This is a genomic window from Spirillospora sp. NPDC000708 (assembly GCF_040299565.1).
In the GTDB taxonomy this organism is placed as follows: Bacteria; Actinomycetota; Actinomycetes; order Streptosporangiales; family Streptosporangiaceae; genus Spirillospora.
Window position 1 is genome coordinate 1 of the sequence record NZ_JBEPCJ010000037.1, and the last position, 55,186, is coordinate 55,186.

Here is a 55,186-nt window from a genome sequence, read left to right on the forward strand (position 1 = left end):
GCCGAGCGCGGCCGGCCAGGGCGCGCGGTCGCGCAGCGCCACGGCGAGCGCCGCCGCCGCGGCGTCGCCGGCGCCGGTCGGGTTGCCGGCGACGACCTCGTGCGGGACGGCCTCGAAGCAGCCGTCGGGCGTGACGGCGAGCATGCCGCCGGCGCCGCGCGAGACGACCAGCGCGCCGTCCGCGCCGGGGGCGGCCCCGTCGAGGCCCGCCGCGGCCAGCTCCGCCTCGTTGGGCTTGAGCAAGTCGGGCCGTGCGCCGGCGGCGGCGCGCAGCGCGGGCCCGCCCGCGTCCACCAGCACGCGGGCGCCCGCGTCGCGGGCCAGCCGGGTCAGGACGGCGTAGGCGTCCTCCGGCAGGCCCGGCGGCAGGCTGCCGGACAGCACCGCCACCGACGCCCGGGCGGCGAGCGCCGCGAACGACTCCTGGAAGGCCGCCCACTCGTCCGGGCGGACGTCCGGTCCCGGCTCGTTGAAGATCGTCGCGTCGGTGTCGACGACCGTGACGGTCCGCCGCGTCTCCCCCGCGATGGCCGCGAAGGCGTGCGGGACCTCCAGCGCGCCCGCCACCAGGGCCCCGGTGGCGCCGCCCGCCAGCCCCGTCGCCAGCGTCTCCTCGCCGAGGGCGTGCAGGACGCGGGCGACGTTCAGGCCCTTGCCGCCGGGGCGCTGCAGCACCGACGCGACGCGGTGCGAGCCGTGCGGCGTCAGCCTGGGGACCCGGTAGGTCACGTCCCAGGCGGGATTGAGGGTGACCGTGAGGATCATCAGGACAGGATGATCGAGCGGGTCAGGTTGCGCGGCCGGTCCGGGTCCAGGCCCTTGGACCCGGCCAGCGCCACCGCGAGCCGCTGGGCCCGCACCAGGTCCGCCATCGCGTCCGCGCCCGACGCCTCGACCAGCGCCCCGGTGGCGGCGACCTGCTCGGGCAGGCCCTCCGGCGGCGTCCCGAAGAACCAGGTCAGGCTGTGCTCGTCGGTGACGCTGATCGGGCCGTGCCGGTACTCCATCGCCGGGTAGGACTCGGTCCACGCGCCGGCGGCCTCGCGGACCTTCAGCGCCGCCTCGTTGGCGATCCCGTTCGTCCAGCCCGCGCCGAGGAAGGTGAACTGGCCGCGCTCGACGGCGCCCTCGGGCAGCGGCGCCTCGACCGCGGCGCGGCACTGCTCGATCAGGTCCGCAGGGAGCAGGCCAAGGTGCGCGCGCAGCAGCGCGAGCGCGGTCGTCGCGAACCGCGTCTGGACGACGGAGCGCTCGTCGGCGAAGTCGAGCACGACGCGGGCGCCGGCGAGGTCCATGATGGGCGTCCGCGGGTCCCCGATCAGCGCCGTGGTCGGCAGGTCGGTCCCGCGCAGCAGGTCCAGGACCTCCGTCGTGGTGCCGGAGCGGCAGATCGCCACCACCCGGTCGTAGCGGCGCCCGTGCGGGAACTCCGACGCCGGGAAGGCGTCGCTCTCCCCCGCCCCGGACGCCTCCCGCAGCGCCGCGTACGCCTGGGCGATGAACAGCGAGGTGCCGCACCCGACGACCGCGACGCGCTCGCCCCGCTCCGGCAGCCCGTCCACCCCGTCCGCCAGCTCGGCGGCGCGCTCCCAGCAGCCCGGCTGCGACGCGATCTCCTCAAGAACGAACGACACCGAGGCTCCTAATTGCTCGTTTGTGCGCCTTATGCGCCAGTAACGTACAAGAGTGAGCAGATGTCGGCAAGTAGTCCATCAAGGCGCCCTGGTCGGCGGCGCATGCTCGCGCCCGCACCGGGAACCGGTGCCGATGGAGCGATGAGTTCCGGGCGCTCCCCTGGTCTGCCTCATCGACGGACCGATCGACACCGACCGGCCGACACAGAAGGGGGAAACGCCATGGGCGACACGACCACCACCGCGGCCGTCCGCAAGGTCGCGAACGTGATCATTCCGGTGCGCGACCAGGACCGGGCGCTGGAGTTCTACTGCGGGACGCTCGGCCTCGGCAAGCGCGTCGACCAGCCGTTCGGCGGCGGCTACCGCTGGATCGAGGTCGCCCCGGAGGGCGCCGAGACGCCGATCGCGCTCTGCCCGCCGCCTGAGGGCACCGAGGCGGGCGGCCGGGACACCGGCATCGCGCTGTCGACCGCCGACATCGACGGCTGCCACGCACGGCTGAAGGCCGCGGGGGCCGATGTCGACGCCGAGGTCAGCCGCATGGGCGGCCCGGTGCCGCCGATGTTCTGGTTCCGCGACCCCGAGGGCAACACCCTCATGGTCGTCGAGGAGGCCTGAGCCGCCCCGCGCCCGCGGAGCGGCTCCCGCCCGCCGGTCAGCCGGAGACCGACGGGCGGCCGTTCTCCAGGTGGCCCATCAGGCGGCGGCGGAACGCCCCGTCCTCGGCCGCGCGGACCTCCACGTCGTACCAGCCGTGCTCGGTGGCCCAGGAGACCGTCACGCTCTTGCCCGCCGCAACCGTCGCCGTGCGAGCCGCCTTGCCGTAGGCGAGGGCGCTCAAGGTGAACGTGAGGGGCCGCGTGCCGCGGTTCCGGACGGTGATGTCGATGCGGCCGGCGCCGCCGGCGGCGCGCGACGTCACGTCCGCCCCGGCCGCCGCGCCGGAGGCCGCGCCCGCGAACTCGCGCCGGAACCCGTTCGGGCCCGTCAGCGTGAGGCGGTACCGCCCGTCCTTCAGCGCCACCCGCTCGACCGCGCGCCCGGCCACGTCGTAGTGGCGCGGCGTCGCGAACTCGCCCGCGTACGGGTACAGCGCGAGGTGCGAGGCGCGCGTGCCCCGCTCGGTCATGGTGACGACCAGGGCGCCGCCGTCCAGGCGCGCCGACGCGTCGGTGCGGTACGGCAGCGCGCGCGCCGGACGCGTCCCCGGCTCCGGAACGGGGTCCTTCTGGACGACCGGAGGGAGCGCGGGCCAGCGCAGGTAGAACTTCGGCGGCGTCCCGGGCCGGGGCACCGACGGCGGGCCGGCCGGGTGCCGGAAGTCGAACGCCGAGGTCAGGTCGCCCGCGACGGTCCTGCGCCATGCGCTGATGTTCGGCTCGCGGACGCCGAGCCACCGCTCCAGGAAGCGGATCGTCGAGGTGTGGTCGAACACCTCCGAGCACACGTACCCGCCCGCCGTCCACGGCGAGACGACGGTCATCGGGACGCGGAAGCCCAGCCCGATCGGCTTGCCGTCGGCGTGCTCGTCCGCGGCGTCCGCGGGCGGCAGCGGCGGCGGCACGTGGTCGAAGTAGCCGTCGTTCTCGTCGAACAGCAGGAACAGCGCGGTGGTCTCCCACGCCCGCCGGTTCGAGGCGATCGCGTCCAGGACCTGGTAGGTGATGCCCGCGCCCTGGATCGGGCTGCCCGACCCGGGGTGCTCGGACTCGGCGGCAGGCGCGACGATGTAGGACACCTCCGGCAGCCGTCCGGCCTCGACGTCGGCGCGGAACGCCGCGCCGAGCGTGCCGCCCTCGCTCCGCCGCAGCGCGCGTTCGAACAGGTCGCGTTCGGGCGCGGGGAGCGCCGCGACGCCCTTGTCCAACGCGGCCAGCATGCTCTTCCGGTCGTCCGCGCCGGCCCCCGCGACGGCGCCGTAGAACTCCGTGAGGCTCTTGTACGAGCCGGCCGCCGCGAGCGCCTTGCGCATGATCCCCTTGAACGTCGTGAGGAACTCCAGCGGGTTGTCGGTGAAGTTGTCCCACTCCTGGTAGACCTTCCACGTCCGGCCCGCCTTCGAGAGCCGTTCGACGTAGGACGTCTGCGCGTAGCCGGGATGGTTCGCCTCGTCGTAGGCGTCGTTCTCGACCGCGCGGTGGCCGTTCGCCTCGTAGCCGATCGTCCCGGTCCAGTGGTACGTCCTGTTCGGGTTCGTGGGCCCGAACACGGAGCAGTGGTAGGCGTCGCAGACGGTGAACGTGTCGGCCAGCTCGTACTGGAACGGCAGGTCCCGGCGGTCGTAGTGGACCATCGTCGGCATGAGCTTGGCGGCGATCCAGCCGTCGTGCCATCCGTCGCCGCGCGCCTTCTGGCCGCTGTCCCAGCCGTGGTCGACGCCCGCGATGTAGTTGACGTCGGTGAACGGCCCGTGCCCGATCGCGTCGCGGGCGAGGAACGGCTTGACCCGCCGCAGCAGGCCCGGCTGCTCGAACACCGGACGCCCGTCGCGCAGCTCGATCGCGTTGCGGTCGCCGAAGCCGCGCACGCCGCGCAGCGTCCCGAAGTAGTGGTCGAACGCGCGGTTCTCCTGCATCAGGAACACGACGTGCTCGACGGACTCCAGCCCGCCGGGCCGCACCGGCTGCGCGAGCGCGGCGTGCACCGACGGCGGGAGCAGCGAGGCGACGGCGGCGCCGCCGGCGACGCCCGCACCGGTGGCGAGGAAGGAGCGGCGGGAGGGACCATCGCGGCGAGGGCTCATGACCGCACAGCGTGGGCCGCGCGGGTAACGGGACGACCGCGATCACGCGTCCGCCCGGTAACGGACATGAAAGAGATTCACGTGAGCTTCGGCGGCGCGCCCGGGGCGGGCGTTTACCGGACCGAACGGGTTTCGTATGTTGAGCGTGCAACGAAGCACGGCCCGTTCCCTGCCGGAGGAAGCCCATGGACCACGTCAAGCAGTTCTACATCGGCGGCCGGTGGGTCGCGCCCCGCACCGACACGACGCTCGAGGTCGTCAACCCGGCCACGGAACAGGCCATTACCTCCATCGCCATGGGCGGCGCCGAGGACGTCGACGCGGCCGTCGCGGCGGCGAAGGAGGCGTTCGAGACGTTCTCCCAGACGAGCAGGCAGGAGCGGCTCGACCTGCTCGACTCCGTCATCGCCGTCTACACCCGGCGGCTGGAGGAGCTCGCCGACATCATCAGCCAGGAGATGGGCGCGCCCCTCTCGCTGGCGCGGGCCGCGCAGGCGGTCGCCGGCCTCGGCCACCTCGGCACCGCGCGCGCCGTGCTGGCCGACTTCGAGTTCGACCGCCCGATGGGCGGCACCCTGGTCACCCGCGAGCCGGTCGGCGTCTGCGGGCTGATCACCCCGTGGAACTGGCCGCTGAACCAGATCGCCTGCAAGGTCGGCCCCGCCCTCGCCACCGGCTGCACGATGGTGCTCAAGCCGTCGGAGGTCGCGCCGCTGAACGCGATCCTGTTCGCCGAGATCCTCGACGAGGCGGGCGTCCCGGCGGGCGTGTTCAACCTCGTCAACGGCGACGGCCTCGGCGTCGGCGCGCCGCTGTCGGCGCACCCGGACGTCGACATGGTGTCGTTCACCGGATCCACCCGCGCCGGCATCGAGGTGGCCCGGGCCGCGGCCCCGACCGTCAAGCGGGTCGCGCAGGAGCTCGGCGGCAAGTCCGCCAACATCATCCTGGACGACGCCGACCTGAAGGCCGTCATCACCCGGGACGTCGGCAACATGTGCACCAACTCGGGCCAGTCGTGCAACGCCCCCAGCCGGATGCTCGTCCCGGCCGCGCGCATGGAGGAGGCCGCCGCCATCGCCGCGGAGGCCGCCCGCGGCATCGTGGTCGGCGACCCGCGCGAGGAGACCACGCGGATCGGGCCGGTCGTGTCGGCCACACAGTACGGCCGGATCCAGCAGCTCATCGAGAAGGGCATCGGCGAGGGCGCCAAGCTGGAGGTCGGCGGCCCCGGCAAACCCGAGGGCCTGGAGACCGGCTACTTCGTGCGCCCGACGGTGTTCTCGCACGTCTCCAACGAGATGACGATCGCCCGCGAGGAGATCTTCGGCCCGGTGCTCGTGCTGATCGGCTACGAGGACGACGACGACGCGGTGCGCATCGCCAACGACACCCTCTACGGCCTGTCCGGCTACATCTCCGGCAGCCCCGACCGCGCCAGGGCGATGGCCCGCCGCCTGCGCACCGGCAACGTCCACCTCAACGGCGCCGGCCCCGACTTCAACGCGCCGTTCGGCGGCTACCGCCAGTCCGGCAACGGCCGCGAGTGGGGCGCGCTCGGCTTCGAGGAGTACCTCGAGACCAAGGCGATCATGGGCTACGACGCCTGACCGGTTCCGGCGCGGTGCCCGCCGCCGTGCGGCGGGCACCGGTCAGCGGATCATCGGGGTGAGATAGCGGCGGGCGAAGGCCCGAGCGCCGTCGTCGTCCAGCGGGATGTGGCCCTCCGGCGTGAGCAGGAGGGAGTGGGTGAGCCGGATGAGGATCTCCGCCACCACCTCCGGGTCGAACGCGCCGGCGTCACCCTGCCGCTGCGCGGCGCGGAGCCGGCGGGCCAGGTAGCCGCGCGCGGCGGCGAGCAGCGGGCCGGCGCGGCCGGTGGCGTGCGGGAGGAGCAGGTCGGGCTCCAGGACGAGCAGGCGGTTCACCAGCCGCTGCTCACGGCTGATCCGCAGCGTCGCGACGAATCCCTCGACGAGGCGCTCCTCCACCGTCGGGCAGGCCGCGACGGCGGCGTCCAGCTCGGCGAAGAACCGCCGCGCCTCGCGCAGCAGCACCCCCGTCACCAGGTCGTTCTTGGTCGGGAAGCGCCGGTAGAGGGTGGCGCGGCCGAGCCCGGACGCGCGGGCGACGTCGTCGACGGTGGTGCGGCGCAGCCCGAACGTCCCGTACAGCTCCAGGGCGGCGTCGAGGATCCGGTCGACCTGCGGGCCGGACACCTCCGGGTCGGCGAGCAGGTCGTGCAGCGGCGCCCGCTCCGTCGGCTCGGTCATGATGCCTCCGACCCTAGTGCCCGCGCCGGGCCCGCCGCATGGCGCGCGCCGCCATCGGCGAGTAGCGCAGCCGGTCGACCAGCACCCGGTCGCCCGCGCGCATCGCCTGCGCGAACAGCCGGAAGCGCCGCTCGTCGGCGGGCGTCCAGCGCAGCCCGAACCGCTCCCGCAGGACGGGTGGGAGGCAGCCGACGCCCATCCGGCCCAGCATGACCGTCGGCGGTCCGGCGACGCCGGACCAGGCGAGGTCGGGCAGCGGCCAGCGCGGCGGGGGCGGCAGCGGCCTGCGGTCCAGCTCGATGAGCAGCCGCACGGTGGCGTTGTCCTCCAGCCGCTCGTTCACCATCGTGTCGAAGTAGTCACGGAACGCCGCGGGGCTCGCGGGGATGTGGCGTTCGGTGATGCCCAGCGCCAGCGCGAGCCGCGCCCACTCGCCGTGCAGGACGCGTTCGCGGTCGGGTGTGAGGGGCGTGCCGAACAGCCGCTGCGTCTGGATCATGCCGTGCAGCAGGGTGGCGTGCACCCACAGGTAGGCCTCGGGGTTGAGGGCGTGGTAGCGGCGGCCCTGCGCGTCGACGCCCTTGATGTCCTTGTGGATCTCGCGCAGCCGGGCGGCCTCCCGCCGGCCGCGCTCCTCGCCCCGGTAGCCGAGGAAGTTCATCGTCGACTCGACGGTGCGCAGGAGCCGGCCCCAGCGGTCCTCCAGGAACTCCGAGTGCTCGGCGACCCCGGCTCCGACGACCGGGTGCGCCACCTGCAGGAGGAGGATCGCCCGGCCGCTGAACGCGCCCCGCCAGTCCCCCGCGTACCGCCAGATGAGGGAACCGCGGCCGGGGATGGCGCCCGCCTCGGTCCGGCCCGGTTTCACGTCGACGTCGGTCATACCGCATCACCCGCTCTGAGACGTTGATACGTAGTTTGTATCAAGCATTCAGCGCGGCGGCCAGCTCACGGGCCGGCGAGGATCTCGGCCGCGGCGCGGCGGCCGGACTGGACGGCGCCGTCGAAGTAGCCGTTCCATCGCGTGGCCGTCTCGGTGCCCGCCCAGTGCAGGACGCCGGCGGGCGCGCGGAGGGCCGGACCGAACCCGGTCCAGCCGCCGGGCGCGAGGTGGCCCGAGAAGCAGCCGCGGGTCCACGGCTCGGCGCACCAGTCGAACTCCACGTACGCCACCGGGTCGCGCGCCTCGTCGCCGAACAGCTCGCCGAGCCGGTCCAGGACGGCGCGGCGGCGGTCCCGGGGCGTCAGCGCGCGCAGCAGGTGCGCGTCCGCGCCGTAGGCGAACGAGGTCAGGACCGCGCTCGGCCCGCCGGGCGGGGTGTTGTCCACGGTCTCGGTGAGGACGCCGGCACTGCTGAAGCTGATCCCCGACAGGCCGCGCGCCCTCCAGAACGGCTCCTGGTACACCGCGTGCGTCTTCAGGGCGTATCCGGACGCCATTCGCTGGGTGAGGCCGTCCCGCTGCGGTGGAAGCGGCGGGTCGTACTCGATGCGCCCGGCAAGGGCGGGCGGGATCGCGACGACCACGTGGGCCGCCTCCAGCCGCAGGCCGCCCGCGTGGACGACCGCGCCCCCTGGGCCGTGCTCGATCCGCCGGACCGGAGCGTCGAAGTGGATCGTGCCGGCGGGCAGGGCGGCGGCCATCCGGCTCGCGAGTTCCTGCGGCCCGCCGACGAGCCGCTCGGCCTGGGCGCCGCCCGCGAAACCGACCAGGACGTCCAGCCCGTCACCGCTCGCCAGGTAGAACAGCGTCTCCAGGAGCGAGGCGTCGGCGGCGTCGAGCGACAGCAGGCCCCCGGCCGTCTGCCGCGCGACGGCCCGCGCGACGGCCGGATCGCTCGTCCGGGCGGCCAGCCATGAGGCGAGCGTCGTGCCGTCCCAGGACCGGGCGCGCGGATGTGTCCAGGGCGCGTCGACCGGCACCTCGCGGCCGAGGCGGTCGAGCTCGCCGCGCAGCGCCATGGCCTCCTTCGGCAGCGCGTCGACCAGCGCGCCCTCGTAGTCCACGATGGCCCGGCCGTGCTCCGGCGTCGGGTAGGTCGGCACCCGGTACCCGGCGATCAGCTCGCGCATCTCGTGCTGGCTCGGCCCGACCCACTGCCCGCCGAGGTCCAGCTGCGTCCCGTCGGGGAGGAGGCGGGTCAGCACCCGGCCGCCGACCCGGTCGCGGGCCTCGGCGACCGCCACGCGCGCGCCCGCGCCGGCCAGCTCGTGCGCCGCCGCGAGCCCGGCGAATCCGGCGCCGACGACCACGACGTCACCGCTGCGTCCGTCCTCCACTCACGCCTTCCGGATGTCGGGGACCTCCGCGGAGGATTCCGCTCCGGCGGGCAAGCCAACATCAGGCGGAGGTATAGGTTCGCCTCCGCCCTCCGGGGCGCGGCGGCGGTGGCGATGTCGCGCCGGGCGCGGCACCGCCGTCACGCCTTCCTCACACCTCGGGCGCCAGCACCTCGCCCGTCTCCTTGGCGCGGATGGTGATCGCCTCGACAGGGCAGGACTCGGCGGCGTCGAGGGCCCGGTCGTCCGGTTCGGCCTCGTCGCGCACCGGACGCGACGTGCCGTCGACGACGGCGAAGTGGCCGGGTGCCGTCCCGGCGCAGACGCCCGACCCGATGCAGGCCCGGCCGTCCACCTCGACCAGCCACGTCATGCGCTCGCCCTTCCGGGGTTTCCGGGCCCGTCCCAGGCGACCGGCATCCGCTCGGGCGCCCGGGTGGCCGAGCCGACCTTCCAGACGATGTCGTCCGCCCGTCCCGCGAGGCGCAGTCCCGGGAAGCCGTCCAGCAGCGTGCGCAGCGCGACCTGGAGCTCCATCCGGGCGAGCTGGGCGCCGAGGCAGTGGTGCGGGCCGTGCCCGAAGCCGACGTGGGACGCCTCGCCGCGCCGCGGGTCGAACGCGTCGGGATCGGAGTAGACCGACTCGTCCCGGTTCGCCGACTGCAACGCGACCACGACGGGCTCCCCCGCCCGCACGGTGACCCCGCCCAGCTCGACGTCCTCCAGCGCGTAGCGCGCGCTGCCGGCGCCGCCGCCGAGCGGGACGTACCGCATCAGCTCCTCGACCGCCCGCGGGATCAGGTCCGGGTCCGCTCGCAGCGCCGCGAGCTGCTCGGGATGGGTCAGCAGCACGTAGACGAAGTTGGGGATCTGCGACGCCGTCGTCTCGTGCCCGGCGACCAGGATCCCCTCCGCCATCGCGAGCAACTCCTCCTCCGAGAGCCGGTCGTCCCGGTCGCGCGCCTCGATGAGCGCGCCGATGAGGTCGTCGCGGGGCGACTCGCGGTGCTCGGCGACGAGGCCCGCCATGTAGTCCCGCATCCGCCCCACGTACTCGGTCACCTCGTCCCGGGTGAACCGCGTCGTGGACAGGAACGCGTCCGACCACAGCCGGAAGTCCGTGCGGTCCTCCACCGGGACGCCGAGCAGCTCGCAGATGACGGTGATCGGCAGCGGCAGCGCGAAGTCCTCGACGAGGTCGGCGGGCGGCCCCTGCGCCCGCATCCGGGCGGCGAGATCGCCGGCGATCCGCTGCGTGCGGGGGCGCAGCAGCTCCACGCGCCGCGCGGTGAACGCCTTGGCCACCAGCCTGCGCAGCCGGCTGTGCTCCGGCGGGTCCTGGCGCAGCAGGGAGCCGGGCGACCCGATGTGGAGCCGCGAGCGGGGCTCGTCGCGTCCCGTGGCGGCGGCGCGGCTGAACCTCGGGTCGCCGAGGACCACCTTGACGTCCTCGTAGCGGGTGGCCAGCCAGGCGGGCTCGCCGTAGGGCAGCCGGATCCGGCACAGGGGCCGCTTGCGCAGCCCGGCGAGCGCCGGAGAGACGTCGAGGCGGTCGCTCGCGCCGAACACCTCGGACCAGGGTTTCGTGTCGGACCAGGGTCGCGTGGTCGTCATCACCCACTCCTTCGCGGGGGTCTCGTTTCACCATTGGCGGGTGCGCGCCGGCACGGCGGGGGCGGACGCCCCCGGGGATGCGGGCGGCATGGTGACGGTTCGCGCACGGCGCAGGGGCGGCGGGGGTGGGAGCCCGTGGGGGTCGACGCAGCCGGCCGTCCGTCCGCGACGCGGTGACGTGCCGGCGGCCCGCGCGCGGGTGCGACGGCGGTCCGCGCGCTCATCCGCGTCAGGCGTCCGGGTCGTCCAGCGCGGGCGCCGGGAGGCGGCACGAGGCGTCGGCGAGCAGGCCGATCGGGTCGGCGCCCTCCACCGGCCAGCCCTCCACCGGCCAGAGGATCGGCGCGCGGCTGCTCACGCGACGAACGTACGTCCTGACTGGTGCCTATACAAGATGTCAAATCTAGACGATCTCCTTATCATTGCGCGCATGGCGATCAGCTGGACGGCCGGGCGCGCGGAACTGCCGGGGGCGGTCCAGTACACGCTGGTCGCCGGAGCCGAGCCCACCGACCGGTGGCACGTCACGGTGGCGCTGCCGCCGCCGAACCTGCGGGCGGTGGCGGGTCCCGGCCCGTATCCGGTGCTGTATCTCCTCGACGGCCTGCTGACGTTCGCCACCGCGGCGCAGATCGCCCACACCACGCTGGCGTACGCGGCGGGGCAGCTGCGTCCGGTCGCCGTCGTCGGCATCTCGCCCGCCACCGACGACCTCCGCCGGCTGAGCGCCCAGCGCGCCCGGGACCTGACCCCGACCAGCGCCGTCTCCCCGTACCTGCGGGTGAAGACCGTCTACGGGACGGGCGGCGCCGACGCGATGATCGACCTGATCCGCGACGTGATCGGCCCGCACGTGGAGGCCGCCCATCCGCTCGACCCCGCCGACCGGGGCCGCGCGGGCTTCTCCCTCGGCGGGCTCTTCACCTGCTGGGCCCTGGCGCGCCGCCCCGAGGGATTCCGCCGCTTCCTGGCCGTAAGCCCGTCGCTGTGGTGGGACGACCATCTGCTGCTCGATCCGCGCCGGACGCCCCTCGCCGCCAGGGCGGCGGGCGAGGTCTACCTCGCCGTCGGCGAACTGGAGGACGGCCCGCACCGGAGCTGGCCGGTCATCCCGGCCGAGACCCTCCGCGCCCTGTCCGGCCTTGACATGGTCGCCGACCTCGCCGCGTTCACCGAGCGGCTGGACGGCCGGGGCGGTCTCGCCGTCCGGTCCGAGGTCGTCCCCGGCGAGCAGCACGCGACGGTGTGGCCGGCGGCGGTGACCCGCGGCCTGGTGCACCTGTACGCGATCCCGCCGGAAGGGCACCCCGTAGGGTGAGGGCATGGGTGCGGAACCGCAGGTCGGCGCGGTCGGGCTGGTGCTCCATCCGACCAGGCCGCTGGGCCCGTCGATCGACGCGATCATGGCGGCCGCCCGCGACCGCCCGGCCCGGGTGCTGGCCCGGCCCGCCGACCGGGACCGGGTGCCGCCCGGCGTCGAGATCGTGCCCGACGCCCGGTTCGCGGCCGAGGTCGACGAGCTGATCGCCCTCGGCGGCGACGGCACGATCCTCGGCGCGATGCGGCTGGTGATCGACCGCCCCGTGCCCGTCCTCGGGGTCAACCACGGCAACCTGGGCTTCCTCGCCGAGGTGCACCCGGCGCAGCTGCCCGCGGCGCTGGCACGGCTCGCCGCAGGCGACTTCACCATCGAGCAGCACGCCGCCCTGTGCGTGGACGCCGGCCCCATCGAGCTGACGACCCGGTCCGGTTTCAACGACATGGTCCTCGGCCGGTCGTCCCGGACCGGCGCCGTCTCCCTCGACCTCACCGTCAACGACCTGCAGTACGGCTACTACCGGGCGGACGCGCTGGTCGTCTCGACGCCGACGGGCTCCACCGCCTACAACTACGCCGCCGGCGGGCCGATCGTGTCGCCCTCCTCCAACGCGGTCGCCATCACCCCGGTCGCGCCCATGACGGGGATCAGCAGGCCCGTCGTGCTCGGCGCGGCCGACCGGATCCGCCTCTCCGTCGCGGCGGACAGCGCGCCGATCACCCTCGACATCGACGGGACGGCGGCCGCCGAGCTCGGGCACGGGGACCGGCTCACCGCGACGATGGTGCCGGAGGCCGGGCAGGTCGTCCGGCTGTCGGCGCGCGACCACGCGAGCCGCAGCCGCGTGAAGCTCAGCCTCCTCGACCTGCCCCTCCGCCCGGACCAGCTCCTCGAACTGATCCCGCCGGAGCTGCGCCGCGACGCGGAGGCGGCGGCCGGGCAGCTCCAGGCCCCCGGCTCTCCCCGCCCCGACTGACCGGGCGCCGCCGGGGCGGGCGATATGAAATGTCCCGCGTTCCCCCCGTAGTGTTCATATGCCGGTTTATAACGCCCCGCCGGGCATGAGCACAGACATGGAGCGTCCCGTCAGTGACCGCAGCGCAGGCCCCGCGCGCCCATGATCCCGACCGGGGGCTCGGCACGCCCCCGGACGGCGACACGAAGCAGGCCGAGGGCCGGACCCGGCTCGGCGGCGAGCGACCGCCGGAGCCGACCGAGGGTCCGGCCGAACGGCGCGCGCCGGACGGCTCCGGAGCCCCGCGCCCGGCGCTGAACCGGTTCCTACGCCACCCGGTCACGCTGGTGACGGCGATCACGGCGGCCCTGCACCTGCTGTGGCTCGGCACCCTCGCCAGCAGCGGCGGCGACCTCGCGGCGCAGGACGCCTGGGCCGAGTTCGCGGGGCGCCACCCGGGGTCGGCGTACAACCTCGCCTGGTACGGCGGCATGCACCCGGTCTCCTACAGCGCCGTCTCGCCGTACGTGATGTCGGTGCTCGGCGTCCGCACCACGATGATCATCGCGGGTACGGTCTCGGCGGCGCTGATCACGGTGATCCTGGCGCGCAGCGGGCACGTCCGCCGGCCGCTCTGGCCCGCGCTCGCCGGCGCGCTCGCGCTCGTCTGCAACGCGGTGTCGGGCCGCGTCACGTTCGGCCTCGGCCTGATGTTCGCCTTCGCCGCCGCCGCGATCGTCTTCGCCACGCCGCGCGTCCTGCGCGGCAACCGCTGGGCCAAGGCCGCGGCCGCCGGGCCCCTCGCCGGCCTGGCGACGGCCTGCTCCCCCGTGGCCGGGCTCTACATCGGGCTCGTCGCGGCGGCCCTGTTCCTGCAGAAGCGCAGGCCCGCCGCCTACGCCCTCGGCGTCGCGCCCCTCGTCGTGGTCGCGCTGTCCGCCTGGCTCTTCCCCTTCTCGGGCACCCAGCCGATGCCCCTGGGGTCGGCCATCCTGCCGATCGTCTTCGGGGCCGCCGTCATCGTCCTGGTGCCCAGGGAATGGCGGACGGTCCGGATCACGGCGGTGGTGACGTCGGCGACCGTGCTGGTCGCCACGCTGATCACCTCCCAGGTCGGCACGAACATCACCCGCCTCCCGATGCTGTTCACCGGCGTCGCGCTGATCGCCGCGCTGCCGTTCACGGAGCCGCGCTCGCGCAAGTGGTACGCGATCGTGCTGGTGTTCCTCGGGTTCACGACCTGGATCGGCATCAAGACGGTCCAGGACGTCGTCCGGGCCCATCCGGCGGCGGCCTGGACCCGCCGCCTCGCGCCCCTCGTCCACGAGCTGCGCAAGGCGGGGGCCGAGCGCGGGCGGGTCGAGGTCGTCCCGGCCCGCTCCCACCGGGAGGCGTCGGCCCTCGCCCCCTACGTGAACCTCGCGCGGGGCTGGAACCGCCAGGCCGACATCAAGCGCAACCACCTCTTCTACGACGGCACGCTCACCGTGGCCACGTACCACGACTGGCTGAAGCACTGGGCGGTCCACTACGTCGTGCTCCCGGCGGACGCGCCCGACAACGGCGCCGAACGCGAGCGGGAGCTGGTCGGCAACGGGCTCCCCTACCTGAAGAAGGTGTGGAGCGACAGCAACTGGCACCTGTACGCCGTCACCGACCCCGCTCCCCTCGCCGAGCCGAACACGACCGTCCTCCGCGCCGAGCAGAACGAGACGACGCTGAAGGTCGGCGCGCCGGGCCGGATCCTCATCCGCATCTCCTACTCGCCCTGGCTGAGCCTGGTCGACGCGGACGGCCACAGCCTCCAGCCTCCCTTCGAGACGGAGGCGTCCAAGCAGATGCGGGAGTACGACGACGGCAGGCCGCCGCAGTACGTCAACCCCAACGGCTGCCTGGCGCCGACCGAGCCGGACGCCACGGGCGACGCGTGGACCGAGCTCGTCGCCCCGAAGGCCGGCACCTACCGGCTGGCCTCCCCCTACAAGATGCCCCGGGGCACCTCCTGCCCCAAGGAGCTGCGCGGCCCGCCCCTGAGCGGCCCCTAGCCCACCAGCACGATCTTGCCGCGGGCGTGGCGGCCCTCGCTCAGCTCGTGCGCCGCCGCGGCCTCGGCGAGCGGGAACGCCGCCGCGACCGGCACCCGCAGGCGGCCCTCGTCCGCCAGGGCCACCGCGATCGGGAGGCCGTGCACCGCCAGCGGGTCGGCGCCGACGCCCAGGGCGGTGCCGGTCTCGTCGACCGGCGCCCCGTGCGACAGGTGGACGCCGTGGGACGCCGCGGTGCGGTCCGGGGCGATCGTCACCACGCGCGCCGGGTCCCCGGCGATGGCGACGAGGTCGGGCAGCGCCCCTCCGGCGCAGTCGAACACGGCGTCCACCCCGTCCGGGGCGAGCGCGCGGACCCGTCCGGCGAGTCCCGCCCCGTACGTCGTCGGCTCCGCGCCCAGGGAGCGCAGGAAGCCGTGGTTGCGCTCGCTCGCCGTCCCGATGACGGTGGCGCCGCGCGCGACCGCCATCTGCACGGCGATCGTCCCCACCCCGCCGGCCGCGCCCTGCACGAGCAGGGTCCGCCCCGCGCCGACCGCGAGCCGGTCGAGGACCCGGGTGGACGTCTCGACGCCGCCGGCGGCGCCGCCCGCCTCCTCCCAGCTCCATGCGGCCGGCTTGGGCGCCCAGGCGGCGAGGACCGCGAACTCCGCGTTGGCGCCGCGCTCCGCCGGGTCGGCCATGCCGAACACCTCGTCGCCGATCTCCACGCCGGTGACGCCCTCGCCGACCTCGTCCACCACCCCGGCCGCGTCGAACCCCGTCCGGTACGGCAGCGCGGTCGGCACCAGGTCGCGCATCGCCCCGGAACGGATCAGCGTCTCCCCCGGGGAGATGCCCGACGCCCGGACGGCGACGCGGATCCGGCCCGGCCCGGCGTGCGGCGCCTCGACCTCGGCGACGTGCAGCACGCTCGGCGGGCCGTACTCGTTGAACTGGACTGCTCTCATGCGGCCGACCGTAACGGAACACCCCGTCCGGTTCGGTTAAAGTGAGAGCGGTGACGGACGAAGTGGCTCGGAAACTCCGCTCGGACGCCCGCGACAACCGCGAGCGCATCCTGGACGTGGCGCGCGAGGCGTTCGCCGCCGAGGGCCTGGACGTCCCGATCCGCGAGATCGCCCGCCGCGCGCACGTCGGCCCGGCCACCCTCTACCGGCACTTCCCCACGAAGGAGGCGCTGCTCGCGGCGGCCTTCGCCGACCAGATGGCGGTGTGCATCGCCGTCGTCGAGGAGGGCCTGGCGGCCGGCGACCCGTGGGCGGGGTTCCGCACGGTGGTCGAGCGGCTGATGGAGGTCCACAGCCTCGACCGCGGCTTCGCCCACGCGCTCATCTCGCAGTACCCGCGGGTGTTCGACTTCGCCGAGGGGCGCGAACGCACGCTGCGCGGCCTGGGCGAACTCGTGCGGCGGGCGAAGGAGGCGGGCGCGCTGCGCGAGGACATCGTGCTCGAGGACATCGTGCTGGCCCTGATGGCGAACGAGGGCATCCGGGCCGGGTCGCGGGCGGCGCGCGTCGCGGCCTCGCGGCGCTTCGCGGCCCTCATGATCCAGTCGTTCCGGGCGGACGCGCCCGGCGCGCCGCTCCCGCCGGCCGTCCGGCTGCCGATCGGCGTCGGGGGCAGAGGCGCCGCGCCGTCCCGGCCCGCCTCACAGTGACATCCGTGCTCTGAATCCTGCGGAAGAAAGAAACTCTTCGAACTTTCCGGCCGCGCGAGCGCAAGAACCGGGAGGCGGCTCCGACCTGTCCGTGAAGGGACGCCTTCGCCTGGACGCGCGCGCCCGGGCGACCACGAACGGAGATCGAAGATGGACATGCCCCGCCTCGGAGTCACCCTCCAGCACTTCGGACCGCACGCCGGACCCGACGCCGTCGCCACCGTCGCGCAGGCCGCCGAACGGCTCGGCTTCCACGCCGTGTCGGTCAGCGACCGGCTCCTCACCCCCGTCGGCCCGCACTGGACCAACGACGCCGGGCTGCCCGAGTCGGCGCCGTGGGACGTCCTGGAGGTGCTGACCTGGGCGGCGGCCCACACCCGGCGGATCCGGCTGACCACCGCCGTCCTGAACACGATCTTCCAGCCGCCCGTCGTCGTGGCGCGCCGGCTCGCCACCCTCGACCGGCTGTCCCGGGGCCGCGTGGTCGCGGGCGTCGGGCAGGGCGGCGGCACCCGGCTCGCCCCGTACTACATTCCCGAAGAATTCACCGCCGCCGGAGTGCCCGCCGGCCGCCGCGGCGCGGGCTTCGCCGAGCACGTCGCCGCGATGCGCGCCTGCTGGGGACCCGACCCGGTCGAGTTCCACGGCGAGCACTACCGGATCCCGGCCTCCAGGATCGGACCGAAGCCGTACGGCGACCGCATCCCGGTGCTGTTCGGAGCGATCACCCGTCGGACCGTCGAGCGGGCGGCCCGGATCGGGGACGGCTTCGTCACCACCGCCGTGGACTGGGACGACACCCGCGCCCACATCCGCTGGTACCGCGACGCGGGCGGTACCGGCACCGTCCTGGTCAGCACCTTCCCGGCGCCGCCCGGCACCGACGTCTCCACCGCCGACTTCGTCGACACCACGCTGCGCGACCTCGACCGGGCCGCCGAGGCCGGCGCCGACGAGATGCACCTCGCCACCAACCTCCTGGACGTCCACCCCCAGCGTCAGGCCGACCTGCTGGAGGCCCTCGCCACCGAACTGGCCCTGCCGGTCTCCTGAGCGCACCGGGCGGGGCGTGCCCGCCCGGACCGGGTCAGGACTCGGTGACGGCGCGGGTGAAGACGAGGTCGCGGGCCGTCTCCAGGCCCGTGGCCAGGGCCCCGAGGACGACGGCGTCGTCACCGAGAGCCGAGACCTCGACGCGCGGCGCGCCGAGCGGGGTCATCGCCTCGAGGCGGTCGCGCACGGCGCCGAGGAGCACGTCGGCGCCGTGCCCGCCGATGCCGCCGCCCAGCACGATCAGGTCGGGGTCGAGGAGCGCGACGACGCTGGCCAGGGCGCGGGCGACGTGCCCGGCCTCGTGCGCGACGGCCTCCGCCGCGAGGGGGTCGCCGGCCCGCGCCTCGTCGAAGACGCGCTTGGCGGTGATCGGCCCGGTCATGCCGAGCCGCCGCGCGGCGGCCACGACGCCGGGGCCGGACGCGACCGACTCCAGCATCCCGTGCGAGCGGGTCTCCCTCGGGTCGGCCTCGCCGAACGGCAGCCAGGCGATCTCCCCGGCCGCGCCGCGGGCGCCGCGGTGCAGCTCGCCGTTCAGGACGATCCCCATCCCGATGCCCGTGCCGATCGACATGAACGCGAAGTGCGGCACGCCCTCACCCAGCCCGTAGCCCTGCTCCCCCAGCGCGGCGAGGTCGATGTCGTTCTCGATGGCGCAGGGCGCGGGCAGCCGCCGCGCCAGCCGGCCGGTGACGCCCGGGACGTCCCAGCCGGGCAGGTTGGGCGCCAGGCGGAGGCGCCGGTTCTCGACGTCGTGGACGCCGGGGGTGCCGAGCACGATGTGGGTGACGGCGCCGTCGGCGGCCTTCGCCAGCTCGTCGACGATCCGGCCGATCCGGTCGATGAGCGCGTCCGGTTCGGCGCTCCCGCCGGCGCCGACCGAGCGGACGTCCCTGCGCACCGCGATCTCGCCGGACAGGTCGGCGAGCGCGGCGCGGATCCACTCCCGGCCGACGTCGAGCCCGATCACCCAGCCCGTCTCCGGCCGGATCCCGTACAGCCGGGCGGACCGCCCCGCCCCGCCCGTGCGGCGGCCGATCGCCTTGACCAGCCCGACCCGCTCCAGGTCGGCGAGCGCGAGCGAGATCGTGGGCTTGGAGAGGCCGGTCGCGGCGGCGAGCTGCGGGCGCGACACCGGCCCGAGCAGCCGGATCCGCTCGTACACGGCGCGTTCGTTCATGATCCGCAGCACGCTGGTGGTGTTGGCGGTCTCCCTGCTCGGCACGTGTAAAGCCTGACATATCCCGGCACGGCGTACGCCGCGGGGATTGATTTGTTAGGGAGCCTCCCTTACATTCGCATCGACGTCGGACGGGGGCGAGGCGTCCGGTCACGAGAAGGGAGAGACCGCGATGACCGCTCCCGCGGGTTCGGGGTTCGAACGGCGGCTCGGCGTGTTCCAGGCCACCACCGTGAACATGACCCAGATGTGTGGAATCGGCCCGTTCGTCACCATCCCGGCGATGATCTCCACGATGGAGGGCCCGCAGGCGATGTTCGGCTGGCTGGTCGGCGCGCTGATCGTGCTGGCCGACGGCCTGGTCTGGGCCGAGCTGGGCGCGTCCATGCCCGGCGCCGGCGGCACCTACCTCTACCTGCGCGAGGCGTTCCAGTACCGGACCGGGCGGCTGATGCCGTTCCTGTTCGTCTGGTCGGCGGTGCTCTTCATCCCGCTGATCATGTCGACCGGGGTGATCGGGCTCGTCCAGTACGCGGGCTACCTGTGGCCCTCGCTGGTGGACGGCTCCGGCCTGTCGACCGGCGGCCACGTCCTCGCGATCGCCGTCGTCGCGGTCGTCGTCGCCGCGCTGTACCGCAGGATCGGCGACATCGGGCTGCTCACCACGGTCTTCTTCGTCGTGATGCTGGTCTCCGTGCTCGGCGTGATCCTGGCCGCGTTCACGCACTTCCACTCCGACCTGGCGTTCACCTACCCGCACGACGCGGGGTCGAAGTTCTTCCACGGCCTCGGGGCCGGGCTCGTCATCGCCGTGTACGACTACCTCGGCTACAACACGGCGGCCTACCTCGGGGCGGAGGTCCGGCAGCCGGGGCGCGTGATCCCGCGGGCGATCGTCTTCTCGATCCTCGGCATGATGGCGCTGTACTTCCTGCTCCAGGTCGGGATCCTCGGCGTGATCCCGTGGGAGAAGACGCAGGAGTCCAGCTCGTTCGCGTCCCTCGTCCTGGAGAGGACGTGGGGCAAGGGCGCGGCGCAGGTCTTCACGGTCGGGATCATCGTCACCGCGTTCGCGTCGGTGTTCGCGGGCCTGCTCGGCGGCTCGCGGGTGCCCTACAACGCCGCCCGCGACAAGCTGTTCCTGCCGTGGTTCGCGCGGATGCACCCGCGCCTGAAGTTCCCGACGTTCGGGCTGTACGCGATGGGCGTCATCACGGCGCTCGGCTCGCTGTTCACCCTGACGGACGTCATCAGCATGCTGACCGCCGTGTTCGTGCTGGTGCAGTCGGTCGCCCAGATCGTCGCCCTCACCGTGCTGCGGCGCCGGCAGCCGGACCTGCCGCGCCCGTACCGGATGTGGCTGTACCCGCTGCCGAGCCTGGTCGCGCTGGCGGGCTGGATCTACATCTACAAGTCGGCGGGCACCAGGCCGATCGTGCTGTCGCTGGTCTGGCTCGCGGCGGGCGTCGTCGCGTACCTGGTCTGGGCGCGGCTGGAGCGGATCTGGCCGTTCGGGCCGAAGGAGATCAGCGAGCCCTTCGCCGAACCCGGCGCCGAGCCGCAGGCCGCATGATCCTCGGGATCGACTTCGGGGGGACCAAGGTCGCGCTGGCCACCGCCGACGCGACCGGAAGGCCGCTCCGCCGCGCCCGGCTGGAGACGCGGGCGGCGGACGGCGCGGAGCGGGTGGTGCGCCGGGCGCTGGACGCGGCGCACCGCCTCGTCGCCGAGACCCCCGGCACGCTGGCCGCAGTGGGCGTCTCGACGTTCGGCGTCGTCCGCGGGGGACGGGTGCGGCTGGCGCCCAACGTCCCCGGCTGGGAGGACCTGCCGCTGCCCGACCTGGTCTCCGGCGCCCTCGGCGCGCCCGTGCGCGTCGAGAACGACGTGAACGCGGCCACCGCCGCGGAGGCGCGCTGGGGCCGGCTCGCGGGCGTCGGTACCGGGGTCTACGTGAACCTCGGCACCGGGCTCGGCGCCGGGATCGTCGTCGGCGGGCGCGTCGTGCCGGGCGCGCACGGCGCCGCCGGCGAGATCGGGTACCTGCTGCGGCGCCCCGGCGAGCCCGGGTGCGCGCAGGGCCGCGCGCCGCTGGAGGAGTACGCCTCGGGCAGCGGCCTGGCCGCGCGGGCCTCGGCCCTTCTCGGCGAGCCGGTGACGGCCGCCGCCCTGTTCGCCCGCCGGGACGAGCCGAAGGCGGCCGCGCTGCTGGACGGCACGGCGGCGGTGCTCGGCATGGCGGTCGCCAACCTCGCGACCACGCTCGACCCGGAGCGGGTGGTCCTCGGCGGCGGCATGGCCGCCGAGCCGTCCCTGCTTCCCGCGATCCGCGAGACCGTGGCGCGCGCGGTCCCGTTCCCGCCGGAGGTGGTGACGGCCCGCTTCGTCGACGACGCCGCGCTCATCGGCGCCATCGCGCTCGCCGGGACCGAGGCGTGAACCAGCGCGGTTCTCCAACCGCCGGGACCGGTCACGTGCGCGGCGCTGCGGGCACGGTCAGCGCCGGCAGGTTCCAGCCGCCGAGGCCGACGACCGGGACGGCGCCGCGCAGGTCGGAGGCGCGGTAGCGGGCGGTCAGCGTCTGGGACTGCCCAGGCCACAGCGTGACGTCGTTGTCGTTCCAGCGGATCGGCAGCACCTGGCCGCCGCCGGGCAGCGGGCGCCCGCCGGGTCCGGCCCGCCGCACGTCCGCCCTGGTGAAGACGGCCGGCGCCGTCCCGGTCGCGCTGATCGTCACGGTGGTGACGAGGTCGGCGCCGTCGCGGCGGGTGGCGGCCGAGGCGCGCACGGCGGCGCGGGGCAGGCCACGCAGCCCGGTCAGGTCGGCGTACCCGTCCGGCCGGAACGCCACGCCGCTGCCCTTGCCGAGGGTGGCCTTCCAGTCCACCGCGTCCGGTCTCGTAGACAGCCAGTAGACGTTGCGGCTCACGGTCGCGCCGCGCCGGGCCAGCGTGAGTTCGAGGAAGTAGGTGCGGGAGATGCCCTTCGGGGCCCGCGCGGCGGCCACGGTCCGGACGTCCTGCGCGGCCAGTGCCGGGACGGCGACGCGGGAGGTCCGCTTCACGGTGCCGTCGACGTCGATCAGCCGCGCCCGGGCCGCCAGACCGTCCTGGCGCCTCCCGGTCAGGTTGGCGACCTTCACCGCCCCGGACGCGTAGTCGTACATGACGTGCACCGGTTCGCCCGCCTTCTTCGCGCCGAAGTACACGCCGGGCTGGTCGAAGTCCTGGTTGAAGAGGTTCCACTGCAGCGACGGCCACGCCTTGTTCAGCATCCAGTAGATGACGCCGGTGCTCGGGTTGGCCGGGTCCCTGGAGTTGCCGATGTAGGCCTCGAACTGCGCACGCGCGATCTCGTACCCGCCCATCTGCGCGATCCGCTGGTAGGAGGCCATGTCGGACCAGGGCCCGTACCGGTGCCACAGCGGGGTGTTGTACTGCCCCATACGCGCGGTCCGGGTGTAGTCGTTGTAGGGGTACACGTGGAAGAGGTCCCGGCCGGAACGCGGGCCGCGCGCGGTGGCGGGGTCCCAGAGCGCGGCCTGGTCGCGCGGGGTCAGGAAGCGGTCGAGCGAGTCCCGTGTCGGGACGGTGTTGCCCGCGCTCGTCTCGGTGTCGAAGCCCCAGGCGCTTCCGGCGTTCGTGGACGACGGGTCGCCGGCGTCGGCGGTCTCGCGGCCGTTGCTCCACCAGTAGACCGGCGGCACGTAGCCGTACGGCCCCTCCTTGGCGCCGGACGGGCCGAGCCGCGGCGACGCCTTGTCCTCCGCCGACGCGATCTGCGGCGTGCCCCAGTCGGCGGCCTCGAACGCCGGCACGTACACCGACTCCTTCGCCGCGTCCGGTGCCGCGTCGCTGCCCTGGAAGAAGGCGAACACGCTCGGGTGGTCGCGCAGCCTGCGGGCGACGGCGGCGGCCTGGACGGCGGCGTTGGCCTGGAGCTCCTTGCTCCACTTGGCGTAGGGGTCCTCCCAGCGGTCGCAGCACTGCCAGCCGGTCATGGCGAGGACGCCCGCGCGGTCCATCTGCCGGAACATGTCGTCCGGCGGGAAGTTACCCTCGAAGCGCAGCGCGTTCAGGCCGAGGTCCTTCACGTAGGCGAGCTGGTCGTGGATGTTCCGGGGCGAGTAGCGCAGGAACATGTCCGGCGACCAGCCGCCGCCGCGGATCACGATCGGCACGCCGTTGATCTCGAACCGCCTGTAGCCGTGCGGCACGTGCGTCCTACCGGGGACGGCGCGGGTGAGCGACGAGGTGACGGTGCGGATGCCGAAGTCCTCGGCGTACCGGCCGGTCTCCGTCCCGCCGGTGCGCAGGTGCGTGGCCAGGTGGTAGAGCGGCTGGCCGCCGAGCTGGTACGGCCACCACACGTCCGGATGGTCGAGGCGGAGGCCGAGCGCCACCGGGCGGACCGTGTCCGGCGGCAGCGTCACCGTCGTCCTGAACGGCAGCCGGGTCGCGCCGCGTTCGACCGCGCCGGAGAACTCGGCCCGCCGCACGGTCCCGGTGTTGTTGCGCAGCAGCGCCTTCACGGTGAGGTCGGACCGGGAGAAGTCCCTGGCGTTGCGCTGCACGACGTGGACGTCCCGCAGCGACACCGGCCCGTCCTGGACGATCTTCGGCGGGCGCTCCGGCCCGGTGCCCTGGTCGGGCGCGGCCGGGTTCCAGTCGAGGCGGCTGCCGGTGAGGTAGGTCTTCGCCTTGTTCGGCGCGACGTCGAGCGCGATCGCGTTGGCGCCGTCGCGCGCGTACCGGCTCACGTCGTACTCGAAGCGCGAGTAGGAGCCCTGGAGCCGCGAGCGGCCGTCGATCCGGGCGCCGTTCACCCACAGGTCGGCGGTGCCGGAGACGCCGTCCATGATCAGGAACGTGCGGCCGCCGCGGCGCGGGTGCAGGACCACCTCGTCGCGGTACCACCAGTTCACGGCGAACTGCCCGGCCGGCACCGACGCCAACCGGTCCGAGTAGAAGACGTTCGGGTACCGGCCGTTCTCCAGCAGGCCCGCCATCAACGTCCCGGGGCGGCCGATCGGCAGCCAGCCGGACGTCCGGTAGCCCGGCCGGGAGATCCGCGCGCCGTCGCGCCCCGCGACGGCCGAGGACTGGATCCTCCAGCCCCGGACGAGTTCCGAGGCGCCGTCCTCCCCCGCGGGCGCGAGGGCGGCGGGCTCGGCTCGCGCCCGCGCGGCGCCGCTCACGGCGTACGGCGGCGCGGCGCTGGTGAGGATCGCGCAGGCGGCCAGGGCCGCCAACGGTCGTCCGGGCTTCGGCATGGGCACCCCCGCGGTCGGCTGCGTCGTCATTCGGTCACTCCCTGTGCGATCACCCGATCCGCGCTCCGCCACACCCGGACGCGGTGAAAGATCCGGCCCGCCGCGCGATCATGCAGTTGTAGGGCGCGCACGCGCGGAGGCGGTCGCGCGTGAGCCTGCACCTGGCAGATGTACCTCCAGCGGAGTTCTGGTCGGTCTTTCTCCCGGGCAGCAGTCTCGGGGGCATGACGACAGAGACCTCTCAGAGCGCCGCGCGGCTCGGAACGCGCGGCTGGCTCATCCTCATCACGCTGTGCGGCGCCACCTTCATGACCGGCCTCGACTACTCGATCATCACCGTGGCCCTGCCGGAGATCGGCCGGGACCTGGGCTTCTCCGGAGCCTCGGCCCTCCAGTGGGTCGCGACCGCGTGCCTGCTGCCGACGGCCGCGCTGATGCCGCTGTTCGGGCGCGCGTCCGACATGCTCGGCAGGCGGCGGCTGTTCATGACCGGCGTGGCGGGCTTCACCCTGATGTCGCTGGCGGCCGCGATGGCCCCGAGCCCGGCACTGCTGGTCGCGGCGCGCGCCGGGCAGGGCGTCGCGGCGGCCATGATCGGCCCGACCGCGCTCGCGCTGATGACCGCCGCGTTCCCCGAGGGGCCGCGGCGCACCCGCGCCCTCGGCGTCAACGGCGCGCTGCTGTCGCTGGGGTTCGTCATCGGGACGATCGGCGGCGGGCTGATCACCAGCGGGCTGAACTGGCGCTGGACGATGCTCCTGCTCACCGGCATCGGCCTCCTGGTCCTGCTCGGCGCGCTCACGGTGGTCCGCGAGACGGCCGGACGGAGCCGGACCGGGCTCGACGTCCCCGGCGCGATCCTGGCGAGCGGCGGGCTGTTCGCGCTGGTCTACGGCGTCTCCACCGGCGGGGACGCGGGCTGGGGCAGCCTCCCGACGCTGACGACCCTGCTGGCCGCGGCGGTCCTGCTCGGTTCCTTCCTCGCCGTCGAGGCCCGGCACCCCGCGCCGCTCGTCCCGCTGCGCCTGCTGCGCCGCGCGACGGTCAAGTGGGGCATGTCCATCGGCCTGGTCACCTTCGGCATGTGCGGCGGCGCGACCCTGCTGCTCAGCATCTACATGCAGGACGTCCTCGGCTACTCGCCCCTGCGGACCGGGCTCGGCTTCCTCGGCGAGGGCGTCGCGGCCCTGGCCGGCGGCGCCCTCGCCGCCCGGCTGATCAACGCCCGCGGGACGGCCGCGACCATCGCGACCGGGCTGACCGTGCAGGCCGCCGGCACCGCCGCGATGGCGGCCCTGCCCGTGCACGGCGGCCTGGCCGTCCTGCTGGCCACGTCCGCGACGATGGGCTTCGGGCACGTCCTGACCGTGGTCGCCGCGATCACGACGATCACGTCCGGCCTGGGCCGGGACGACCAGGGCGTCGCGGGCAGCCTCGCGCAGATGCCGACCTTCGTCGGCGCGGTCGGCGTCGCCGCGCTCACCGCGATCGCCGCCGCCCGGACCGAGGCGCTCGCCCCGGCCACCACCGAGGTCCGGGCCATGCTGGGCGGGCTGCACGCCGCGTTCCTGGCGGCCGGCGCGGTCGCGCTGCTCGGCGCGGTCGCGGGCGGCGTCCTGCTCCGCCGGACCGGCGCCGTCCAGTCGGACGGGCCCTCCGGCAGCGAACCGGCGGAGCGTTCGGTGGCGGCCTGACGGGGGTCAGCGAGCGGTGGCGGCGGCGAGCTCGGCGAGCCGCCGCAACCGCTCGTGCGACGGCGAGCCCGGTTCCGCCTGGAACACCGTCACGCCCTGGCCCTCGTCGTCGGGCGTCCGCAGCAGCTCGGCGGTGAGGGTCATGACGCCCACCTCCGGGTGCCGGTAGCCGCGCGAGATGGACGCGCAGTTCGCCACCGGGTGCTCCGTCCACATGGCGCGGAACTCCGGGCTGAGCGCCAGCAGCTCCTCGACCAGCGCGGCGAGCCCCTCGTCGCCGGGGAACCTGCTCAGCGAGCCCTCCAGGTAGGCGATGTCGTCGCGGGCCTTCTGCTCCCAGTCGACGTAGAGGCCCCGCGAGAAGTCCGTCTCCAGGAAGTCGACGCGGACGAAGTTCGGCTTCTCCTCGGCGTCGAAGTCGTAGTGCGGGGCCAGGAGCGCGTGCGCCAGGCGGTTCCAGGCGAGGATGTCGCCCCGCCTCCCCACCGCGATGGCGGGCGCCTCGGTCATCGAGTCGACCAGCAGCCCGATGCCCGGTCGCAGCCGCTCCGGCCCGACCCGCTCCCGGGCCCGCGCCACCCGGGCGAGCCGGTGCAGGTGGGCCAGCTCGTCGCCGTCCAGCCGCAGGACGCGGGCGATGGAGTCGAGGACCTCGTCGGAGACGTTCGGGCTCTGCCCCTGCTCCAGCCGCGTGTAGTACCCCACGCTGACCCCGGCGAGCGGCGCCAGCTCCTCCCGGCGCAGCCCGGCCACCCGCCGGTGCTTCACCCCCGGGCTCAACCCCACGTCCTCGGGCCGGAGCCGGGCACGGCGGGACCGGAGGAACTCACCAAGGGCGGAACCGGGATACATGGATCAAGATTCTCAGATCCGCACCGCCGCCGGAAGCGGCGCGGGTCCGGTGCGCCGTCAGGGCGCCGGGGTGTGCGCGGCGTTGGCGCGGTCGACCTCGGCCATGTGCTCCTCCGCCCACGCGCGCACGACGGCGAGCGCGCCCTCGAGGGAGAGACCCAGGTCGGTGAGCCGGTAGTGGACGCGCGGCGGCACGGTCGGTTCCACGCGACGGGCGACCAGGCCGTCCCGGGCGAGGCTCTGCAGCGTCGCCGACAGCATCTTCTGGGAGACGCCGGGCATCCGCCGCCGGAGCTCGGCGAAGCGCAGCTCGTCCGGCGCGGCGTCGGCGAGGACCTTGACCGCCATGGACGTCCACTTGGTGCCGATCCGGTCGAGCAGCCGGCGGGTGGGGCAGCCGGGGTCGAAGAGGTCCCCGCGCACCCCTGTCGCGGTACCGGCCGGTGAGGAGGTCACCTCGGGTTCACCACCTGTCGCAGAAGTGCCGTCTGGCGGCCCGGATGGGAGTCACTTACGCTCCCCTGGTAACCAATGGTAACCACAAAGGGAGGCACCATGCCGAACCCGTCGGCCACCGGCGGCCCTGTCCCGGACGTCACGCTGAGGCGGGTGGCCGCCAACGGCATCGAGGCCAACGTGGCCGTCGCCGGGGACGGACCGGCCGTCCTGCTGCTCCACGGCTTCCCGCACACCTGGCGGGTGTGGACGGAGGTCGTCCCGGACCTCGTCCGCCACCACCGGGTCATCGCGCCCGACCTGCGTGGTCTCGGCGGGAGCACCAGAGCGGCGGGCGGGTACGACGCCGCGGGCCTCGCCGCCGACGCCGAAGGGATCCTGGACGCGCTCGGAGAGGAGTCCGCGGCGGTGGTCGCCATCGACGCCGGCGTCCCGCCCGCCTTCATGCTCGCCATGCGGCGGCCGCACCGCGTGCGGCGGCTCGCGCTCATGGAGGGGACGCTGGGACCGCTGCCCGGCGCCGAGGACTTCCTCGCGGGCGGACCGCCGTGGTGGTTCGGCTTCCACCGCGTCCCCGACCTCGCCGAGACCGTCGTGGCGGGGCACGAGGCCGACTACATCGGCTGGTTCCTCACGGCCGGGACGCGCGGGCGCGGAGTGCCCCGCGACATCCGGGACGACTTCGTCCGCGCCTACACCGGACGCGACGCTCTGCGCTGCGCGTTCTCCCACTACCGCGCCGCTCCCGACAGCGCGCGGCAGATCCTGGACGCCGCCGCCTCGTCCCGGCTCACGATGCCGACGCTGGCGATCGGCGCGCAGCCGGTCGGCGACGCGCTGGAGCGGCAGCTGCGCCCCCTCGCCGACGACCTGACCGGTCGTCTCGTCGAGGACTGCGGCCACATCATCCCGCTCGACCGTCCCCGGGAACTCCTCGCCCTGCTCATGCCGTTCCTGGCCGCCGGCGCACCGGCGACGGACCGGCAGGGCGCCCCGTCCTGAGCGGCGGCGAGCGCGGGCGGGTGTCTAGGATCGGACGCCGATCAGCGATCCGAAGGGCGGGGGCCGAGGGTGGAACCGACCGGCGCGATGGCGGAGGACGACTGGGCGGCGCACCGCCCGGCGGTCTTCGGGGCGGCCTACCGGATCCTCGGCAGCGTGGCGGAGGCCGAGGACGTGACGCAGGAGGTCTGGCTGCGCGCCGCCGCCGCGGACCTGTCCGGGGTGCGGGACCTGCGGGCGTGGCTGGTCACCGTGGCCGCGCGGACGTCCTACAACGTGCTGAAGTCGGCGCGCGTCCGGCGCGAGTCCTACGTGGGGCCGTGGCTGCCGGAACCGCTGCTGACCGGGCCCGACGCCGCCGCGCGGGTGCTCATGGACGAGTCGGTGGGCACCGCGATGCTGGTGGTCATGGAGACGCTCACGCCCGCCGAGCGCGTCGCGCTGGTGCTGCACGACGTGTTCGGCTTCCCGTTCGAGCGGATCGCCGAGGTGCTCGGCGGCACGCCCGCCGCCGGCCGGAAGCTCGCGTCCCGGGCGCGGGCCCGGGTGGCGGCGGTCCGGGAGCGGCCGCAGGCGTCCAGGGCCGAGACCGAGCGGGTGCTGAAGGCGTTCAAGGCGGCGGCCGAGGCCGGTGACATGGCCGGGCTCGTCAGGCTGCTGCACCCCGACGCCGTCTACGTCGCGGACGGCGGAGGCAAGGCGACCGCCGCGCGCAGGCCCGTCCGGGGCGCGGAGCGGATCGCCCTGCTCGCGCTCAGGCAGATCGAGATGCGGCGGCCGGACGCGGTCCGGATCGTCGAGGCCAACGGGCGGCCGGCGCTCGCGACCTACCAGGGCGGCGCGCTGGTCTGGCTCGACACCGTCGAGGTCGCCGACGGTCGGATCATCGCGTTCCGGAGGCTGGCCAATCCGGAGAAGCTCGAGCACGCCGGTCACATCTGACGCCGCCGTCCTGTCTCCCTGCCGACTCCCCCGGGTCCCGCCGGGGGCGAGGCTGAGAGAGAGGACGGACGATGGCGCACGTTGTGATCATCGGAGGCGGGTTCGCGGGCGTGTGGAGCGCGGCGGGAGCGGCGCTGGCGCGCGCACGGGCGGACGCCACGGCGGCGGCGGACGCGGACGCGGGGCTGCGCATCACGCTCATCGCGCCGGGCGAGCACCTGGTGCTGCGGCCGCGCCTGTACGAGCCCGAGCCGGACCAGGCGAAGGTCGAGCTGCGCAGGATCCTCGACCCGATCGGCGTCGAACACGTGCGGGCCGCGGTGAGCACGATCGACACCGGCCGCCGCACGGTGGCGGCCGGGGGCCGCGAGATCGGCTACGACCGCCTGGTGCTGGCGGCGGGCAGCGCGCTCGTCCGGCCGCACGGCCTTCCCGGCGCCGAACGGCTCTTCGACATCGACACGCTGGACGGCGCCCGGCGCCTCACCGCCCACCTGCGCGGCCGCGACGACTACACCGCCGTGGTCGTCGGCGCCGGGTTCGTCGGCCTGGAGGCCGCGACCGCGCTGGCGGCCCGGGGCCGGGTGCTGCTGGTGGACCGGTCGCCGGTGGTCGGCGACCAGCTCGGCGCCGGGCCGCGTCCGGAGATCGAGGCGGCGCTGGACGCCCTCGGCGTCGAACGCCGCCTCGGCACGACGGTGGCGGAGGTCGGCGACGGCCGCGCCGTCCTCTCCGACGGGACCGAGGTCGCGGCGGACGCGGTCGTCTGGTCGGCCGGGCTCAGGGCCAGCGACCTCACCCGGCAGATCTCCCGCGACCTCGACGCGCTCGGCCGGGTGCCCGTGGACCGCCGGCTGCGTGCCCTTCCCGAGGTGTTCGCCGCCGGCGACACCGCCGCGGCGCCGTTCGACGCCGGGCACACGGTCATGCAGGCGTGCCAGCACGCGGTGCCGCTCGGCAAGGTCGCCGGGTACAACGCGGCCGCCGACCTGCTCGGGGTCCCGCTCCGCGACTTCACTCCCGGCCCGTACGTCACCTGCCTCGACCTGGGCGGCGCCGGCGCGGTCTTCACCCGGGGCTGGGAGCGGACGGTGATGGCCGCGGGCGCCGAGGGCGCGGCCGTCAAGAAGTGGATCAACGAGCACATCCATCCGCCGGTCGACGACGCCGCGGAGATCCTCGCCGCCGCCGACCAGGTCCGCCTGGACATCCCGTTCTTCCCGCGCGAGGACGCCGTCCGCGTCGGGTGAGCCCACTGTGTAGCGGCCCGGCTGTTCGCCGCGCTCAGAGGCCGAACGCCGCCGTCACCCTGCGCTCCAGCTCGTCCTCGGTCATGGCGACGTCGATCTCGATACCGCACAGGCCCAGGGCCCTCGTCTCCTCCCGGAGGCGCCCGGTGAACATCCGGTCGCGTTCCAGCAGGTTGCGCAGGGCCCGCTCCGGGTCGCTGGTCCTTCCGGCGATGGACCACGTCGAGCCCCGGCTGTCAAGCGCGGCCCGGCGGAACCCGGGCGTCGGCAGCAGCCAGACGGCCCGGCCGGGCGCGGCGAGCAGCGGCTTCACCAGGTGCGGCAGCAGCCGGAAGCCCTCCACGATCACGGGCGGCTCCGCCGGGAGGCGGAGCAGGTCCTCGACGATCAGCCCGAAGCCCTCGCCGCGGTACCAGTGGAACGTCTCGAGCATGGTCTCCGGGGACCGGTTCAGCCAGCGCTCGTCCATGTCCATGGCCTTGAACTCGCTCAGGTACGGGCTGTCGCCGGGGGTGGTCCTGCCGGAGTGGTCCGCCATCACGTCATCGGTCGCGTACACCCGGAATCCGTGCCGCGCGGCGATGCGGCGGGCGATGGTCGATTTCCCCGCACCGGTCCCGCCGCCGATCCAGTAGACGTGCCGCAGTGCCCTCACGCCGGTCCCCGAACCCGCCATCGCCTCAGTCGTCGAACTCGAAACCGGTGGCCTCGGCCGACGCCACCAGCGCGCGCATGCGGTCGGTGTCCGCGGCGACGGCGCTCAGAAGAGCGCCCAGTTCCTCCAGCGCCGTCCGGTCGGTGCCGTACGCGCAGAACATGCCGCCTTCCGGGTCGTACGAGACACGCCCTTCGAGGCTCTTCGCCTCCGTCCCGACCAGGAACCGGGCGACGCCTTCCCAGAAATACCCGTTCGGCTCGTGGCCGAGCTCCTCGACGGTTCCGTCCACCCGGGTCGTTCCCGCGTTCAGCAGCAGCGAGTAGGACCCGGGCCGGGTCTCCACCAGTTTCAGCGGCGTCATCGGCGGAGCATGGCACGCCCGGAGCGGGGCGGCAACCTCGCCGGTGAGACGCCGCCCGTCCGCCCGCCCGCCACGTGACCGGGGGCCTTCCGGGTTCTCAGCCGGCGTCGCCGAGGACCTCGCGCAGCCTGCGCGCGAACGCCTCGGGCTTTCCGGCGTGACCGTACTCGTCGCCCAGGAAGCCGCCGTGGTGGCTCGGGAACACCGTCGCGCGCCGGCCGAGCAGGCCGGCAGCCGCCTCCGAGGTGCGTCCGGTCAGGGTGTCCCCCGTCTCCTCCCCCACCGCGATCACGATCCGCGTCGATGCCGCGGCCAGCGCCTCGGCGTCGGGCCGGTACCCGCTGACCGCCCACGACCGGTCGGAGAGCAGCGGGTCGCCGCGGGAGCCGTCGTCCTCGGCCGGGAGCCCGAACTGCGCGGGGTCGGGCGCGGGCCTGTCGAAGTAGGCGTCCGTGAACTCACCCTGCCACGAGGTCATCGCAATGAAGGCGGCCATGCCGGCGCCCAAGCCCTTGGCCTCGTAGGCGTCCCGGACGGCGGCCCGCGCGCGCTCGGCCGCCGCAGCGTCGGGCAGCACGGGGATGACCGGCGGCTCGTGCGCCACCAGGGTCGTCACGTCATCGGGGTGGGCGGCCACGAGCGCGAGCGCGGTCACCGCGCCGCCGCTGCTGGCGAACATCTCGACCGGGCCCGCGCCGAGCGCCTCGATGAGGGCGTGCACGTCCTCGGCCTGGACCTCGGGCACGTGGTCGGTCCGGCCGTCCTTGCGGGTGCTGCGGCCCAGGCCGCGCGGGTCGTAGGTGACCACCGTGCGGTCGGGGAAGTACGACGCCAGCGTGGCGAAACCGACGGCGTCCATGGGCTGGCCGATCATGACCAGCGGCGGGCGGCCGTCCGCTGGCGGCAGCGGTCCGCGCACGTCGTAGACGAGGTCGGCTTCGGGGGTCGTGAGTGTCCGTGTGTCCATGCCGGTGCCGACTTCCGGTACGCCGGAAACTCATCGCCCCCGCACGCGCTACTTCGGCGGGTTGGCCGCCAGCCAGTCAGTGTACGTGACGGTGCCGTGGGCCGCGCCGTCGGACGGCACGAGGTCCGGCTCCCGCATCACGCCGCCGTAGTAGGGCGCGTTCGGGTCGGTGACGACCTCGCGCCGGTCGCCCCACGCCGCCAGGGCCGTGCGGAAGAACCCGTCCATGCGGAACCGCTCGGGGCCGGCGATCTCGACCCGTCCGTTCGTCGGCGCCTCCACCGCGGCCTTGGAGACCGCCTCCGCGACCTCCTCGCCCGCGATCGGCTGGAACAGCACCGAGGGCATCCGGACCGTGTCGCCGTCCGTGGCGGCGTCGGCGATCCGGGGTGCGAACTCGAAGAACTGCGTGGCGTGCACGAGCGAGAACGGGATCCCCGATTCCTCGATCAGCTTCTCCTGGGCGAGCTTCGCCCGGAAGTAGCCGATGTCCGGCCGGTCCTCGGTGCCCACCACCGACAGCGCGACGTGATGCCCCACCCCGGCCTTCTTCTCCGCCGCCAGCAGGTTCCCCGTCGAGGTGCGGAAGAAGTCCAGCACCGCCGCGTCCTCGAACGACGGGGAGTTCGACACGTCGACCACCACGTCCGCGCCGGCCAGCGCCTCGTCCAGCCCCTCGCCGGTGAGCGTGTCCACGCCCGTGTTCGGCGACGCGGGGACCGCCTCGTGCCCGTCCTCGCCAAGCCTCTTCACGACCTTCGAGCCGATCAGGCCGGTACCGCCGATGACCACGATCCTCATGCCAGGCTTCCCTTTCGTTTCCGGGGACGCTCGTCGCCGCCTGATGACCAGCTAAGACAGGGCTTCGTCCAGACCTCGGAAGCTCCGTCAAAAGAACCCCGAAACACTTCGTACGCCCGCGCCGTCGTACGAAGTGCCCGAGCAGGCGGCACGTGTCGCCGCGCTTCTGCCGCAGCCGTTCGTCATCCGGGCCCTGCTGGCCCCGCCGTTCGGCGTGCTCCTGTGGCGGCGGCGGTCGGACTCGATGATCCGCAAGGGGCTGGTCGCGACGGCCGCCGGCCCGGTCGACATCCCGGACGAGCTGGTCGCCGGCGTCCAGGCCACCTCGTACCGCATGATGAGGGAGGTGCTGCGGCAGAACTCCGCGTACATCACCGAGCGGAGCGTCCCCGAGCGCCTCGCGGCCCTCCGGGTCCCGGTGCTGGTGATCTTCGGCGGTGCCGACCGCCGCTGGGATCCGTCGTCCGCGCGCTGGTACGACGCGCCGCCCCCCTCGGCCCGCGAACCGGGAGACCTAGACTGGCCCCATGCCGCCGACCGGGCCACCGCCCGACTGGGCGCGGGTGGAGATCGCCGTCCCGCGCCCGGCGGACCGGCTGCCCGGGATCGCGATGGCCGGGTTCCGCCAGCGCGTCCCCGCGGTCGCGGACATCGCCATGGTCGCGCACCCGTCCGTCACGCTGCTCGTCGACCTGAGCGAGACGGACGGCCTCGCCTACCGGGCCGATGACCTGCACGGGCACGGGAGCTTCGTCGCCGGGCTCGTCCCGGGCGGGCTTCGGACGGGCGGCCGGGTGGGCGCGTGCCTCCAGATCCGGCTGGGTCCGGTGGCGGCGGCCTCGGTGCTCGGCGCCGCGGCGGACCTCACCGGGACGGTGGTGTCACTGGAGGACGTCTGGGGCCGGGACGCCGGTCGCGCCGAGGACAGGCTGCGCGCCGCCGCGTCGTGGGACGAGCGGTTCGCGATCGCCGCGGAGATCCTCGCCCGGCGGCCGGAGACCCGGCGGCGCGTCGATCCGGAGGTGGCGCACGCCTGGCGGCGGACGCTCGCCGGCCGGGGCCGGACGCGGGTCGACGGCCTGGCGGACGAGGTCGGCTGGAGCCGCAAGCGCCTGTGGTCGCGGTTCCGCTCCCAACTCGGCATCACCCCCAAGCGCGCCGCGCGGCTGGTGCGCTTCGACCACGCGGCGCACCTGCTCGTGGCGGGCGATGCCGCCGCCGACGTCGCCGCCCGCTGCGGCTATGCCGACCAGTCCCACCTGCACCGGGAGGTCAGGACGTTCACCGGGCTCACGCCGGCGGCCGTCGCCGTCGCGCCCTGGCTCGCCATCGACGACGTGGCGTGGCCGGCACCGCCGCGCCCGTCGCTGTCCCTGAGCCGATCGGTCATCGGATCTCGATGACGACCTTGCCCGTGGCGTGCCCGTCCTCCTGGTAGGCGACGGCCGCCGGGATGTCGTCGAAGGGGAGGCTTCGGTCGATGACCGGAGCGACCTCGCCCGCCTCGATGAGCCCGGTCAGCGTCATCAGGCTCCGTTTGTGCTCGGTGGAGGCGTACACGTCGGCCATCACCATTCGCTGGGAGACGACCGGCGACATCGCGGCCGCCGCGAAGACGTGACCGGCGGGCTGCAGCCACCGGCCTTGCGGCCCGCCGACGGCGACGTAGGTCCCCTTGGACGCCAGCGCGCGCCGGCACGCCCACGCCGAGCGGCCTCCGGCGACGTCCAGCAGCAGGTCGTACCGGCGGCCGAGCCGGGTGAAGTCCTGCACCGTGTAGTCGACGACCTCGTCCGCGCCGAGCGAACGGACCAGGTCCAGGTTCCGCGTGCCGCAGACCCCGGTCACCGTCGCGCCGAGTGCGGCGGCGATCTGCACGGCGAACGTCCCGACGCCCCCGGAGGCACCGTTGACGAGGACGCGCTGCCCGGACCGCATCCACCCCCGGTCGCAGAGGCCGTACAGCGCGGTGACGCCCGCCAGGGGCACCGCCGCGGCCTGCTCGAACGACAGGTTCTTCGGTTTCGGTGCCAGCCGGTCCTCCGGGACGCACACGTACTCGGCGAAGCCGCCCTGCGCGACCAGCGCGTACACCTCGTCACCGGGACGGAATCCCGTCACGTTCCCGCCGACCGCCTCGACGTGCCCCGCCACGTCCGCGCCCAGGACGCCGATCTTCGGTGCGCGCAGGCCGAGGGTGCCCGGCATCAGCCGCGCGACATAGGGCTCGCCTCGCATGTGGTGCCAGTCGTAGGGCTGGACGGACGTGGCGCGCACGCGGACGAGCACCTCGCGGTCACCGGGCACGGGCCGGTCGACGTCGGTGAGCTCCAGGACATCGGGTGAGCCGTACGAACGGACGACGAACGCCTTCATGACGGTCCCTTCGTGGACGAGTCGTTTCGTACGTTGTTAGTCGTACGTCGTAAGGTATGTCTTACGACGTAAGACGGTCAAGGGGCGGGGCGGTATGCCGGTCCGTCAGCGGAGCCGGTCGAGACCGTCGAGGATCACGTCGAGCCCGAACTCGAACTCGGTCTGGTCGTCGCACCAGCCCAGCGTGGAATCGGGGTCGTCGTGCGCGACCTCCATGAACATGCCGACGAGATGCGGCAGCTCGGCGGCCATGCCCGCGAGCGCGGCCGCGTCGTCGCCGCCGGCCGCGTCGCCCGGGTCGAACAACTCCTGGGTGAAGCCCAGCGCCCGGCTCCCCAGAGCGTGCAGGGCGTGGTGGCACAGGTCGTTCGAGAAGCCGCCGTCGCGCATGAGACCGATCAGGCCGTCGTGGTACCGCAGGACGGCGGGGCTCATCGTGGTGCGCGACTCGAAGACGCCCGGTGCCCAGGGATGGCGGAGCAGCACCTCACGGGCCGACAGGATCCGGCGGCGCACCGCCGCCTTCCAGCCGTCGCCCCGGGACGGGACGTCGAGACGGCCGACCACGTCGTTGATCTCCTCGACCACGGCGTCCGCGATGCCGTCGAGGACCTCTTCCTTGTTGGCGACGTGGTAGTAGAGCGACATCGCCTCGGCGCCGACCTCCTCGGCGAGCCGGCGCATCGTGAGCGCCCGGATGCCGCCCTCGTCGGCGATCCGGACGGCGGCCCGCAGCACGCGCTCCCTGCTCAACGGGACTCTCGGCTCGGCTCCAGCCTTGTTCCGGGCGACCACTCCAGTCATCCTCCTCGCGCCCGATCGTACAGAGTGGGACGCCGGATCCCTCCGCCGCGACGAGCGCCCGGACACCGCTGCGACGGCCGTGGCGGACCGCCGGATACCGCGTTTCGGTCCGGTGGGCGCTCGGCGCCGGCGGCCGTCAGGAGGCGGGCGCCGGGGCGACCATGCGGTCGACGAGGACGTGCAGGTAGTCGCGGAAGCGCTCGATCGCCTCGGGGCTGCGCGGCTCGGTCCGCCCCCGCCCGCCGGGCACACCGCCGGACAGGAACCCGAACACGCACCACACCACCGTCCGGACGAGCAGGTCGACGGCCACGTCCGGCGGCACGAGGCTCCCGACGACGCCCGTGACCAGTTCGTCCTGCGGGTCGACGAACTCGTTCTCCAGCTCGCCGACGTCGGCGGCGTCGCCCATCCACCGGTGCATCCAGAGCGCGACGATCTCCGGGTTCGCGACGTAGAAGTCCAGGTACACGTCGATCACCCGGTGCGCGCCCGCGCGGTCGGGCGTGTACGCGCCGAGCGCGGTCTCCAGCATGTCCTGCTCGGCGCGGTACGCGCGGGCCATCACCCGCCGGTACAGGCCGTTCTTGCCGCCCGCCGCGGCGATCATGGCCTGGCCGCCGTCCCCCGCGGCGTCGGCGATCAGGTCGGTTCCGGTCGAGTCGTAACCCAGCTCCGCGAACAGCCGCGTCGCCACCGCGATGATCCGCTCTTCATCCCCCACGCCACTACGTTAGGCGATCATCGCGCCACGTTACGCGAGGACCGCGGACGGGAGTCGCCCGCACGCCGGCGAGGATGATGTCGACCGGCGTCTCGGTGTAGGCAGGGAAGGTCCGGCGCAGGCGGACCCGGCTGCCTTCGGGGATCGACCTGGAGGCCCTCGCGGAGGACGTGCGCCGTCCGGTTCGGTGCGGGAGGACCTCTCGCGCCTTACGAGGGCGGGCCGTCGATGGGGAGCCGGGCCATCAGCGCGGCGCTGAGCCGCTCCGGGGTGCCCGGGCATCCGCGGCGCAGCCAGTCGGTGGCGACGCCGAGGACGCCGCCGGCGAGGAAGGCGGCCACCGGGTCGTGAGCGATACGGGCGGGGTCGTCCGCGTGGGTGCCGACGGCCGGCCGGGTGAGGTTGACGTGGACGGCGATGGTGAGCCGTTGGTGCAGGTGGTCGGCCACCCGGGCGCTGCCGTCGGGCCCCAGCAGGGCGCGGTACAGGTCGGCGCGCTCGGCGATGTGGGCGAGCAGGCCGGTCAAGGCGGCGCGTCCCCGGTCCAGTTGGCGGGGAGTGCCGTCCGGAAGCAGCACCGGTGTGGTGGCGATCAGCTCGTCGAACATCTGCGTGCAGGCGTCGGCGGCCAGCTCGTGGACGTCGCCGTAGTGCTCATAGAAGGTCGACCGGTTCACGTCCGCGCGCTTGGTGACGTCGGACACCGCGATCCGGTTCAGCCCGCGTTCGGCGATGAGGTCCAGCAGCGCGGCTCTGAGCGCCGCGCGGCTGCGACGCGCGCGGCGGTCCTCGGACGGCTGGTCGGCCATGCGGTCAGCCTATAGGTCTCCAACACCTGTCGGTTAGGCGACAGATGTTGGAATATGCTCGGGGACACCAGTCAGGCGCACCCGCACGAGCCCGGAGGGGAAACATGACGCAGCCCGTCGCGGTGGTCATCGGAGTCGGCGGAATGGGCCAGGCCATCGCCCGGCGCATCGGCCCGGCCGCCCACGTCCTGGTGGCCGACCACAGCCAGGAGGTCCTGGACACGGTCGCCGGGCAGCTCACCGGCGAGGGGTACCGGGTCACCGCTCAGCAGGTGGACGTGTCCTCGCGCGAGCCGGTCGCCGCGCTCGCCGAGCGGGCCGCTTCCCTCGGGCCGGTGCTGTCCGTGGTGCACACCGCCGGATTGTCGCCCGTGCAGGCGCCGGTGCCGGCGATCCTGGCCGTCGATCTGCTGGGCGTCGCGCTGGTGCTGGAGGAGTTCGGCGAGGTCGTCGCGCCCGGCGGCGCCGGGCTCGTGATCGCCAGCATGGCCGGCCACTTCCATCCGGGCCTCCCCCGCGAGCAGGCTCAGCAGCTGGCCACCACCCCCGCCGACGGATTGCCGTCGCTTCCGATCTGCGACCCGGCCCGCTTCGCCGACAGCGGGGCCGCCTACGCCTTCGCCAAGTACGCCAACCGGCTGCGCGTCCAGGCCGCCAGCACCTCCTGGGGCGCCCGGGGCGCACGGATCAACTCCATCAGCCCCGGCGTGATCGCCACCCCCATGGGCCAAGCCGAACTCGACGGCGAGCACGGCGCCGGCATGAAGATGATGATCGACGCCTCCAACGCCAAGCGGGCCGGCACGCCCGCCGACATAGCGGCGGCCGCCGAATTCCTGCTCGGCCCCGCCGCCTCCTTCATCTCCGGCGCCGATCTGCTGGTCGACGGCGGCGCCGTCGCCGCGGTCACGACCCGCACCTCCTGAGGAGCGGTCGAGCAGCGGGCGCCGGGGGCGAGCCCCGACGCCCGCTGCTCACAGTCGCTTCGAAGAGGCGTTCCGTCCGGTCAGGTTCCGGCTGTGCGGCCTCCACCCCTGTGATGCGCCGCCATTCCCTCCAGGGAATCGCGTCCGCGCAGGTCGGAGCCGCAGACTGCGGGGCATGAGCGAAGCACTCGAACTCAAGCGATGGTCCGACCGCTACCTCGCGCAGTGGAACGAGCCCGACCCCGCGACCCGGCAGGCCCTCATCCGGGAACTGTGGGCGCCGGACGGGATCCAGGTCCTGGTGGACCCGCCGCAGGAGATCCGCGAAGCCGCCGCGAACCTGGCCTTCCCCATCCCGCCGCTGGAGGTCCGCGGGCACGACGGCCTGAACGCCCGGGTGTCCCGCGCCTACGAGATGTTCGTCGCGCCGGGCGAGCACGTCTTCGAGGTCGCCGAGGAGGCCGCCGTCCTTCTCCCCAACGTCCTCGCCATCCGCTGGTCGATGGTCGCGGTCGCCGCGCACCAGGTCGTCGGCGGCGGCCTGGACGTCATCACCCTGGACGGCGACGGCCGCATCCGCACCGACCACCAGTACATCGGAACGGCCTGACGCCGACGGCGTTCACCAGCGGGAACCGATCGCGCCGCGCAGGTGGTCCACGGAGGAGGAGCGTGTTCGACCTGTGATGTTTGTCGCGCATCAAGTGTCGTCTAACGGGCATGCCGGGGCCCAGACAACGAAAAGAGGAGGCACCCCCGATGCCCTGGTTGATGATTCTGGTCCTCGTCCTGGCCCTGCTGCTGTTCGGTCTCGGCTTCGCCCTGAAGCTGCTGTGGATCGTGGCCGCGATCGTGCTGGTCCTCTGGCTGGTCGGGTTCCTGGCCCGCAGCACCGGACCGTCGGGCAGGCGCGGCCGCTGGTACCGCTGGTAGCCCCGGGGAAACGGCTCCGACAAGGCCGACGGCCGGTCCGCGCGGGATCGCGGCGGACCGGCCGCCCTCCATCTCACAGACGCGCGCCGCCGGCGTGGTGCCGGCGGCAAGGAAAGGCGGTCGTCGTACGTGGCGGAATTCCTCACCGACATCGAAACGCTCAGGAGGCGCGCCCGGCAGGAGATCGACAAGGGGCCGGTCACCGACGCCTACGGTGCCGACCTCGACCGGGTCCTGCAGGTCCTGAACGAGGCGCTGGCCACCGAGATCGTGTGCACGCTGCGCTACAAGCGGCACTACTACACCGCCACCGGACTGCACTCGGAACCGGTCGCGGCGGAGTTCCTGGAGCACGCCCAGGAGGAGCAGCAGCACGCCGACAAGCTGGCCGACCGCATCGTCCAGCTCGGCGGCGAGCCCGATTTCGATCCGGACACGCTGACGACGCGGTCCCACGCGGGCTATGACGCGGGCACGGGGCTGATCGACATGATCAGGGAGGACCTGGTCGCCGAACGCGTCGCCGTGGCGTCCTACACCGAGATCATCCAGTGGCTCGGCGATCGCGACCCCACGACGCGGCGCGTCTTCGAGGACCTCCTCGCCCAGGAGGAGGAGCACGCCGACGACCTCCGCGGCCTGCTCGAGCGGATCCCCCGGGACGCCGAGAAGGACTGACACGCGGCGGGTGGCGTGTCCGGCCGCATGCCCGGTCCGGCCCCGACCTCCCGGCGGGGCCGGACCGGGCGTGCGCGCGTTGAGGGGTCCGGGCGGGCCGCATGGTGAAGGCGTGGCGCGTGTCACCCGGCGAGAGACCAGGCAAATCAGTGCAAGAGGTGCATATTTGTCATAAGACAAGTAACATCGCCGCGGCGTCGCTGAGCGGACACTGAACGATACGGATCGGGTGGGACGGGGGGTGGCCGGTGTCGCACCGATTCACCACGGCTGCCTCATTCCAGCCGCCCGTGCCCGAATCCCTGGCGCGGCCCTCCCCTGCGGCCACCGGCCTTGTCGCCGCCGACGGTGACGGCTCCACGCCGGCGGCGCTGCGAGTGCTGCTGGTGGAGGACGACGCCGGGGACGCGCTGCTGGTCGAGGACACGCTGGCCGACACGGGCCTCGAGGTGTCGCTGCACTGGGTCCGCTCCCTGGCGCAGGCCAAGGGCCCGCTGACGGCCGACCCCGCGCCCGACTGCGTCCTGCTGGACCTGCATCTGGGACCGGAGCAGGGCCTGGAAGTCCTGGAGCGGGTGCTGGAGTGGGCGCCGGGCGCCGCGGTGGTGGTGCTGACCGGGCTCGCCGAAGCACAGGCGGGAATCGCCGCGGTGGCGGCCGGTGCGCAGGACTACCTGTCCAAGGGGCGGCTCGAGCCCGACCGGCTCGGACGGGCGATCCGCTACGCCGTCCAGCGGCGGCAGGTGCAGGAGGCGGTCGCGGCGCTCCAGGCCGAGCAGATGCGGGCGGCCGAGAACGAGCGCCTCGAACACGGCCTGCTGCCGACCCCGAGGGTGAGCGACCCCCGGCTCGGCGTGATCGCCCGGTACCGGCCGGGACGGGCGCATTCGCTGCTCGGCGGCGACTTCTACGACGTGGTGGAGACCGCCGACGGCCTGGTGCACGCGGTGATCGGCGACGTGGCCGGGCACGGCCCGGGATCGGCGGCGCTCGGAGTCGCGCTGCGGGTGGCGTGGCGGGCGTTCGTGCTGGCCGGGACGCGCGGGCCGCGGCTCGTGGAGCTGCTCGAGGAACTGCTGCTCAGCGAGCACGACGGCACGGAGATGTTCGTCACCCTCACCACCGTCACCCTGACCCCCGACCGGCCGGTGGCGCACGTCGTGCGCGCGGGCCACCCCGGTTTCCTGGTGCACGCCCCCGGCGACGTCCGGCTGGTGGAGCCGCCCGGCGGGCTCGGCGTCGGCATGGCCCCCGGCCTCGGGAGCTGGCACGAGGAGCAGGTCCCGCTGCCGCCGGGCCACGGGCTGGTGCTGTTCACCGACGGGCTGTTCGAAGGGGAGATCGACGACGCGGGGCAGCGGCTGGACATGACCGGGCTCCTGCGGATCGCACGGCACCACCACGACCTCGCCCCCGACGACTTCGTCGACGCGCTGATCACCGACGTCGAGGCGGCCTCGCTGCGGCACGGCGGCCTCGCCGACGACGTCGCCGTCATTCACCTGGGATGGAACACCCGATGACCGACCTGCCCCCACCGCCGGAGACCTCCCCGGCGGACGAGCCTCCCGAGCCCCCCGCGGGCGGGGAGCCGCCCGCGGGGCGGCCGGCGCGCGGACGACCCGGCACGGCCGTGCCGCAGGGCGGGGCGCAGGGCGGGGCGGCGTCGCGCCGCGGCCTGACCGTCCGGGCGTGGTTCGTGGTGGCCGGGGCGGTGATCGCCGTGCTGACCGTCGCGGCCGCCGTGGTGATGCACAGCGCGCTCGGGCAGACCGCGCGGGCCTCGGACCGGCTGGTCGTCACCATCGCGCCGGCGCAGGTCGAGGCGAGCCGGATGCAGATGGCCATGCTCAACCAGGAGACCGGCGTGCGGGGCTACGCGCTGACCGGTGACCGCCAGTTCCTGCAGCCCTACACCGACGGGCTGGCCACCGAGCGGCAGTCGGTGCCGCGGCTTCAGCAGCTCCTGGCCGGCGAGCCCGGCCTGCGCGGCGATCTCGCGGCGACGGAGCGGGCCATCGAGGCGTGGCGCCGCGACTACGGGACCGTGGTGATCGAGCAGGTCGCCCAGGACGGCCCCGGACCGCGGGCGTCGGCGACCGCCGCCCGCGGCAAGGGGGCCTTCGACGCGGTGCGGGCGACCTGGGCGGTCCAGAACCGGCACCTGGCACAGGCCCGCGCCGACGGCCGCGCCGACCTGCGCCGCAGCCGCACCGTCCGGAACTGGATCCTCATCGGGCTGCTGGCCGCGCTGCTGGTCACCGCGGGACTGCTGGCGGTGCTGCTGCACTACGCGGTCGGCCGCCCTCTGCGGATGCTGCGCACGTCGTCCCGCCGGGTCGCCGACGGCGACTTCGACCACGTCATCGGCGCGCACGGACCCGCGGACGTCCGGGACCTCGCCCGCGCCGTCGAGGCGATGCGCGGCCGCATCAAGCGGGCCCTGGACCAGTCCACCGAACGCGAGAAGGTCCTGCAGCGCCAGACCGCCGAACTCGACGCCCAGACGGTGGAGCTGCGCCGCTCCAACGCCGAGCTGGAGCAGTTCGCGTACGTCGCGAGCCACGACCTGCAGGAACCCCTGCGCAAGGTCGCCTCGTTCAGCCAGATGCTGGAACGCCGCTACGCCGACCAGCTCGACGACCGCGCCCGGCAGTACATCGGCTTCGCCGTCGATGGCGCCAAGCGCATGCAGGTGCTGATCAACGACCTGCTGACCTTCTCCCGCGTCGGGCGCCTGCACCAGCAGCAGCAGACGCTCCCGCTGGGCGAGCCGCTGGAGCGCGCGCTGGCCAACCTCGACGACGCCCTCACCTCGTCCGGCGCCCGCGTCGACGCCCCGGACGACCTGCCGGAGGTCACCGGGGACCCCACGCTGCTGACGATGCTGTGGCAGAACCTCGTCGGCAACGCCGTCAAGTTCCGCTCCCCCGACCGCGACCCCGTCGTGCGGATCGCCTGCGAGCGGGAGGACGACCGGTGGCACCTGACCGTCACCGACAACGGGATCGGCATCCCGCCCGAGTACCAGGAGAAGATCTTCGTCATCTTCCAGCGGCTGCACGGCCGGGACGCCTACACCGGCACCGGCATCGGCCTGGCCCTGTGCAAGAAGATCGTCGAGTACCACGGCGGCCGGATCTGGCTCGACACCGAACACCCGGACGGCGCCCGCTTCCACTTCACCCTCCCCGTCCTCGACCGTCCGGCCACCGAGCAGGACGCCGACGGGCAGGACGCCGATGGCGAGGGCGCCCCGCCCGAGACCGTCGTCGCCTCCGAGCCCGCGACACCGCAGGACGGGCCGTCCGCCGCCGCACCTTCCTCCTCCGTCACCGACCTCCAGGGAGCCGGTTCGTGACCAGCGCCGCCGCCCAGCCCATCACCGTCCTGCTGGTAGAGGACGACCCCGGCGACGAGCTGATGACCCGCGAGGCGTTCGAGCACAACAAGGTCGGCAACGCCCTGCACGTCGTCCGGGACGGCGCCGAGGCCCTGGACTACCTGTACCGGCGCGGCGACCATGCCGGGGCCCCGCGCCCCGACCTGATCCTGCTGGACCTCAACCTGCCCAAACGCGACGGGCGCGAGGTCCTCGAAGAGATCAAGTCGCATCCCGACCTCGCCGCGATCCCGGTGGTGGTCCTCACCACCTCCTCCGCCGAGGAGGACATCCTGCGCAGCTACCGGCTCCACGCCAACGCCTACGTCACCAAGCCCGTCGACTTCGACCAGTTCATCAACGCCATCCGCCAGATCGACGACTTCTTCGTCACGGTGGTCCGCCTTCCCGCGCAGCAGTGACCCGGCGCCCCGGCCCCGGCACGCAAGGAGAGCCATGAGCGACGACCCGCCGCAACCGTCGCGGCACCGCAGTCCGTACCGAAGCTTCCAGGGGCGCAACCGCATCCCCGCCGCGGCCCTCGGCGGCGACGACGCCGAACCGGCGATCGACCCGTCCCCGGCCAAAGCCGACGACCTGGAGGACCGGCCCGAGGGTCCCGTCGCCTGACCCTGCCGCGACGACGGCCTGCGGGTTCGCGGGGCGTCGCGTGCGCCGGCGTGTTCGTGCCGCCGGTCGCAGCGTGGCCGGTCACCGGAGGTCCCGGATTCCGGAAGGATGCAGGGAGACAAGACGGTGCTGTTCGGAGGGCGGGCGTGATGGACGAGTTCGATGTCGTGGTGCTGGGGGCCGGGCCGACCGGGGAGAACCTGGCGGAGCGGGCGCACGCCGGCGGGCTCAGCGTGGCCGTCGTGGAGAGCGAGCTGGTCGGCGGCGAGTGCTCGTACTGGGCGTGCATGCCGAGCAAGGCGCTGCTTCGGCCGGCCGCCGCGCTCGCGGACGCGCGGCGGCTGCCCGGCGCCCGCGAGGCGGCCGGCGGGCGGCTGGACGCGGCGGCGGTGCTCGCCCGCCGGGACGAGTTCACCTCGCACTGGAAGGACGACGGCCAGGTCGCCTGGCTCGAAGGGGCGGGGCTCGTGCTGGTGCGCGGCCACGGGCGGCTGGACGGGGAAAAGCGCGTCGTGGTGCGGACCCCGGACGGCGAGCAGCGGGTGCTGACGGCCCGTCACGCCGTCGCGGTGTGCACGGGCACCCGCGCGGCGCTGCCCGAGCTGCCCGGTCTGACCGAGGCCCGTCCCTGGACCAGCCGTGAGGCGACCGCGTCGGAGCAGGTGCCGGGGCGGCTCGCCGTCGTCGGCGGCGGCGTGGTGGCGTGCGAGATGGCCACGGCCTGGCGGGCGCTGGGCAGCGAGGTGGTGCAGCTGGTGCGCGGGGCGCGCCTGCTACCGCGGATGGAGCCGTTCGCCGGGGAGGCGGTGGCCGAGGGACTGCGCGCGGCCGGGGTCGACCTGCGCTTCGGCACGTCCGTCACTGCCGTCCACCGCGACGGGCCGGTGACGCTCACCCTGGACGGCGGTGAGACGGTGACCGTCGACGAGGTCCTGTTCGCCACCGGGCGGACGCCCGCCACCACCGACCTCGGCGTGGAGACGGTCGGGCTGGAGGCGGGCCGGCCGATCGAGGTCGACTCCACCGGGCTGGCGGCCGGGGTGCCCGGCGAGTGGCTCTACGCGGCCGGGGACGTCAACGGGCGCGCGCTGCTGACCCACCAGGGCAAGTACCAGGGCCGGATCTTCGGCGCGGTGATCGCCGACCGGGCCGCCGGACGCCCGCTCGACACCGCCGACTGGGGGCGCAGCGTGGCGACCGCGGACGAGCGGGCCGTGCCGCAGGTCGTCTTCACCGACCCCGAGGCCGCGTCCGTCGGGCTCACCCTGGAGGAGGCCACCCGCCAGGGGCACCGGGTCCGGGCGGTCGACTACGACCTCGGCAACGTGGCCGGAGCCGCTCTCTACGCCGACGGCTACCAGGGCCGCGCCCGCGCCGTGGTCGACCTGGACCGCGAGACGCTCCTCGGCGTCACCTTCGTCGGTGCGGGCGTGGCCGAGCTTCTCCACTCCGCCACGATCGCGGTCGCCGGCGAGGTCCCCATCTCCCGCCTGTGGCACGCCGTCCCCTCCTACCCCACCATCAGCGAGATCTGGCTCCGCCTCCTGGAGACCTACCGCGGCTGAAGGCCGGGCGGCGTTGGTCAGCCCAGCGACGCGGTCGCCGCGCGCAGTTCTTCCAAGGCCGCCAGCGCGTGGGGCGCGAGCCCTTCCGCGTCGTCGCGGTCGCCCTCGCACCATCGGGCGTAGCCCCGCTTGAACGCGAGGACCCCCAGCTCGCCCGCGAGGTGCGCGGTGGCCTCGGGGACGCCGCGGGCGACGAGCGCGTCCGTCATGGCGGCCGCGAGACCGACGCTCTTGAGGGCGTCGCGCTCCTGGAGCTCGGTGCTGGCCGCCACGGCCGCCTCGAGCCGGGGGCCGATCTCGCGGTTCGCCGGGCCCATGGCGCTCGACGCGCGTTCGAGCCCCGCCGCCACCGCCTGGAGCGGGCTCGCGCCGGCGGGCGCCTCGGCGATGCCGTCGGCGAGCAGCCTGCTGAGCGTCTCCTGACCCGCGACCAGCAGCTCTCGCTTGTCGGAGAAGTGCCGGAAGAAGGTGCTCTTGGTGACGCCGGCGCGCTCGGCGATCTGCGCCACGGTGGTGGCGTCGTACCCCTGCTCGGTGAACAGGTCGACGGCCGCGACGACGAGTCGCTGGGTCGCCCCGGGTTGCCATCTGGCCATGGGGCCAGCATAAGCGATGGGACCGTTGTCCCGTCACCGTGTAGGGTCGGTGATGGGACAACGGTCCCATCACTTCTGGGAGGGCTCATGCACGTCTTCGTCACCGGCGGCACCGGCACCATCGGCTCCGCCGTCGTCGCCGAGCTGCTCGGCAACGGCCACACCGTCCTCGCGCTGGCCCGCTCGGACGGCTCCGCCAAGGCCCTTGAGAGCGCCGGCGCCACGGTGCTACGGGGAGACCTGGCGGACCTCGACGTCCTGCGGTCCGGCGCCGCGCGGTCCGACGGCGTCATCAGCCTGGCGTTCGGACGCGACTACGGCAGCCCAGACGCGCTCGCCCGGGCCATCGCCGAGGAGAGCGCCGCGCTCGACACGCTGGGGCGGGAGCTCATCGGAAGCGACCGCCCGATCGTCGCGGTCTCGGGCACGCCCTGGGTGCCGGGGCGCGCCTCCACAGAGGCCGATCCGCTGCCGACGGACGGACCGGTGGGCGGACGAGGCCGCTCGGTCACGGCGCTGCTGGATCTCGCCGCGCGCGGCCTGCGCAGCATGGCCGTCCGCATGCCGCGCACGGTCCACAACGAGGGACAGGGCGGATTCGCCGGCCTGCTGGCCGACGCGGCGCGCCGCACCGGGGTGGCCGGCTACCCGGGCGACGGCGCCCAGCGCTGGCCGGCCGTGCACGCGCTCGACGCGGCGGTGCTGTTCCGGCTGGTCCTCGAGTCGGCGCCGGCCGGGACGTCCTGGCACGCGGTCGCAGACGAGGGCGACGCCGTGCGGGACATCGCGACCGTCATCGGCCGCCGGCTGGGCCTGCCGGTCGAGCAGGTGCCGCAGGAGACCTTCGGCCCGTTCGGCCCGATCTTCGCCATGGACCAGCCGGCGTCCAGCGCCCGCACCCGCGACGCCCTCGGGTGGCGGCCGACCCGCCCCAGCCTCCTCCAGGACTTGGAGAACATTCAGCCCTGACGGGCGCCTCCTCGCGGGACGCCGTCGGGGACCGGTGCGAGGGAGAGGGGCAGGCCGCCGGCCATGCGGTCACGGACGGCCTGCCCGCCGAGGCCGACCGCCGCGAACGGACCGCGAGCGGTCACTCGCGAGACGGCTCCGGCGGGGCGGCCGGTGCGGGGCAGCTGTGATAGGCCTCGATCAGCCATCGGCCGTCATGCTTGGAGAGCGTCCAGGTCGCCGCTTCCCATCGCTCCGGCGGGGTCTCGGTCTCGCCCGGGAACGTCGTGGCGCTCCTGGTGACGACGACCGCCGCGTCCGCGCCGAGGAGGCGGACGCTCTGCACGGCATGGACGCGCCGGGTGCCCTTCAGCGGGTCGGCGAAGGCCGCCCCCATCGCGGCCCGGACCTCGGCGCGGTCCCGCAGGTGGACGCCGGGAAAGATCACCGTCGCGCCCTCCGCGTACCACCGGGTGAAGGCGGCCGCGTCGCCGTCCGCCCACGCCTTGGACGTCTCCTCGAACACGGCGGCCACGGCGCGCTCCTCGCCTTCGGCGCTCGCGCCGCCGCCGGCCGTCGCCGCGTGCGTATGAACGGTCTTCATGATGTCCTCCGATGCCGGGGCCGATCGCTTACCTCTATCGACCCGCGCATCCGGCAGAACGGACCGGTGAGCGCGCCCCCGATCTCGGCCGGGTGGCGTCCGGCTCCGTCAGAGCGGCTTGCTCGCCTTGACGTACTCGGCTCCCAGCACGTTCAGGAGGGCCAGCGCCTCGGCGGCAGGGGACCCCGGAGGCGCGCTGTAGAGCACGAGGTGCTGGTCGCGGTCGGTGAGGGCGAGCGAGTCGCAGTCGACGGTGAGCTCTCCGACGACCGGATGCCGGAAGGTCTTCGTGAGACTCGGCGCGGCTTGCACGTCGTGCCGCTCCCAGAGCCGGGCGAACTCGGGGCTGGCATCGCGGAGCTCATCGACGAGGCCGGTCACCGCGGGGTCGGACGGGTACCGGGCGATCGCGGACCGGAGCTCCATGACGACCTGGTGCCGGAACTCCGTGACGTCGGAGAGTCCGTAACGCGTCGCATCGGAGGGCGGGCGCCCGGTGAAGGCCCAGCGCGCGAGGTTGCGGTCCCGCGGGGCGAGCTCGGCGAAGTCCACCATGAGGGCGGCCGCGAGGTCGTTCCAGGCGAGCACCTCGAACGCGGCGGACATCACGAACGCGGCCGTCTGCGGCAGCCGCTCAAGGAGGGCGAGGATGCTGGGCCGGACGTCGCGCCGGTGCAGCCCGGTGCGGGCCGGCGCGCTGCCCGCGAGGACGTGGAGGTGATCGGACTCGGCGGCGGTGAGCCGCAGCGCGCCCGCGATCCCGGCGAGGACCTCGCCCGACGGCCGTGGTGCCCGGCCCTGCTCGAGCCGGACGTAGTACTCGGTGGAGATGTGCGCGAGGACCGCGACCTCCTCGCGGCGCAGCCCCGGTGTCCGGCGCCGCGGGCCCGAGGGGAGGCCGACGTCCTCCGGCCGGAGCCGCTCGCGGCGGCTGCGGAGGAACGCCCCGAGTTCCCGTTTGTCCATACCCCCAGTGTGCACGCCGGACGGCGGCGGACCCTGGTACCACCTGTGCCTGCATCCGGCTCGCCGGCCGGTCCGACACTGGCGCCATGACCAACGACATCGCCATCGCACCCATCGGCCTGCTCTCCGGCAAGGTCGTCCTCATCACCGGCGCCAGCCGCGGCATCGGAGCGGCCGCGGCCCGGCTCTTCGCCGCCGAGGGCGCGTCCGTCGTGCTCGCCGCCCGCGGAACCGACGCCCTCGAACGCGTCGTCAAGGAGATCCGCGCCGGCGGAGGCACCGCCGACGCCGTCGCCCTGGACCTCGCCGAACCCGCCAGCATCCGCGCCGCGGTCGACCGCGTCGAGGACCTGCACGGGCGGCTCGACGGCGCCTTCAACAACGCCGCGACGGTCCAGACGCCCGGCCCGCTCGACACCACCAGCGACAAGGACATCGACGAGCAGTTCGCCGTCAACTTCCGGTCGCACTGGACCGCCATGACCGCCGAGGCCGCCCTCATGCGGCGGACCGGCGGCGGCGCGATCGTCAACACCTCCAGCATCGGCGGCCGGCGGGCGAACCCCGCCCTCCCCGCGTACGGGGCGATGAAGCGCGCGCTCAACAGCATCACCGAGACCGCCGCCGCGACCTGGGGACGGCAGGGGATCCGCGTGAACGGCATCACCCCCGGCGGCACCGCCACGGAGATGATGGAGGCGTGGGAGGCGGTGTCGCCTGGCATCATCGAGGCCAACAACGCGGCGACCCCGCTCGGCCGGATGGCCGAACCCCGCGAGGTCGCCGAGGCGGCCGCGTGGCTCCTCAGCGACCGCGCCTCGTACGTGACCGGCGCGATCGTCCCGGTCGACGGCGGCGCCGGCGCCTGAGCGGGCCGCTCCTCAGAGTGCGACGAAGGTCAGCCCGCGCTGCTTGAGGGCCGGGATGACCGTGCGGAGTGCCGTGACGGTCTGGGAGCGGTCGCCGCCGCCGTCGTGGCAGAGCAGGATGTCGCCCGGCTGGGCCTTCTCGAGGTTCGCGGTGATGTGCGGGACGCCCGGTCGCGCCCAGTCGCGGGGGTCGACGCCCCAGTCGACGCAGATCATCCCGAGCGAGGTGGCGGTCTCGATGACCTGCTGCGACCAGTTGCCTCCCGGCGAGCGGAAGAACCGCGGGGCGACCGAGGTCGCCTGGGCGATGCGGTCGTGCGCCTCGGCGATCTCCTGCTGGATGCGCGGGGCGGGCAGCTTCGGGAGGTTGATCGGGTGGGTGAGGGTGTGGTCGGCGATCTGGTGTCCCGCCGCCACGATCCGCTGCACCAGCCGGGCGTTATCTGGCACCTGCTCGCCGATCATGTTGAAGGTCGCGTGCACGCCGTGCTCGGCGAGCACGTCGAGGACCTTGGGCGTCCAGTACGGGTGCGGCCCGTCGTCGATCGTCAGCGCCACCGCGTTCGGCGGCGCGGCCGGAGCCAGGTCGCGCAGGGAATGGACCGGGCTCGTGACGGCCCTCATGGACCGGGCGGGCGCGAACCCGGGATCGGGCGGCGGCGCGGGCGCCCGGCGGGCCGCGGCCGCGTGCGCCGGCCGGTGCCGTTCCGGGCGCCACAGCTCCGGAGCGGCGGCGGCGGCCACCCCCGCGGTCCCAGCGACGATCATGGTCAGCACCTGGCGGCGATCCATTCCGTAAGTCCTTGTCGTAGAAGACGTCGGCTTGTGAGACGGCCCGATGATCCGGCGGGTTTGCGCCCGCCCCGGCTGGATTTCCGCAGGAATCCCCGTTCTCACCCGCGAGGTACCCCGGGTGTTCGCCGCCGCCGGGCGCCGCGGCGCTGCCGGCGGCGTCGGAGGCGTCGCCGGAGGAGGTCAGCGTGGTGACGCGTCCGAGGGGGCCTGCGCGTCCGGCCCGTCCAGGAGGGGCAGGCGAAGGGAGAACCGCGTCCCGGACGTCACGTCGTCGATGACGAGCGAGCCGTGGTGGGCGTTCGCGACCTCGCGGGCGATGGCCAGGCCGAGGCCGGTTCCGCCGGCGTCGCGGCTGCGGGCCGTGTCGAGGCGGGCGAATCGTTCGAAGACCCGATCGCGGTCGGCGGGCGGTATCTCGGGCCCGTCGTTGCCGATGGTCAGCACGGCGTCGCCGGCGCTCCGGCCCAGGCGCACGTCGACGGTCGTCGCGGCGTACTGCAGGGCGTTGTCCAGCAGGTTGTCCACGAGGCGTTCGAGTTGGGCGCGGGCCCCTCTGACGTGCAGGCCGGGGGCGAGCTCGGCGTTGACGGCGACCGGCGGGCGCCGGTCGCCCGGGCCGCCGGAGGCGGGGCGGCGCGCGCGGAGCTCGCCGTCGACCAGGGCGCTGAAGTCGACGTCTTCGGGGATGTCGGCCGCCGTGCCGATCTGCGCGAGCAGCAGTAGGTCGGCGACGATGCCCTCTAGGCGGTCGGTGGACCGGAGCGCGGCCCGCGCCGCCTCGCCGGCCTCGGCGTCGCCGGGACGCAGGGCGATCTCCTCCAGGTTGAGCCGGAGGGCAGCGATCGGCGTGCGGAGCTCGTGCGCGGCGTCCGACGCGAACTGCTGCTGCCGGCGCACGGACCGCTCGAGCCGGTCGAGGGTGACGTTGGCGGTGCGGGCGAGTTGCGCGACCTCGTCCTCGCCCTGCGGCTCGGGCACCCGGCGGGACAGGTCGCTGATGCTGATCTCGGCCAGCTGGCCGCGGACCGCGCCGACGGGACGCAGCGTCCGGCCGACGACCTGCCAGGTCGTACAGGTCGCCATGGCGACCAGGAGCAGCGCGCAGGCGGTGAGGACCAGCTCGAGGTGGGGGCCCGCCAGGATCGTCGGCACGGGGCGGGCGCCGTAGACGACGGGCGAGCGGGGGGCCATGGTGACCCGGACGGCCACCACGGACAGGCAGCCGCCGCCGCGCGCCGGACACGCGTACATGCGTTTGAGCCGGTTCTCCGGCGGCGGGACCACCGTGCTGATCGGCGGCCGTCCCGCGGCCGCCCTGCTCGCGGCGGTGACGTGCCCGTCCGCGTCGACCACCTGAAGGAACCGGACTCCGTACGGGCCGGCGGGGAGCGGGTTCTGCATCGACCCCTGCCGCACCGCGCCGCTCACGCGCCGCGTGGCCAACTCCGTCCGCGTGAACGCGAAGTCGCTCTCCTGGGAGCGGATGAGGGCGTCCGCTCCGATCGCGAGCACCGTGAAGACCAGTGCGGCGACCACCACGGTGATCAGCGTGTCCCGTCCGCGGATGGTGCGCGGCCGCGGTAGTCGATGCCGTACCACCGGCCTCATCTCCTGTTTCCGCGCCGTTCCACGAGTCGCTTCCGATCACGCGGAAGCGTCCCGGCACGGTGTTCCGTTCTGGCGGCCCACCTCTTTCGTGACCGTCACGGGCGGCCGGACTCTTGCGTTGGCGAACCTTTTGCCGAGCCGACCCGGAACGCATGCGGTGAGCGGGGATCGGCCGGCGGCGCGGCCACGGCCTGTACCTGAGACCAAGCGCTTGCTACGCTTCGCGCATGATCCCGACGGTCGTGTGGGGCACCGGCAACGTCGGCCGGCTGGCCGTCCGGGCCGTCGACGCCCATCCCGCCCTCGGCCTCGCGGCCGTGCTCGTCCACGACCCCGACAAGGCCGGCCGCGACGCGGGCGACCTCGCCGGGCTCGGCCGCGACCTCGGCGTCGCGGCGACCACCGACATCGACGCGGTGCTGTCCGCCGGGCCGCGCGCCGTCGTGTACGCGGCGTCCGGGGACGTCCGTCCGGACGACGCGCTCGCCGACATCGTCCGCGCGATCCGGGCCGGCGCCGTGGTCGTCACCCCGGCCCTGTACGCGCTCTACGACCAGCGCAACGCACCGCCCGAGATCCGCGAGCCGGTGCTCGCGGCCGTCAAGGACGGCGGCGGCTCGCTGTTCGTCTCCGGAGTCGACCCCGGCTGGGGCAACGACGTCCTGCCCCTGATGATCAGCGGGCTCGGCACGACCGTCGACGCGATCCGCTGCCAGGAGATCTTCGACTACTCCACCTACGACCAGCCGGACGCGGTCCGGTTCCTGGTCGGCATGGGGCAGCCGATGGACTACGAGCCGCCGATGCTCGCGCCGACCGTCCCGACCATGGTGTGGGGCGGGCAGGTGCGGCTGATGGCCCGCGCCCTCGGCGTCGAACTGGACGAGGTCCGCGAGACCCTGGAGCGGCGCCCGCTCGACGCGACGGTGACCACCGCGACGATGGGCGAGTTCGAGGCCGGCACGCAGGGCGCGGTGCGCTTCGAGGTGCAGGGCGTCGTCGGCGGCGAGCCGCGCATCATCGTCGAGCACGTCACCCGCATCCACCCGTCCTGCGCACCGGACTGGCCCGTGCCGCCCAGCGGCGACGGCGGGCACCGCGTCGTCATCGAGGGCGACCCGCGCATCGAGGTCACCGTCGAGGCCACCGGCGAGGACGGCAACCGCTCGGTCGGCGGGAACGCCACCGCCGTCGGCCGGCTGGTCGGCGCCGTCGACTGGCTCGTGGCCGCCGAGCCGGGCCTCTACGACGCGCTCGACGTCCCGCTGCGCCCCGCCGTGGGAAGGCTCGGAAGGAAGCACCCGTGAACATCGACGTCCCCGAAGGCAAGGACCCGATCCAGTACGTGTGGGGCGAGATGGTCCCCGGCATCGGACCCGCCGCCTCGCGCCTGTCGCTGTCGGTGTACTCCGACACCACCCTCGGCCTCCGCGAGTTCGAGGCCGCCCGGCTGCGCATCGCGCAGATCAACGGCTGCCTCTTCTGCATGGACTGGCGGACCGAGCGGGACGGCCGGAAGGTCGAGGAGGAGTTCGCCGACGCGGTCGCCGAGTGGCGCACCACCACGGCCTTCGACGACCGCACCCGGCTGGCCGCCGAGTACGCCGAACGCTACGCCCTCGACCACCACGGCCTCGACGACGCGTTCTGGACCCGGATGACCGCGCACTACAACCAGGCGGAGATCGTGGAACTGAGCATGTGCATCGGCTCCTGGCTGGCGTTCGGCCGCCTGAACCGCGTGCTGGGCCTCGACACGATGTGCATGCTGCCGCGCCCCTGACCGGTCGCCGGTGCGGCGGGTCCCGGAACGGCTGGCCGCCGAACCCGCGCAGGTAGCGGACCTTCGGCGGCGGGTCGAGCCGGATGCCCTCCGGCCGCGACCTGTGGAAACGCACCGCATTGCGCAAGGGAGAACGCTCCGGTTGGACCACGGCGGGCAAAGACCGGGTCGGGCCGTGCTTGTCCCCAGGAGCGCCGGGTACGGGCCGTCCGACGGCGAGGGGGGAGCAATGATCAGAGCCGTGCTCGTTCCGGCTGCGGACGATGTCGCCGCCCGCTGAGCCGGGCGCCGGGCGCCTGTGCCTGGTGACGGGGGCCAGCGGCTACATCGGCGGCCGGCTGGTGCCCGAACTGCTCGACGCCGGGTACCGCGTGCGGTGCATGGCGCGTTCCCCGCGCCGGCTGCGGGACCATCCCTGGGCCGACCGGGTGGAGATCGTCCAGGCCGACGCGACCGACCCCGCCTCGACCCGCCGGGCCCTCGAAGGGGTCGACGTCGCCTACTACCTGATCCACGCGATCGGCGGCCCGGGCGGGTTCGGCGAGACCGACCGCCGCTCGGCCCGCACCTTCGCCGCCGCGGCCCGCGACGCCGGCACCGGACGGCTGGTCTACCTCGGCGGGATGGACCCGGAGGAGGACCCCTCCCCGCACCTGCGGTCCCGCGCCGAGGTCGGCCGGATCATGCTGGACGCCGGGGTGCCCGCCGTGTGGCTGCGCGCCGCCGTGATCATCGGGTCGGGCTCGGCGTCGTTCGAGATGCTGCGGTACCTGACCGAGCGGCTCCCGGTGATGGTGACCCCGCGCTGGGTGCACTCGCGCATCCAGCTGATCGCGATCCGGGACGTCCTGCACTACCTGGTGGCGTCCGCCGGGCTGCCCGCCCGGGTCAGCCGGGGCTTCGACATCGGCGGTCCGGACGTGCTCACCTACGGGGACATGATGCGGCGCTACGCCGCCGTCGCCGGGCTCAGGCCGCGCCTCATCGTCCCGGTGCCCGTGCTGAGCCCGTGGCTGTCGAGCCTGTGGGTCGGCGCGATCACGCCGGTCCCGGGCCGTCTGGCGCGCCCGCTGGTGGAGTCGCTGCGCAACGAGGTGATCTGCCGCGAGCACGACATCAGCCGCTACATCCCGCCGCCGGACGAGGGCCTGACCGGCTTCGAGCGGGCGGTGTCCCT

The 55,186-nt window shown here is 74.3% G+C and carries 55 protein-coding genes (1 of these 55 cut by a window edge); 28 read left to right on the forward strand and 27 right to left on the reverse strand.

What is annotated here, in order from left to right; all coding sequences use genetic code 11:
• Together ABT299_RS25050 and ABT299_RS25055 are read right to left on the reverse strand one after the other, a co-directional pair.
• On the reverse strand, positions 1–765 hold a 765-nt coding region (locus tag ABT299_RS25050), incomplete at its 3' end, for a 1-phosphofructokinase family hexose kinase (protein WP_500252176.1).
• Positions 765–1,634, reverse strand: a complete 870-nt coding sequence (locus ABT299_RS25055) for a sugar isomerase (protein WP_190852871.1) — start codon at positions 1,632–1,634, stop codon at positions 765–767. The genes ABT299_RS25050 and ABT299_RS25055, both read right to left, overlap by 1 nt.
• Before the next feature lie 222 nt (positions 1,635–1,856).
• On the opposite strand from ABT299_RS25055, the gene ABT299_RS25060 reads away from it, so the two are divergent.
• Positions 1,857–2,255, forward strand: a complete 399-nt coding sequence (locus ABT299_RS25060) for a VOC family protein (protein ID WP_387025460.1) — start codon at positions 1,857–1,859, stop codon at positions 2,253–2,255.
• A gap of 37 nt (positions 2,256–2,292) precedes the next feature.
• Here ABT299_RS25060 and ABT299_RS25065 read toward each other — a convergent pair whose 3' ends face one another.
• Positions 2,293–4,380 carry a phosphocholine-specific phospholipase C gene (locus ABT299_RS25065; RefSeq protein ID WP_500252177.1) on the reverse strand — a complete coding sequence of 696 codons (2,088 nt, stop codon included), beginning with the start codon at positions 4,378–4,380 and terminating at the stop codon, positions 2,293–2,295.
• Positions 4,381–4,565: 185 nt separating this feature from the next.
• Here ABT299_RS25065 and ABT299_RS25070 point away from each other — a divergent pair, with 185 nt between their 5' ends.
• A complete protein-coding gene (locus ABT299_RS25070; protein ID WP_500252178.1) occupies positions 4,566–5,990 on the forward strand; it encodes an aldehyde dehydrogenase family protein in 1,425 nt (474 codons plus the stop codon).
• 42 nt (positions 5,991–6,032) lie between these two features.
• Here the strand turns inward: ABT299_RS25070 and ABT299_RS25075 are convergent, their stop codons facing one another.
• The 6 genes from ABT299_RS25075 to ABT299_RS25100 form a co-directional block, all read right to left on the reverse strand.
• A complete protein-coding gene (locus ABT299_RS25075; protein WP_190852878.1) occupies positions 6,033–6,653 on the reverse strand; it encodes a TetR/AcrR family transcriptional regulator in 621 nt (206 codons plus the stop codon).
• 13 nt (positions 6,654–6,666) lie between these two features.
• Positions 6,667–7,536, reverse strand: a complete 870-nt coding sequence (locus ABT299_RS25080; protein WP_190852880.1) for an oxygenase MpaB family protein — start codon at positions 7,534–7,536, stop codon at positions 6,667–6,669.
• A 65-nt stretch (positions 7,537–7,601) separates the two neighbouring features.
• Positions 7,602–8,933, reverse strand: a complete 1,332-nt coding sequence (locus tag ABT299_RS25085; protein WP_500252179.1) for a flavin monoamine oxidase family protein — start codon at positions 8,931–8,933, stop codon at positions 7,602–7,604.
• Between the two features lie 151 nt (positions 8,934–9,084).
• On the reverse strand, positions 9,085–9,306 hold the full coding sequence (locus ABT299_RS25090) for a ferredoxin (RefSeq protein ID WP_190852884.1): 222 nt from the start codon (positions 9,304–9,306) through the stop codon (positions 9,085–9,087).
• Positions 9,303–10,547, reverse strand: coding sequence for a cytochrome P450 (locus ABT299_RS25095; protein ID WP_500252180.1), 1,245 nt, complete (start codon positions 10,545–10,547; stop codon positions 9,303–9,305). Before ABT299_RS25095 ends, ABT299_RS25090 begins: the two co-directional genes overlap by 4 nt.
• 229 nt (positions 10,548–10,776) lie before the next feature.
• Positions 10,777–10,905, reverse strand: coding sequence for a hypothetical protein (locus tag ABT299_RS25100; protein ID WP_277819839.1), 129 nt, complete (start codon positions 10,903–10,905; stop codon positions 10,777–10,779).
• A 72-nt stretch (positions 10,906–10,977) separates the two neighbouring features.
• On the opposite strand from ABT299_RS25100, the gene ABT299_RS25105 reads away from it, so the two are divergent.
• From ABT299_RS25105 to ABT299_RS25115, 3 genes are all read left to right on the forward strand, one after another.
• Positions 10,978–11,865: an alpha/beta hydrolase gene (locus tag ABT299_RS25105; RefSeq protein WP_500252181.1), complete on the forward strand. Its 888-nt coding sequence runs from the start codon at positions 10,978–10,980 to the stop codon at positions 11,863–11,865.
• A 4-nt stretch (positions 11,866–11,869) separates the two neighbouring features.
• Entirely contained in the window at positions 11,870–12,841 is a 972-nt protein-coding gene (locus ABT299_RS25110; protein WP_190852892.1) for an NAD(+)/NADH kinase, read from the forward strand.
• 113 nt (positions 12,842–12,954) lie between these two features.
• Positions 12,955–14,865: a DUF8823 domain-containing protein gene (locus ABT299_RS25115; protein ID WP_500252182.1), complete on the forward strand. Its 1,911-nt coding sequence runs from the start codon at positions 12,955–12,957 to the stop codon at positions 14,863–14,865.
• Here the strand turns inward: ABT299_RS25115 and ABT299_RS25120 are convergent.
• Positions 14,862–15,815: an NADP-dependent oxidoreductase gene (locus tag ABT299_RS25120; protein WP_500252183.1), complete on the reverse strand. Its 954-nt coding sequence runs from the start codon at positions 15,813–15,815 to the stop codon at positions 14,862–14,864. The two genes, ABT299_RS25115 and ABT299_RS25120, sit on opposite strands and share 4 nt — an antisense overlap.
• Before the next feature lie 50 nt (positions 15,816–15,865).
• Between ABT299_RS25120 and ABT299_RS25125 the strand changes: the two genes are divergently transcribed.
• Together ABT299_RS25125 and ABT299_RS25130 are read left to right on the forward strand one after the other, a co-directional pair.
• Positions 15,866–16,525: a TetR/AcrR family transcriptional regulator gene (locus tag ABT299_RS25125; protein WP_500252184.1), complete on the forward strand. Its 660-nt coding sequence runs from the start codon at positions 15,866–15,868 to the stop codon at positions 16,523–16,525.
• Between the two features lie 150 nt (positions 16,526–16,675).
• A complete protein-coding gene (locus ABT299_RS25130) occupies positions 16,676–17,578 on the forward strand; it encodes a TIGR03619 family F420-dependent LLM class oxidoreductase (protein WP_500252185.1) in 903 nt (300 codons plus the stop codon).
• Between the two features lie 34 nt (positions 17,579–17,612).
• On the opposite strand, the gene ABT299_RS25135 is transcribed toward ABT299_RS25130, so the two are convergent.
• Complete coding sequence (locus ABT299_RS25135) at positions 17,613–18,803, reverse strand: ROK family protein (protein ID WP_206699793.1); 1,191 nt, start codon at positions 18,801–18,803, stop codon at positions 17,613–17,615.
• 127 nt (positions 18,804–18,930) lie between these two features.
• Here ABT299_RS25135 and ABT299_RS25140 point away from each other — a divergent pair, with 127 nt between their 5' ends.
• A complete protein-coding gene (locus ABT299_RS25140; RefSeq protein ID WP_190852903.1) occupies positions 18,931–20,331 on the forward strand; it encodes an APC family permease in 1,401 nt (466 codons plus the stop codon).
• Positions 20,328–21,197 (forward strand): ROK family protein, encoded by an 870-nt coding sequence (locus tag ABT299_RS25145; RefSeq protein ID WP_500252186.1) that lies wholly within the window; start codon positions 20,328–20,330, stop codon positions 21,195–21,197. The genes ABT299_RS25140 and ABT299_RS25145 overlap by 4 nt, the downstream gene beginning before the upstream one ends.
• A 31-nt stretch (positions 21,198–21,228) precedes the next feature.
• On the opposite strand, the gene ABT299_RS25150 is transcribed toward ABT299_RS25145, so the two are convergent.
• Positions 21,229–24,060 (reverse strand): glycoside hydrolase family 2 protein, encoded by a 2,832-nt coding sequence (locus ABT299_RS25150; protein ID WP_500252187.1) that lies wholly within the window; start codon positions 24,058–24,060, stop codon positions 21,229–21,231.
• A 194-nt stretch (positions 24,061–24,254) separates the two neighbouring features.
• On the opposite strand from ABT299_RS25150, the gene ABT299_RS25155 reads away from it, so the two are divergent.
• Positions 24,255–25,724, forward strand: a complete 1,470-nt coding sequence (locus ABT299_RS25155) for an MFS transporter (protein WP_500252188.1) — start codon at positions 24,255–24,257, stop codon at positions 25,722–25,724.
• A gap of 6 nt (positions 25,725–25,730) precedes the next feature.
• Here ABT299_RS25155 and ABT299_RS25160 read toward each other — a convergent pair whose 3' ends face one another.
• Both ABT299_RS25160 and ABT299_RS25165 read right to left on the reverse strand, forming a co-directional pair.
• On the reverse strand, positions 25,731–26,576 hold the full coding sequence (locus tag ABT299_RS25160; protein ID WP_190852912.1) for a helix-turn-helix transcriptional regulator: 846 nt from the start codon (positions 26,574–26,576) through the stop codon (positions 25,731–25,733).
• A 57-nt stretch (positions 26,577–26,633) separates the two neighbouring features.
• The gene (locus tag ABT299_RS25165; RefSeq protein WP_500252189.1) at positions 26,634–26,999 is read right to left on the reverse strand and encodes a winged helix-turn-helix transcriptional regulator; all 366 of its coding nucleotides are present in this window, start codon (positions 26,997–26,999) and stop codon (positions 26,634–26,636) included.
• A gap of 132 nt (positions 27,000–27,131) precedes the next feature.
• On the opposite strand from ABT299_RS25165, the gene ABT299_RS25170 reads away from it, so the two are divergent.
• The 3 genes from ABT299_RS25170 to ABT299_RS25180 all read left to right on the forward strand — a co-directional run bounded on the left by ABT299_RS25170 (position 27,132) and on the right by ABT299_RS25180 (position 30,226).
• Positions 27,132–28,034 carry an alpha/beta fold hydrolase gene (locus tag ABT299_RS25170; protein ID WP_500252190.1) on the forward strand — a complete coding sequence of 301 codons (903 nt, stop codon included), beginning with the start codon at positions 27,132–27,134 and terminating at the stop codon, positions 28,032–28,034.
• A gap of 69 nt (positions 28,035–28,103) precedes the next feature.
• The gene (gene sigJ / locus ABT299_RS25175; RefSeq protein ID WP_190852918.1) at positions 28,104–28,976 is read left to right on the forward strand and encodes an RNA polymerase sigma factor SigJ; all 873 of its coding nucleotides are present in this window, start codon (positions 28,104–28,106) and stop codon (positions 28,974–28,976) included.
• Positions 28,977–29,047: 71 nt separating this feature from the next.
• The gene (locus tag ABT299_RS25180) at positions 29,048–30,226 is read left to right on the forward strand and encodes an NAD(P)/FAD-dependent oxidoreductase (RefSeq protein WP_500252191.1); all 1,179 of its coding nucleotides are present in this window, start codon (positions 29,048–29,050) and stop codon (positions 30,224–30,226) included.
• Between the two features lie 34 nt (positions 30,227–30,260).
• On the opposite strand, the gene ABT299_RS25185 is transcribed toward ABT299_RS25180, so the two are convergent.
• The 4 genes from ABT299_RS25185 to ABT299_RS25200 form a co-directional block, all read right to left on the reverse strand.
• A complete protein-coding gene (locus ABT299_RS25185; RefSeq protein WP_500252192.1) occupies positions 30,261–30,881 on the reverse strand; it encodes a hypothetical protein in 621 nt (206 codons plus the stop codon).
• A gap of 25 nt (positions 30,882–30,906) precedes the next feature.
• A complete protein-coding gene (locus tag ABT299_RS25190; RefSeq protein WP_387025421.1) occupies positions 30,907–31,245 on the reverse strand; it encodes an Imm51 family immunity protein in 339 nt (112 codons plus the stop codon).
• Between the two features lie 97 nt (positions 31,246–31,342).
• Positions 31,343–32,212 (reverse strand): alpha/beta fold hydrolase, encoded by an 870-nt coding sequence (locus ABT299_RS25195; RefSeq protein WP_500252193.1) that lies wholly within the window; start codon positions 32,210–32,212, stop codon positions 31,343–31,345.
• A 48-nt stretch (positions 32,213–32,260) separates the two neighbouring features.
• Entirely contained in the window at positions 32,261–33,013 is a 753-nt protein-coding gene (locus tag ABT299_RS25200) for an SDR family oxidoreductase (RefSeq protein WP_387025417.1), read from the reverse strand.
• Between the two features lie 527 nt (positions 33,014–33,540).
• Between ABT299_RS25200 and ABT299_RS25205 the strand changes: the two genes are divergently transcribed.
• Positions 33,541–34,416, forward strand: a complete 876-nt coding sequence (locus tag ABT299_RS25205; protein WP_500252194.1) for a helix-turn-helix domain-containing protein — start codon at positions 33,541–33,543, stop codon at positions 34,414–34,416.
• On the opposite strand, the gene ABT299_RS25210 is transcribed toward ABT299_RS25205, so the two are convergent.
• From ABT299_RS25210 to ABT299_RS25225, 4 genes are all read right to left on the reverse strand, one after another.
• On the reverse strand, positions 34,400–35,389 hold the full coding sequence (locus tag ABT299_RS25210) for an NAD(P)-dependent alcohol dehydrogenase (protein ID WP_500252195.1): 990 nt from the start codon (positions 35,387–35,389) through the stop codon (positions 34,400–34,402). The two genes, ABT299_RS25205 and ABT299_RS25210, sit on opposite strands and share 17 nt — an antisense overlap.
• A gap of 105 nt (positions 35,390–35,494) precedes the next feature.
• Positions 35,495–36,142 (reverse strand): TetR/AcrR family transcriptional regulator C-terminal domain-containing protein, encoded by a 648-nt coding sequence (locus tag ABT299_RS25215; RefSeq protein WP_387025409.1) that lies wholly within the window; start codon positions 36,140–36,142, stop codon positions 35,495–35,497.
• A 187-nt stretch (positions 36,143–36,329) separates the two neighbouring features.
• Positions 36,330–36,917 (reverse strand): TetR family transcriptional regulator, encoded by a 588-nt coding sequence (locus ABT299_RS25220; RefSeq protein ID WP_190852937.1) that lies wholly within the window; start codon positions 36,915–36,917, stop codon positions 36,330–36,332.
• 209 nt (positions 36,918–37,126) lie between these two features.
• On the reverse strand, positions 37,127–37,726 hold the full coding sequence (locus ABT299_RS25225) for a TetR/AcrR family transcriptional regulator (protein WP_500252196.1): 600 nt from the start codon (positions 37,724–37,726) through the stop codon (positions 37,127–37,129).
• Between the two features lie 104 nt (positions 37,727–37,830).
• On the opposite strand from ABT299_RS25225, the gene ABT299_RS25230 reads away from it, so the two are divergent.
• From ABT299_RS25230 to ABT299_RS25270, 9 genes are all read left to right on the forward strand, one after another.
• Positions 37,831–38,652 (forward strand): SDR family oxidoreductase, encoded by an 822-nt coding sequence (locus ABT299_RS25230; protein ID WP_500252197.1) that lies wholly within the window; start codon positions 37,831–37,833, stop codon positions 38,650–38,652.
• Positions 38,653–38,827: 175 nt separating this feature from the next.
• Positions 38,828–39,262, forward strand: a complete 435-nt coding sequence (locus ABT299_RS25235) for a hypothetical protein (protein ID WP_190852944.1) — start codon at positions 38,828–38,830, stop codon at positions 39,260–39,262.
• Positions 39,263–39,411: 149 nt separating this feature from the next.
• Positions 39,412–39,585: a DUF5670 family protein gene (locus tag ABT299_RS25240; RefSeq protein ID WP_190852947.1), complete on the forward strand. Its 174-nt coding sequence runs from the start codon at positions 39,412–39,414 to the stop codon at positions 39,583–39,585.
• 129 nt (positions 39,586–39,714) lie between these two features.
• Entirely contained in the window at positions 39,715–40,263 is a 549-nt protein-coding gene (locus tag ABT299_RS25245; RefSeq protein WP_190852950.1) for a ferritin-like domain-containing protein, read from the forward strand.
• 290 nt (positions 40,264–40,553) lie between these two features.
• Positions 40,554–41,786 (forward strand): PP2C family protein-serine/threonine phosphatase, encoded by a 1,233-nt coding sequence (locus tag ABT299_RS25250; protein ID WP_387025402.1) that lies wholly within the window; start codon positions 40,554–40,556, stop codon positions 41,784–41,786.
• Positions 41,783–43,624 carry a sensor histidine kinase gene (locus ABT299_RS25255; protein WP_500252198.1) on the forward strand — a complete coding sequence of 614 codons (1,842 nt, stop codon included), beginning with the start codon at positions 41,783–41,785 and terminating at the stop codon, positions 43,622–43,624. The genes ABT299_RS25250 and ABT299_RS25255 overlap by 4 nt, the downstream gene beginning before the upstream one ends.
• Positions 43,621–44,067: a response regulator gene (locus ABT299_RS25260; RefSeq protein ID WP_387025398.1), complete on the forward strand. Its 447-nt coding sequence runs from the start codon at positions 43,621–43,623 to the stop codon at positions 44,065–44,067. Before ABT299_RS25255 ends, ABT299_RS25260 begins: the two co-directional genes overlap by 4 nt.
• 34 nt (positions 44,068–44,101) lie before the next feature.
• Complete coding sequence (locus ABT299_RS25265; protein ID WP_500252199.1) at positions 44,102–44,275, forward strand: hypothetical protein; 174 nt, start codon at positions 44,102–44,104, stop codon at positions 44,273–44,275.
• Positions 44,276–44,424: 149 nt separating this feature from the next.
• Entirely contained in the window at positions 44,425–45,840 is a 1,416-nt protein-coding gene (locus ABT299_RS25270; protein ID WP_500252200.1) for a dihydrolipoyl dehydrogenase family protein, read from the forward strand.
• A gap of 17 nt (positions 45,841–45,857) precedes the next feature.
• Here ABT299_RS25270 and ABT299_RS25275 read toward each other — a convergent pair whose 3' ends face one another.
• Positions 45,858–46,436 carry a TetR/AcrR family transcriptional regulator gene (locus ABT299_RS25275; protein ID WP_500252201.1) on the reverse strand — a complete coding sequence of 193 codons (579 nt, stop codon included), beginning with the start codon at positions 46,434–46,436 and terminating at the stop codon, positions 45,858–45,860.
• 87 nt (positions 46,437–46,523) lie between these two features.
• Between ABT299_RS25275 and ABT299_RS25280 the strand changes: the two genes are divergently transcribed.
• Positions 46,524–47,405 carry an SDR family oxidoreductase gene (locus ABT299_RS25280; protein ID WP_500252202.1) on the forward strand — a complete coding sequence of 294 codons (882 nt, stop codon included), beginning with the start codon at positions 46,524–46,526 and terminating at the stop codon, positions 47,403–47,405.
• Positions 47,406–47,526: 121 nt separating this feature from the next.
• Here the strand turns inward: ABT299_RS25280 and ABT299_RS25285 are convergent, their stop codons facing one another.
• Complete coding sequence (locus ABT299_RS25285; protein ID WP_500252203.1) at positions 47,527–47,988, reverse strand: SgcJ/EcaC family oxidoreductase; 462 nt, start codon at positions 47,986–47,988, stop codon at positions 47,527–47,529.
• A gap of 108 nt (positions 47,989–48,096) precedes the next feature.
• The gene (locus ABT299_RS25290) at positions 48,097–48,954 is read right to left on the reverse strand and encodes a helix-turn-helix transcriptional regulator (RefSeq protein WP_500252204.1); all 858 of its coding nucleotides are present in this window, start codon (positions 48,952–48,954) and stop codon (positions 48,097–48,099) included.
• An 86-nt stretch (positions 48,955–49,040) separates the two neighbouring features.
• Here ABT299_RS25290 and ABT299_RS25295 point away from each other — a divergent pair, with 86 nt between their 5' ends.
• On the forward strand, positions 49,041–49,823 hold the full coding sequence (locus ABT299_RS25295; protein WP_500252205.1) for an SDR family NAD(P)-dependent oxidoreductase: 783 nt from the start codon (positions 49,041–49,043) through the stop codon (positions 49,821–49,823).
• Between the two features lie 12 nt (positions 49,824–49,835).
• Here the strand turns inward: ABT299_RS25295 and ABT299_RS25300 are convergent, their stop codons facing one another.
• Both ABT299_RS25300 and ABT299_RS25305 read right to left on the reverse strand, forming a co-directional pair.
• Positions 49,836–50,615 carry a polysaccharide deacetylase family protein gene (locus ABT299_RS25300; RefSeq protein ID WP_500252206.1) on the reverse strand — a complete coding sequence of 260 codons (780 nt, stop codon included), beginning with the start codon at positions 50,613–50,615 and terminating at the stop codon, positions 49,836–49,838.
• Positions 50,616–50,798: 183 nt separating this feature from the next.
• Positions 50,799–52,157, reverse strand: coding sequence for a sensor histidine kinase (locus ABT299_RS25305; RefSeq protein ID WP_500252207.1), 1,359 nt, complete (start codon positions 52,155–52,157; stop codon positions 50,799–50,801).
• 296 nt (positions 52,158–52,453) lie between these two features.
• Between ABT299_RS25305 and ABT299_RS25310 the strand changes: the two genes are divergently transcribed.
• The 3 genes from ABT299_RS25310 to ABT299_RS25320 form a co-directional block, all read left to right on the forward strand.
• The gene (locus ABT299_RS25310) at positions 52,454–53,533 is read left to right on the forward strand and encodes an NAD(P)H-dependent amine dehydrogenase family protein (protein ID WP_500252208.1); all 1,080 of its coding nucleotides are present in this window, start codon (positions 52,454–52,456) and stop codon (positions 53,531–53,533) included.
• On the forward strand, positions 53,530–54,009 hold the full coding sequence (locus ABT299_RS25315; protein ID WP_500252209.1) for a carboxymuconolactone decarboxylase family protein: 480 nt from the start codon (positions 53,530–53,532) through the stop codon (positions 54,007–54,009). Before ABT299_RS25310 ends, ABT299_RS25315 begins: the two co-directional genes overlap by 4 nt.
• A gap of 263 nt (positions 54,010–54,272) precedes the next feature.
• Positions 54,273–55,186 carry the 5' portion of an SDR family oxidoreductase gene (locus ABT299_RS25320; RefSeq protein ID WP_500252210.1) on the forward strand. Its footprint extends 625 nt past the window's final position, so the window shows 914 of its 1,539 coding nt (coding positions 1–914); its start codon is at positions 54,273–54,275; its stop codon lies off the right edge, out of view.

What these genes read in the sequence shown, in the direction of transcription:
- ABT299_RS25060 (WP_387025460.1), top strand. Translation starts at nt 1,857, where the DNA reads ATGGGCGACACGACCACCACCGCGGCCGTCCGCAAGGTCGCGAACGTG.
- ABT299_RS25065 (WP_500252177.1), bottom strand. Translation starts at nt 4,380, where the DNA reads ATGAGCCCTCGCCGCGATGGTCCCTCCCGCCGCTCCTTCCTCGCCACC.
- ABT299_RS25070 (WP_500252178.1), top strand. Translation starts at nt 4,566, where the DNA reads ATGGACCACGTCAAGCAGTTCTACATCGGCGGCCGGTGGGTCGCGCCC.
- ABT299_RS25075 (WP_190852878.1), bottom strand. Translation starts at nt 6,653, where the DNA reads ATGACCGAGCCGACGGAGCGGGCGCCGCTGCACGACCTGCTCGCCGAC.
- ABT299_RS25080 (WP_190852880.1), bottom strand. Translation starts at nt 7,536, where the DNA reads ATGACCGACGTCGACGTGAAACCGGGCCGGACCGAGGCGGGCGCCATC.
- ABT299_RS25090 (WP_190852884.1), bottom strand. Translation starts at nt 9,306, where the DNA reads ATGACGTGGCTGGTCGAGGTGGACGGCCGGGCCTGCATCGGGTCGGGC.
- ABT299_RS25095 (WP_500252180.1), bottom strand. Translation starts at nt 10,547, where the DNA reads ATGACGACCACGCGACCCTGGTCCGACACGAAACCCTGGTCCGAGGTG.
- ABT299_RS25105 (WP_500252181.1), top strand. Translation starts at nt 10,978, where the DNA reads ATGGCGATCAGCTGGACGGCCGGGCGCGCGGAACTGCCGGGGGCGGTC.
- ABT299_RS25110 (WP_190852892.1), top strand. Translation starts at nt 11,870, where the DNA reads ATGGGTGCGGAACCGCAGGTCGGCGCGGTCGGGCTGGTGCTCCATCCG.
- ABT299_RS25120 (WP_500252183.1), bottom strand. Translation starts at nt 15,815, where the DNA reads ATGAGAGCAGTCCAGTTCAACGAGTACGGCCCGCCGAGCGTGCTGCAC.
- ABT299_RS25130 (WP_500252185.1), top strand. Translation starts at nt 16,676, where the DNA reads ATGGACATGCCCCGCCTCGGAGTCACCCTCCAGCACTTCGGACCGCAC.
- ABT299_RS25140 (WP_190852903.1), top strand. Translation starts at nt 18,931, where the DNA reads ATGACCGCTCCCGCGGGTTCGGGGTTCGAACGGCGGCTCGGCGTGTTC.
- ABT299_RS25145 (WP_500252186.1), top strand. Translation starts at nt 20,328, where the DNA reads ATGATCCTCGGGATCGACTTCGGGGGGACCAAGGTCGCGCTGGCCACC.
- ABT299_RS25150 (WP_500252187.1), bottom strand. Translation starts at nt 24,060, where the DNA reads ATGACGACGCAGCCGACCGCGGGGGTGCCCATGCCGAAGCCCGGACGA.
- ABT299_RS25155 (WP_500252188.1), top strand. Translation starts at nt 24,255, where the DNA reads ATGACGACAGAGACCTCTCAGAGCGCCGCGCGGCTCGGAACGCGCGGC.
- ABT299_RS25160 (WP_190852912.1), bottom strand. Translation starts at nt 26,576, where the DNA reads ATGTATCCCGGTTCCGCCCTTGGTGAGTTCCTCCGGTCCCGCCGTGCC.
- ABT299_RS25170 (WP_500252190.1), top strand. Translation starts at nt 27,132, where the DNA reads ATGCCGAACCCGTCGGCCACCGGCGGCCCTGTCCCGGACGTCACGCTG.
- ABT299_RS25180 (WP_500252191.1), top strand. Translation starts at nt 29,048, where the DNA reads ATGGCGCACGTTGTGATCATCGGAGGCGGGTTCGCGGGCGTGTGGAGC.
- ABT299_RS25190 (WP_387025421.1), bottom strand. Translation starts at nt 31,245, where the DNA reads ATGACGCCGCTGAAACTGGTGGAGACCCGGCCCGGGTCCTACTCGCTG.
- ABT299_RS25195 (WP_500252193.1), bottom strand. Translation starts at nt 32,212, where the DNA reads ATGGACACACGGACACTCACGACCCCCGAAGCCGACCTCGTCTACGAC.
- ABT299_RS25200 (WP_387025417.1), bottom strand. Translation starts at nt 33,013, where the DNA reads ATGAGGATCGTGGTCATCGGCGGTACCGGCCTGATCGGCTCGAAGGTC.
- ABT299_RS25205 (WP_500252194.1), top strand. Translation starts at nt 33,541, where the DNA reads ATGCCGCCGACCGGGCCACCGCCCGACTGGGCGCGGGTGGAGATCGCC.
- ABT299_RS25210 (WP_500252195.1), bottom strand. Translation starts at nt 35,389, where the DNA reads ATGAAGGCGTTCGTCGTCCGTTCGTACGGCTCACCCGATGTCCTGGAG.
- ABT299_RS25225 (WP_500252196.1), bottom strand. Translation starts at nt 37,726, where the DNA reads ATGGCCGACCAGCCGTCCGAGGACCGCCGCGCGCGTCGCAGCCGCGCG.
- ABT299_RS25230 (WP_500252197.1), top strand. Translation starts at nt 37,831, where the DNA reads ATGACGCAGCCCGTCGCGGTGGTCATCGGAGTCGGCGGAATGGGCCAG.
- ABT299_RS25235 (WP_190852944.1), top strand. Translation starts at nt 38,828, where the DNA reads ATGAGCGAAGCACTCGAACTCAAGCGATGGTCCGACCGCTACCTCGCG.
- ABT299_RS25240 (WP_190852947.1), top strand. Translation starts at nt 39,412, where the DNA reads ATGCCCTGGTTGATGATTCTGGTCCTCGTCCTGGCCCTGCTGCTGTTC.
- ABT299_RS25255 (WP_500252198.1), top strand. Translation starts at nt 41,783, where the DNA reads ATGACCGACCTGCCCCCACCGCCGGAGACCTCCCCGGCGGACGAGCCT.
- ABT299_RS25265 (WP_500252199.1), top strand. Translation starts at nt 44,102, where the DNA reads ATGAGCGACGACCCGCCGCAACCGTCGCGGCACCGCAGTCCGTACCGA.
- ABT299_RS25270 (WP_500252200.1), top strand. Translation starts at nt 44,425, where the DNA reads ATGGACGAGTTCGATGTCGTGGTGCTGGGGGCCGGGCCGACCGGGGAG.
- ABT299_RS25275 (WP_500252201.1), bottom strand. Translation starts at nt 46,436, where the DNA reads ATGGCCAGATGGCAACCCGGGGCGACCCAGCGACTCGTCGTCGCGGCC.
- ABT299_RS25280 (WP_500252202.1), top strand. Translation starts at nt 46,524, where the DNA reads ATGCACGTCTTCGTCACCGGCGGCACCGGCACCATCGGCTCCGCCGTC.
- ABT299_RS25285 (WP_500252203.1), bottom strand. Translation starts at nt 47,988, where the DNA reads ATGAAGACCGTTCATACGCACGCGGCGACGGCCGGCGGCGGCGCGAGC.
- ABT299_RS25290 (WP_500252204.1), bottom strand. Translation starts at nt 48,954, where the DNA reads ATGGACAAACGGGAACTCGGGGCGTTCCTCCGCAGCCGCCGCGAGCGG.
- ABT299_RS25295 (WP_500252205.1), top strand. Translation starts at nt 49,041, where the DNA reads ATGACCAACGACATCGCCATCGCACCCATCGGCCTGCTCTCCGGCAAG.
- ABT299_RS25300 (WP_500252206.1), bottom strand. Translation starts at nt 50,615, where the DNA reads ATGGATCGCCGCCAGGTGCTGACCATGATCGTCGCTGGGACCGCGGGG.
- ABT299_RS25310 (WP_500252208.1), top strand. Translation starts at nt 52,454, where the DNA reads ATGATCCCGACGGTCGTGTGGGGCACCGGCAACGTCGGCCGGCTGGCC.